We start from the raw sequence: 56,584 nt of genomic DNA on the forward strand, positions 1-56,584 counted from the left end.
CAGGCTCCGTCTCCTGCGCCGTGAAAACCCATGTTCAATCGCCTGATTCACCGCTTCATCGATAACGTCCGTCACCACCTGCTGTTCTATCTGGCCATCTCACTGCTGCTGTTGGCCTTTGATCTCTACTATCTGTGGTGTGCCTAAGCCGCTGGGATGGGTGAGCGCCGCTGACAGCGCCGTACGATTTATGTGGACAGCCGCGCATGCCGCGTGCACATCGTCATCCACTGTGATAATAGTGGAGCCATTAGGTCATTGATCCCGTTTGGAACAGGCATGCTGTCGTTTACTTTGGACCGTAACAGCCCACTTTCGCTGCAAAAGCAAATCTACCAACAGTTTCATACCGCACTGCACGATGGCTCGCTGCAGTGCGGCGAACGCCTGCCCTCGATCCGCGAGCTGGGCAGCAAGCTGCAGGTCTCACGCAATACCATTACCGCCGTCTATGAGAAGCTGCTGCAGGAGGGGTTCATCGCCAGCCGCCCCGGCGTCGGCTATAACGTCGTGCTGGCCAGCCACATTGATCTGCCGGAGACCCCTGCGGCGCAGCAGGAGCTGGATCATCCGCCCAGCGTGCTGTGTACCCAGGCGCCGGAAACCTACGTCGATGTCAACAGCCCGCTGTTCTTCAGCCTGGGCAATCCCGATGAGTCGGCCTTTCCCTGGCAGCGCTGGCGCAGCTGGAACAACAAGGCATCGCGCAGCAAGCACCTACTGATGACCCGCTATCATCCTCCGGCCGGACTGCTGTCGCTGCGTCAGGAGCTGGTGAAATACCTGGCGAGCGCCCGCGGTATCCACACCGATCCGCAGCACATCATCGTCACCAACGGCGTGCAGGAGGGGCTGGCGCTGCTGGCCCGCACCCTGCTGACGCCGCAGGAGCACATCGCCGTCGAATCGCCGTGCTACTCCGGCGCCTGGAACCTGTTCAACAGCTTCGCCCCCCATATTCACGCCATACCGGTCGATGACGGCGGGCTGCGTACCGATCTGCTGCCTGAGCAGCAGTGCGCGCTGGCCTATGTGACCCCGTCGCACCAATATCCGGTGGGCAGCACCCTGCCGCTGACGCGCCGCCTGGCCCTGCTCGACTGGTCGCGCCGCTCCAACGCCTACGTGATCGAAGATGACTACGACACCACCTTCCTCTATGGGACGCAGCCGCTGCCGGCGCTAAAGTCGCTGGAGGATGCCAACAATGTGATCTATCTGAGCAGCTTCTCCAAAACCCTGGGGCCGGGCATGCGGCTCGGCTTTATGGTCTGCCCGGATCGGCTGGTGGAGCCGATCCTGAATCTGAAGGCGCTGTGGAACCACGGCGCCAGCTGGCTGTATCAACAGTTTCTGGCCGATTTTATGCAGGATCAGGGCTACCACCGCCACCTGCGCAAGCTGGAGCTGGAGTATGCCGCGCGGCAGAAGCTGCTGCGCGAAGGGCTTAGCGCCCTATTCCCGCGCGCGCGCCTGCTGGGCACCTCATCGGGACTGCACCTGACCCTGAAGACCGATCTCCCGGCGCAGCGGGTTAATCAGCTGCGCGAACGCTGCCTACGCGACGGCGTGCGCTTCGATACGCTGCAGAGCATGTGCAACGGTTCGGAATGCGCCTATATGGAGCACAACGGCGCGCCGCTGATGCTGTTTGGGTTTAGCGCCCTATCTGAAGTGAAGATCCGGCGGGCGCTGGCGATCATCGCCAACGCCGCCAAAGAGCTGGGGCTGGCCTAAACGCAGCGCTAGGCGTGGGGCGGCTCATCGGCCGGCAGCTGCAGGCGGAAATCCTGCTGCAGAGCGCCGGGCGCGGCGCTGTTCAGCAGCTGCTGATAAATATCGCCGGCCACGGCGCAGCGCTGGCGATCCGGATCGCTGGCCATCGCCATTCCCAGCGCGTTGCCCGCCATCTCGTTATACAGCAGATCCGTCAGGCGATTCTTCTCCCCCAGCGAGGTCACCGTGCGCAGCGCGTCTACCGTGGCGCTATACAGCGGTGACAGGCTGTTTTGCTGATTGCAGCGCCGGTAGACCTCATGATAAAACGCCAGCTGCAGCGCCTGTGCATAGCGCAGGCTGGCGGCGGGAACCTTAATCTGCGCCTGCGCCGCGCCGGACGGCGGCGTGGGCGCGGCGGCGTGGGCGGCGATGACGGGCTGCGGCGCATCGATCGCCACGGAGGTATCGGGCTCCGCGGCCGCGCTGCCGACGAACAGTGCCATCAGGCTGACACCCAGCCATAGAACGGCTTTACTCATTATGCTTTCCCCTAAAAACGGTCTGCTACTATCCTAATCCGTCAATGATACAATGAAAGCGTCAATCTGTTGTGGCGGCAACCATTCTGTATCAGTCTGTTTCCCTCACAAGCGCCGCCACGCCCGCACGGCAGAGTCAAAGCGGCTTACGGAAACGTCTGCTGTCAATCCGGTATCCTCCCCGTTTTTCAGCCCGTTACCGACGCTGTCACATTACTGCACGCTATTTCAGATTGATTTACAATTGTATGATTTTATTTGTGGTAACATCGCAGCGCGTCCGTTTTTCGGCGGTCTTGTGCTATATTTGGCAGGTAATTACGCTGGCTATCTGGCTATCTGGCTATCTGGCTATCTGGCTATCTGGCTGACGCAGCGTCTGTTGCGCTCTCTGGGTCAGGGGCATCCGATCCGATTTTTCCCCAGGAGCCTGTCCGCAGTTAATTAAGGTAAAGTAATGGAAGTCATTAAAGAGATCCTGCATGCACTGTGGGCACAAGATTTCGCCGTGCTGAGCGATCCGCATATCGTCTGGGTCATTTATGCCATTCTGTTCACCACGCTGGTGCTGGAAAATGGTCTGTTGCCCGCCGCCTTCCTGCCCGGCGACAGCCTGCTGCTGCTCTCTGGGGCCCTGATCGCCCGCTCCGTACTGCCCTTTTTCCCCACCCTGTGCCTGCTGGTCGTGGCCTCCAGCCTGGGCTGCTGGCTCAGCTACCTGCAGGGACGCTGGCTGGGCGATACCCGCCTGGTTCAGGGCTGGCTGCTGCGGCTACCGCCCCAGTACCACCAGCGCGCCTATAATCTGTTTCACCGCCACGGCCTGATGGCGCTGCTGATCGGGCGCTTTTTGGCCTTTGTCCGCACCATTCTGCCGGTGCTGGCCGGGCTGTCCGGGCTGCATAACGCCCGCTTTCAGCTCTTCAACTGGATCAGCGCCCTGCTGTGGGTCGGCGTGGTCATGGGGCTGGGGCTGGCCATCAGCAACATCCCCTTCGTTAAACAGCACCAGGATCAGGTGATGTCCATCCTGCTCATCCTGCCTGTGGTTCTGCTGGTCAGCGGACTGCTGGGTACCCTGATGCTGCTGCTGCGTCGACGCCGCCAGCCGCACGGCTGATCTCCCGCGGACGGCGGGCGCCGCTGCGCCGTCCGGCGCAGGGCGGCGCTGCAAATCAGACTATTTACCTGTTCGCCCTTTTTCCCGCGCCTATACTGCTCTCACCGTCATCCCCTGTTCCGCCAGCGCATGGACTATACTCAAAACGTGTCGGAACGCAGTAAGGAGCCCAATATGAATCGTACCCTGAAACGCGTCGCTACGGTCGCCCTCGCGCTGACGCTTGCCGCCTCTCTCAGCGCCTGTTCCAACATGTCTAAACGCGATCGCAATACCGCCATCGGCGCCGGTGCCGGTGCCCTGGGCGGCGCAATCCTGACCGACGGCAGCGCGCTCGGCACCGTGGGCGGCGCCGCCATCGGCGGTCTTATCGGCCATCAGGTTGGCAAGTAACTCCCCCGTTCGCCGATAAAAAAGCCGGCTTGCGCCGGCTTTTCTTGTCAGGATCGGAGCACGTTCACCCCCCGGAGAGCTTGACCCGCATCCCTTTCGCCTCCAGCAGCTGCTTAATCAAATCGCGCTTATCCCCCTGGATCTCGATGACGCCGTCGCGCGCGCTGCCGCCGCAGCCGCAGCGCTTCTTCAGCTCGGCCGCCAGCGCCAGCGTCGCCGCATCGTCCAGATCCAGACCGGTGATCACGCATACCCCTTTGCCTTTCCGTCCGCTGGTCTGACGCTGAATACGCACCGTGCCATCGCCCTTTGGACGCGGCGCCGGCGCCGCCGTTTCATGGATGCGCCCCGCGTCGGTGGTATACACCAGGCGACTGTTACTCTCTTGCATTTTTACCCGCTCCCGTCTCGATTTAGGCCAGCGTCGCCAGAATGGCACGCAGCGCCTCGGCCGGCTGCGCCGCCTGGGTGATCGGACGCCCGATCACCATATAGTCGACCCCGGCGGCGACGGCCTGCTGCGGCGTCATAATCCGACGCTGATCGCCAGCCTCACTGCCCGCGGGCCGGATCCCCGGCGTCACCAGCTTAAATTCGGATCCACAGGCGGCTTTGATGCGTACCGCCTCCTGGGCCGAACAGACCACGCCATCCAGCCCGCACTGCTGCGTCAGGCGCGCCAGGCGCTCGGCGTAGTCAGCCGGCGCCAAGTCGATCCCGATCGCCTGCAGATCAGCCTGCTCCATGCTGGTCAACACCGTCACGGCGATCAGCAGCGGCGCCTCCTTGCCGTAGGGCAGCAGCGCCTCCCGGGCCGCACTCATCATGCGTGCGCTGCCGCTGGCGTGCACGTTGACCATCCACACCCCCAGATCCGCCGCCGCCGCCACGGCGCGAGCGACGGTATTGGGGATATCGTGAAACTTAAGATCCAGAAAAACATCGAATCCGCGCTGCTGCAGGGTACGTACCCACTCGGGACCGAACAGAGTGAACATTTCCTTGCCGACCTTCAGGCGACAGTCGCGCGGATCGAGCGCATCCACCAGCGCAAGGGCGGCGTTGCGATCGGCATAATCGAGGGCGACAACGATCGGAGAGTGGCTATGGGCGCGCATCGGAATAGATAGTGACATGGTGGGTTCCTGAATCTGGCGTTAGCGGAGAAATACCTTTTTCAGGAGCGGCATTGTACACAGCACGCCCCGTTCTGCCTAGGGCGTACGTGCGGCGCGCAGTAAAATCGTGTCTATTGGCCGTCCAGGCCGCGGATCGGTTTGATGGTCGCCCAAGCCCGACAGGAGGGGCAGTGCCAGTACAGGCTGTGCGGCGTAAACCCGCACTTGAGACAGCGATAGCGCGGTTTGGTACGGATCTGCTCGCCAACCATATCACGCAGCAGCTGCAGGCTTTCGCGGGCGCGCCCGTCCTCCGCCTCGGCCAGATGGTAGTCGATCAGACGGTGGAATACGCGCATCGTCGGGTGGCGCTGCAGCTGACGGCTGACATACACCTGCGCCGCCTCCAGCCCCTCCTGCGCCTCGATAACCTGTCCCAGCATCAGCTCTGCGCTAGCACCGGCGTCCTCATCGACGCAGCGGCGCAAAAAGTCATGCCAAGGCTCAGGCTGCTCCAGCGCCTGGTAGCACGTCTCCATCAGCGGCAGCACTTCGCTGACAAATGCCTTATCCTGCTCCAGCACCTGGGAAAAGGCGGCAACCGCCTTGGCCGGTTCGCCCAGCGCCTGAAACACCCGTCCGCGCATTATCGAGACGCGGGCACAGCCCTTGTCCGCCGCCGCGGCTTTCTTCAGCAGGCTCTGTGCCCTATCGAGATCGTCGCTGCCCATCGCCTGTAACGCCAGCTCACAGTAGAAGTGTGCGATTTCGCTACGCTGCTGATCTTTACCCAGCCGCACCAGCTTTTCGGCCGCGTCGATGGCCTTATGCCAGTCGCTGGTCGCCTGATGGATCAACAGCAGCTGCTGCAGGGCGGACACCCTGAAGTCCGCCTCATCCACCAGCTGGCTGAACATCTCCTCAGCCCGGTCATACAGCCCCGCCGCCATGTAGTCGCGCCCCAGCTGCTGTACGGCCAGCAGGCGCTGCTCAAAGGAGAGCGAGGCGCTTTCCATCAGAGATTGGTGAATGCGGATGGCGCGATCGACCTCGCCGCGGGAACGGAACAGGTTGCCGAGCGTCAGGTGGGCCTCAACGGTGTTGCTATCCTCCTTGAGCATGTCCAAAAACAGCTCAACCGCTTTATCCTGCTGGTTAGACAGCAGGAAGTTTACCCCGGTCACATACTCGCGCGACAGGCGGTTAGCCTCCTGCTGTTTATCCTGCTGTGCGCTCCTGCGCCCCATATACCAGCCGTAGGCAGCCGCTACCGGGAGAAGCAGAAACAGCAGCTCAAGCATAGCGGTTATTCCTTCGCAGCCGAGGCCATGGCGCCGCTGCCCTGCGGCGCCGCCGGCGCCAGCTGCTGCTCCAGGCGGCGAATTTTACGCTGCGCCCGCGCCAGTCCCAGGCGTACGCGCAGATAGAACAGGCCGCAGATCACCCAGCCAAGGATAAAACCGGCGGCAAACAGCGTCGCCAGCAGCGTCGACAGGCGATACTCGCCCTTAGCCAACAGATAGTTGAAGGCCACTACCTGATCATTTTGCGCCCCAAGGGTGACAGACAGTACAAAAATGGCCAGGACGATCAGAAAAATCAGCAAATATTTCACATTTCTTCCTGTTGTTCAGGTTAAGCAAATGAATAATGCTTAAAAAATCGAAACCACCCCTAAATTAACATTTACTCATAGGGCATGGAAACCCCGCCCGCCAGAAAGGCACGGGATTCTTATATCCGCGCTGTGCTGCGGTACAGTTGCGCAGCGGTAAGCGGCGTCATTTTACCCAATCCGCCTCCCCGTCCAGCCCCCGGCGGCGAATATACCAGCCGAACGGTAGTGCCCATAGCCAGCCCAGCAGCGCGGCGGCCAGCAGATCGCGCGGCCAATGCATCCCCAGCGCAAAGCGGCTGTACATCACCGCCGCCGCCCATGCCAACAGCGGCACCATCACAGCGTAGCGTCGCCGAGGCAGCACCATCGCGGCCAGCGTTACCCAGGTTGCGACAAACAGCCCATGGCCAGAGGGAAAGGCAAACCCCGTCTCCCGCGCCCAGTGGTCGCCCAACCAGCCCGGCTGCGACGCGACGTGGCGCCGCACCCACTCGCGCCGCTCCGCCGCGCTGCGGGCGTAAAAATCAGCGGGCGCCACGCCCGCCGCCGCCGTCAGATGAAGGACATAGGGGCGCGGCGCCTGGATGGCGCACTTGATCCCCGCATTGATGCTCTGCGCGCTGCCGACGCACAGCATCAGCAACAGAAACAGGCGCAGCGCGGCCCGCCCGCGCAGCGCCAACAGGCGAACCATCACCCCACCCAACAGCGCGGCGCTGAGTATTCCCCACGGCTGGCTGACGCTCTGTGTGACGGCAAACCAGTATGGGCCGTCGCCCCCCGGCGGGCCCGGGGACCAGCGCCCGCCTCCCATCAACAGCGCCAGGGGAAGCAGCAGCAGCACCAGCAGCGCGGGCGCGCTCTTTTTGACCACCATCATCATTCGTTCGCTCCTGAGCCGCTAACCTTTTCCTGCAGATCTCTATATCCAATAATACTTCTGCCATTTATGCAGTATTTTTATTCCGTTTTTTTCAACCTAGGTGGCAATAAATGTGCTTTCCAAGCCGGGATCGCCGTCCGTTTTGTGGCAAAATAGCGTCAGGCTTTTAGGACAAAGTTAGGAAGGCGTCACGTACTCCGATAGCATCACTGTGTCATCAGCATCCACAGTGAGCGCCGCAAAAGGTGACGCTGTCACGATGACAAAAATGATACGGTTGTGGAGACAAACATGCAGCTTAAACGAGTGGCAGAGGCAAAGCTGCCGACGCCATGGGGCGATTTTTTAATGGTCGGCTTTGAAGAGATTGCCACCGGTCACGATCATCTGGCTCTGGTTTATGGAGACATCAGCGGCGAGAAACCGGTGCTGGCGCGTGTTCACTCCGAGTGCCTGACGGGCGATGCGCTGTTCAGCCTGCGCTGTGACTGTGGCTTTCAGCTCGAGGCCGCGCTGGAGCATATCGCCGAAGAGGGGCGCGGCATTCTGCTGTACCACCGCCAAGAGGGGCGTAACATTGGCCTGCTGAATAAAATTCGCGCCTATGCCCTGCAGGATCAGGGCGCCGATACCGTCGAGGCCAATCATCAGCTGGGTTTTGCCGCCGACGAGCGCGACTTTACCCTGTGTGCTGACATGTTCAAACTGCTGGGCGTCAGCCAGGTCCGGCTGCTGACCAACAACCCGAACAAAGTCGATATTCTTACCCAGGCGGGGATCAATATCGTCGAGCGCGTCCCGCTGATCGTCGGCCGCAACCCGCAGAACGAACGCTACCTGGCGACCAAGGCCGCCAAAATGGGCCACCTGCTGAACGGCTGAGCGCGTTCGGGCGGTTCTGCCGCTCCCCTCAGTACATTCACGCTCCGGCTTCGCGCCCGCCTCTCCCGCGGGCGCCTCCTTTTAGAAGCGATAGCGCAGGGTTGCCTGCACGCTGTAGTCCAGGTTGTAATCCCCCAGGCTGCTGCGCTCCACCTCCAGTCCCAGCTGCAGTGCGTCGCCTATCCGGCTCTCGGCCCCCAGGCTATAGCGCAGCCGGCCGTCGCGCTCGCCGCGGATCGTCCTCTCGCCGCTGGCGTCACGCAGCCGCGTATCCCCCGCCGGCCTCAGCGCGCTCTGGTAATCCAGCCCCGCGCGCAGCGTGGTCTGCCACTCCCCGATATCGACGCGTTTGCCCAGCGCAACGCCCGCCGTCGCCAGCAGCGGCGTAAAGCGCGGCTGAGCCAGTGACACCGCCATCCCCTGATCCTGCCAGTCGAAGCGGGTGGATGAGTACGTACCGTACACCAGCTCCAGGTGCGGCTCGACAAAGGCGCTCTCGCCCAGCTCGTAGCGGTAGCCCACGTCAGCGCGCGCGTACCAGGCGTGGTTGCTCGCCTTGCGCTCCCCCAGCCCCGCTAGGTTGACCTGGTACTCGGTGCTGTGGTGGACATATTTACCGTTCAGATCGACAAATAGTCCGGAGGGGAACAGCGCGGTGGCATACAGCCCGGCCCCCAGCGCTCGACTCCTACTGCTAAAGGCGTCGCCGCTGGCCCGGCCGTCGGTAAAGGTGAAGGTGACGCCGGCAAGCAGGTCACTCTCATCCCCCAGTCCATAGCGGCGATCGGCCCCCAGCTGCAGGTGCAGATAGCGGTCGCGGTAGTTTTCCGCCGCGCTGCCCGCCCCGTGCAGAACCCTAGCCCAGGCGCCGGTGCCCGCCGGACCGTTGCGCAGATCCAGCTGGCGTTTATCCAGATACTGCACCTCGGCCATAAAGCTGCGGTAGTTCAGAGAGAGCAGGCTGGCGGCGTCCTCTTCACGCTCGCTATCCGGCGTCACATCAAAACCGCTCAGCACCCACTCCAGCTGACTGTCCGCCTCCCGGGTGATCAGCGCCGGCATCACCTCGCTGAAGCCCATATGCTGCCGGTGGGCGGTAAAGGTCTCCCGGTCGCTGCCCACCGGGGCGCTGATCAGGCTCACATCCAGCTGCCCCTCCGGCAGCGTCGGCTCCAGATAGTTCACCAGCACGGTATTGTTACCGCCGCTCAGGCGCTCGTTGATCACCAGCCGATCGCTGATCCCAGCGTCGGCGCGCAGCACCAGCGCAGCGCCGTCGGCGTGCAGACGGTCTACGCTCAGGGTCATAAAGGCGCCGTCGGTCGCGGTGATCAGGGACTCCTCGACCCGCAGCGAGCCGAGCGTGGAGGTGCCGCTCATGCGCCACAGGGTATCGCGCATCTCAACCCGGGCCTCCGGCGCCGCAATGCGGCCGCGGTAGTCCGCCAGCCCGGCGGCGGGCGGCGTGGCGGCAATGGCGATCTCCGGCGCCGGCGAGGTGCCAAAGCGCAGCAGGCCCGCGCCGTCGACAGTCAGATCGCCCCGCAGCGCCGCCCCCGACAGCACCGCCAACCAGGCGTCATCGCCCTGCAGGGAGAGATCGCCCCGGTGCTGACTCGCCTGCCCAAAGTAGGCCCCGCTGTCGCTCAGGCTGAGCGTTCCCTGGCTGCGGCCCCCGCTGACCAGGAGCGACTGGCTAAGCGCAACATCGCCTCGCTGCTCGGCGCTGCGCCCCAGCGCCAGCAGACTCGCCTCGGCGCCGATAGCGCTCTGATTACGCCCCGCCAACGCTAGCGTCGCGCCATCACTTAACCCGATATCGCCGCCCCGGTGCAGGCTCCCCTGCGCGAGCAGGGCTGAACTGCCCTCCGCGCGCAGGCGGCCTTCGATCTCACCCTGCGAGGTCAGCTGCGCGCCACCGCTCAGCTGGAGATCCCCCCGCTGGACCGCACCGCTTTCCAGCGTGAGCGCGCTGGCATCGGCGCTCAGGTTCCCCCGGGTCTGCCCCCGGGAGATCAGCGTCGCGCCGTCCGTCAGGGTCACATCGCCCTGCAGCTGGCTGCCCTGCTCCAGCAGGGCGGCACCGGCAGCCGCGCTCAGGTTGCCCACGATCCCACCCTGCGAGGTCAGCTGCGCGCCGCCGCTCAGCTGGAGATCCCCCTGCTGGACCGCACCGCTCTCCAGCGTGAGCGCGCTGGCATCGGCGCTCAGGTTCCCCCGGGTCTGCCCCCGGGAGATCAGCGTCGCGCCGTCCGTCAGGGTCACATCGCCCTGCAGCTGGCTGCCCTGCTCCAGCAGGGCGGCACCGGCAGCCGCGCTCAGGTTGCCCACGATCCCACCCAACGAGGTCAGCTGCGCGACGCCGCTCAGCTGGAGATCCCCCAGCTGCTCCGCGCCGGACACCAACCACAGCAGACTATCCCTCGCTGCGATATCGCCGGTATGCTCACTGTCCGCCATCAGCGCCACGAGGCTATTGGCCGCCGTAACAGCACCGTTAAGCAAGCCGCCAGCAACCAGTATCGAACGATTCTCCAGGAGGATATTGCCCTGATGCTCACTGCGTGCCACAACCTCTGCGGACAGCTGCCCCTCGCTAACATCGGTATCGGCCGAGGTCACTCCCTCACCGTCCCGGCTATCTACAAAGACGCGATTACTGTTCAAGATAACGCGGCTGGCATCGGCTTGAATATCACCCAGCAACACCGCATTACGCGCCAGACTAAAGTCCGCCTGTGTCAGCGTCAGCGTATTGAGTGCAAAGCTGCGCGCCTCCCAATCGGGCTGGTCAGCAGAGACCGGCGGCCGTCCGGTGGAGAAATCGCGCGCATGGGTCACCGGATGCCCCTGAAACTGCAAACTGCCGCCGCGTTGGCTAAAGTCGCCGGTTATTGCCACGCGGCCATCGAACACCGTCGTCCCGATCATCCCAGGCTCTGCAAGATTGACAATATCCAGATTGTCGCTGAACTGGCCGTGTATGATTTGGCTGCGCCGCTGTTCATTCAGCATCAACGTCTGCCGCGCACTCGCCTCGTCATGTCCCAAGTATGTCCAGGGGCCGTTGCTGGTCTGGTTGGTGGGAAAATAGCCATAGTTGCCGCTGGTATTCAGTAAAAAGTAATCCACCGTATTGGTATGCCGATTCTCATACCGATACAGATCGCCCGGCGTCCCGACCCGGGCATCGGTCCAGCCCCGTAACGGATAGGCCACTGCCGACAGGTAATTCAGCGGCTGGTAGTTCAGGCTCAGCTGTGCACGGGCATCGGCAGAATTGGTCACCTTAGCGCCATAGTCGGCCATACGCAGCGTATGAAAGGCCATATCATGGCCATTGAGATCCAGCACCCCGCCGCGAAAGCCCCAGGTCACGGTGTCCGGATCAAGCTGACCGTCCGCCATTAATTTTACCGTCGGGCGTCCGCTGGCGATATTCAGAGAGCTAAAGGCACGCACATTGCCTGCCGCATCGGGACGCTGATCCAGCAGGGTCAGGCCATCGCCCACCTTCAGTCCGCCTTCGTTGATCCCCACGCCACGAACATAGAGGGTTCCACTCCCCAGGCGGTGCAGGTTATCGCCCGCCACGCCGTTGACCTGCCAATCGAGGGTAGCCTCCGAATTCACGATGATGCCACCGCCAACCCAGGTCTGATTATTCTGCGGCGTAACGCGGTAGCTGTCCTCAAAGGTCAGCACCCCGGCCCCCTGGTTAATCGTATTCTGCAGCAGGATCTCGCCGCCCGCACCTGAGCCATCAGTCTGAAAGAGAAGGTTTTTACCGGCATTCAGGTCATTCCCCGCCTGCCCATGCATGGTAAACTGAACGGTGCTCCGCGGCTGGGACAGGGAGCCACTGTTCGAGCGGCTATCGTAGGTCCACTGCAGCGCGCCCTGACCCGCTGTGAAGGTGACCGCCGGATCGCTGTCCTTCGCCATCTCCGCATGGATAAAATCGGTCGGCAGCACCACCCACCAGTTGGTGCGGCCGGAGTCGCCGTTGTAGCTCCGCAGCACCGCCACCAGCACCCAGCGCCCCTCCTGGGCATCATAGGTATACAGCGGCGAACCGCTGTCTCCCGGTGCACCGTAGCTGGCCAGCGGCCCATTGATCGGATCAAAGGTATCGCCTGGGTTGGCGACAATGGTGTGATCTGAAATCCCCGGCACCCCGATGGTGCCCCCGGTCAAATAGCCGTAGGCACCCTGCAGGTGCCGTAATCTCCCATCTCGCGTCTTCGTGTACTGATTACCACTGCCTACGCGGTAAAAGATCGGGAAACGGGCGGTGTTTTTATAGGTATCCCGAGCGATGCCCGCCGTCGTCATCGGGATGGGCACCACCTCGGTAACGATTTTATTTAATCGGGGAAGATGGAAATCCTGCACGCCATACTCATTGCGATCTACCAGACGATAGTTATTGCTGCTATCGCCGAAGGAGACCGAAGAGTAGCCGCCGTTATGGGCGACGCCGGCAATGTACTGCGGTGCCACCAGCGCTGCGATGCCAGAGGAGGCGGAGGCCGAGCTGAAATCGGGAAACGGCGCCTTATCAAGGACGCCAACCAGCTCGCCCGCTTTATTATAAATTTCTATGTTTTCAGCGCCGGGCTGAAATACGCCCTTATTTTCCGCGAAGTCGCGAAACACCGAATAAGGGATCTCGTCGCTGACCACGCTGGCAATGCCCGGCGACGCACTCAGCAAGGCGCCAAAAAACAGCAGTGGCGATATCCCCGGATTGATTTTTTGGCGCCCTGTTTTTTTCGCACCGCGACAGTGTTCGGCCACCGCGATATAACCACCAGAAATATTACTGTATTTTAATGAAAAAATTTTGTTCATATCAAATCCTTATGATGAACACAGCGTCGCCATTGATAACAAAACGATTCAGAGATAATGAAATAAGCGCGGAGAATTTAATGTTAACACCCACAGGGTATTCACCAAGACGATCTGCCACCTACCGGGTTCCTTGTCGGACCCGACGGTCCTCTCCAAAGTGCCACGTGCTATCTCCGGCGCACTCCCTTGAAAAATCCTCTTTGCTTTATTTATCCATACAACAGAATGAATAGGGAGCGCACCCTCACGCCCAGTTCGATACTCCGCCTAGCGACCATGGTGTGAAAATAGGGGGGCGCCTACGTTAACGCTGTCGTACTGTCGGCCCGGGCCGATATATACTCCATATATAATAAATAAAACCTAATGTATTTCTTTTAATAAATATTCAATTCGCAGCCCCATGGCAAAAAAGCGACTATTCTGGCTCAGTCCCGCGCGATAGGAAGGCGAAAAGGATAAATCCAGTCAAAGAATAACATTAGAATAATTTTTTGATATTAAAATCAGAGTCAATGCCACACGAATTCAATATTAAATTGTGTTCGACTTAATTGATTAACTGAATTTATTTACCAATCCGCTGCAGGTGTGAAAGAGAAGATCGCGTAGCAAAAACGGGAGGGAGTCTATCACGGTGGGACGGGCAAAAAAAAGCCCCCGTCACAGCGGGGGCGAACGAACGTAATCACCCTGTCAAAGGCGCATCACGTACTTGCATCAATGGCTACGAATATAGTCGTCCATTTCGGTCTTCAGGTTATCGGACTTGGTACCGAAGATGGCCTGAACCCCAGAGCCCGCCACCACCACACCGGCAGCCCCCAACTTCTTCAGCCCGGCCTGATCCACCTTAGCGACGTCGGCGACGCTGACGCGCAAACGGGTAATACAGGCGTCCAGGTTTGTAATGTTCTCTTTACCGCCAAATGCCTGTACCAGCGACGCAGCCATGTCGTTGCCGCTCTGCGCGCTCTGCTCGCTGCTGCTCTCCTCACGGCCCGGCGTCTTCAAGTTCAGCTTGACGATCAGCACGCGGAAGATCACGTAGTACAGCAGCGCGTAGCACAGGCCGACGATCGGGAACAGCCACAGCTTGCTGCCGTTGCCGCTCAGAACGATAAAGTCGATCAGGCCATGTGAGAAGCTGGTTCCGTCGCGCATCCCCAGCAGGATACAGATCGGGAACGCCAGACCGGCCAGAATCGCATGGATCACATACAGGATCGGCGCCACGAACATAAAGGCAAACTCGATCGGCTCGGTGATCCCGGTCAGGAATGAGGTCAGCGCCGCGGAGATCATGATACCGGCCACCTTAGCGCGGTTTTCCGGCTTCGCCGAATGCCAGATGGCGATCGCCGCCGCCGGCAGGCCGTACATTTTGAACAGGAAGCCGCCGGAGAGTTTACCCGCCGTCGGATCGCCGGCCATATAGCGCGGAATATCGCCGTGGAATACCTGACCCGCCGCATTCACATACTCACCGATCTGCATCTGGAACGGTACGTTCCAGATATGGTGCAGGCCAAACGGCACCAGCGCGCGCTCGACCAGACCATAGATACCGAAGGCGACCACCGGGTTCTGATAGGCGGCCCACTGGGAAAAGTGCTGAATCGCGGTGCCAATCGGCGGCCAAATGAAGGAGAGCGCCACGCCCAGGGCGATGGCGGCCAGGCCGGAGATGATCGGCACAAAGCGTTTACCGGCAAAAAAGCCCAGATACTCCGGCAGCTTGATGCGATAAAAGCGATTAAACATATAGGCAGCGATAGCGCCGGCGATGATCCCGCCGAGCACCCCGGTATCCGCCAGATGCTTCGCGGCAATCTCTTCCGCCGGTAAATGCAGCACTAACGGCGCCACCACGGCCATGGTTTTCACCATGATGCCATAGGCGACCACGGCGGCCAGGGCTGATACCCCGTCATTATTGGTAAACCCCAGCGCCACGCCGATAGCGAAGATCAGCGGCATATTGGCAAATACCGAACCACCTGCCTCCGCCATTACATGGGAAACCACCGCGGGCAGCCAGCTAAAGTTTGCCGAGCCGACGCCGAGAAGGATACCGGCAATAGGTAAGACGGATACCGGCAGCATCAGTGACTTACCGACCTTTTGCAGGTTGGCAAATGCGTTTTTAAACATAGTTGAGTGTGCTCCTGAGTAAAAATGCTCTTTTCATCCGCGCCGGAAACAGCGCGCCGCCGCAGGGAAGAGAGCCCCGGACGTCGGGTGTCTATGCACCCTCGTATTTTTTACGCAGAGTAAAATAAATAGGCTGTATTGTGTTTGATGGCTGTCACGTTTCACACATTACAGCGATCTATTTAACATTTGCAGAAAAAAAAAGCGCCTTTATAGGCGGTTTTGCTGAATTATTATCCCCTTGGAGGCGCGGCGCGCAGCATAAAAAATGCCCAACAGCGGGCATTTTTACACAGCATAAAATATATTAATCCGCCTCAGGCAGGGTCACACCAAACAAACGACTAAAATTCGCGCTGGTCTGTGCGGCCAGCTGTCGTGGTTCGACGCCCTTCAGCACAGCCAGGTACTCAGCGACATCGCGCACATAGGCCGGCTGGTTCTCCTTTCCGCGGTGCGGCACCGGCGCCAGATAAGGCGAGTCGGTCTCCACCAGCAGGCGATCCAGCGGCACATAGCGGGCCACCTCACGCAGGGCGTCCGCGGTGCGGAACGTCACGATGCCGGAGAAGGAGATGTAAAACCCGAGATCCAGCAGCGCCGCCGCCGTCGCGCGATCTTCGGTGAAGCAGTGCAGCACACCGCCACACGCCTCCGCCCCCTCCTCGCGCAGAATAGCCAGCGTGTCGTCCCGCGCATCGCGGGTATGCACGATCACCGGTTTGCCCAGCGCGCGGCCGATGCGGATATGCTGGCGAAACGAATCCTGCTGCAGGGCGATATTATCCTGCTGATAGTAGTAGTCGAGTCCGGTCTCCCCCAGCGCCACTACGCCCGGCTGCGCCGCCAGGCTGCGCAGCGCCTCGTAGTCATAGCCACCGTCCAAATTCAGCGGATGAACTCCGCAGGAGAATGCCACATCGCGTCGCTCGCCGATCCGCTCACGCATGCTGCGGTAGCCCGGTAGCGTCGTCGCGACCGCTAGCACAAAACCTACGCCGCACGCACGGGCATCGGCCAGCACGCTGTCGACGCCGTCGCGCAGCGTCTCATAGTTCAAGCCATCAAGATGGCAATGCGAATCCACTAGATACATAAGAAACCTACAGTCTGTCTATGACCGGCTCACGGGTGGGCCGGTGCGGGTGCGTCCCATGCGCAAAGCTGGCGCATAAGCATCAATTCACGGTTTACGCCCGGCGTCGCCAGCAGCTGGTGGCGGCAAGCGATCCACGCCTGCAGCAGGCGCCGCAGATCGGCCTCGCCGAGGCCGACCGCCAGCCGCTGGATTAACGGGAGGCGGTCGCAGTTCGCCACGCTGGCCGCGGCACCGTGGCACAGCTTCAAGGCATCCAGCAGCAGGGCGCACAGCCAACCCAGCCGCTCGGTGCCGTCCTCATGGTTCAAGGCGCCTAGCAGCGTCAGCCACTGGCGGCTCTCCAGCGCCTGCTCCAGCGCCAGACACAGCGACTCGCGCTGGGCCCAGCGCGGCGGCTGCAGCAGCGCCAGCGCCGCCACCGGCGCCCCCGCGCTCAGGCGCAGGGCGCTGCGCTGGGCCTGCGCATCCCCCTGCATCTGCTGTGCCAGCCAGCGCAGGCTGGCGTCCTCGGCCGGCGGAGCGAGATAGAGATAAAAACAGCGGCTGCGTAACGTCGGCAGCAGCTGCGCCGGCTCGCGGGTTCCCAGCAGGAAATAGGTCTGCGCGGGTGGCTCTTCCAGCGTCTTCAGCAGGGCGTTGGCCGCGGCTTCGCTGAGCTGCTCGCAGCGGGCGATCCACACCAGCTTGGCGCCCCCCTGCTGGGCATGGCTCTGCAGCTGCTCAATGACCTGACGCACCGGTTCAATGCCCAGCGTCGACTTGCCCTTCTCCGGCTGCAGCACGTGCCAGTCGGGATGGGTGCCCGCCATCATCAGGCGGCAGGCATGGCATTCGCCACAGCTCTTCTCCCCCTGCGGGCGCTGACAGAGCAGCCAGCGGGCCAGAGCGTACACCAGCGACGCCTCGCCCATGCCGTCGATGGCATGCAGCAGCAGCGCATGGTGACCGCGCCCCTCCTGATGCTGCACCAGCAGCTGGCGATACGGCCCGTTGAGCCAGGGATACCAGTTCACGCCTGCGCCTCCTGAGACGCCAGCCAGGCCCGCAGCGCACGACGGATCGCCGCACTGACCTGCGCCAGCGGCTGCGCGGCATCCAGGGTCACGATCGACTCATCCGCGGCGGCCAGCGCCAGATAACGGGCACGGGTGCGCTCAAAGAAGGCCAGAGACTCCCGCTCAATGCGATCCAGCTCACCGCGGCTGCGCGCCCGCGCCAGCCCCTGCTGCGGCGGGATATCCAAATACAGCGTCAAATCGGGTTTAAAGTCGCCCAGTACCGTATCGCGCAGGGTCTGCATCAGGTGGGTATCGATGCCGCGCCCCCCGCCCTGATAGGCTTGGGACGACAGATCGTGGCGATCGCCCACCACCCAGGCGCCGCGCGCCAGCGCCGGTTTGATCACATTTTCAACCAGCTGAACCCGGGCGGCATACAGCATCAGCACCTCGGCGCGGTCGGTCAGCGTTTCGCCATCGACTCCCTCTTTCACCAGGGTACGCAGATGCTCGGCCAGCGGCGTTCCGCCCGGCTCACGGGTGAAGACCACCTCCTGAATGCCGTGGCGGCGCAGCTCATTTACCACCACGTCGCGCGCCGTCGTCTTGCCGGCGCCCTCCAGCCCCTCGATCACGATGAACTTACTTTTCATTCTTATCCCTTAATACCTGCAGATAGGCGCGCACCGCCTGATTGTGGCTTTGCAGATTAGTGCTAAATACATGCCCCCCCTGCCCATCCGCCACGAAGTAGAGATAGGGCGTCTTGGCCGGGTGCGCCGCGGCGACCAACGAGGCCTTGCTCGGCATGGCGATGGGCGTCGGCGGCAGACCGGCGATGACATAGGTGTTATAAGGGGTCGGCTGCTGAAGATCGCGCCGCGTCAAGTTGCCATTATAGGCATTTCCCAGGCCATAGATCACCGTCGGATCGGTTTGCAGGCGCATCCCGATGCGCAGACGATTGATGAATACCGAGGCCACCTTGGGGCGCTCCTCGCTCAGCCCGGTCTCTTTCTCTACGATCGAGGCCATGGTGACCATCTGCTGTGGACTCTTATAGGGCAGCGCAACGTCACGCTGCGCCCACTGCTGCGCCACCTCTTGCTCCATCCGGGCATGTGCGCGCTTCAGCAGCATCAGATCCGTGGTGCCGGCGGTATAACGATAGGTATCGGGATAGAGCCACCCCTCCAGCGACTGCCCCGGCGCGATCCCCAGCCGCTGGGCGATCTGCGCCTCGCTCTCACGCTGTAGGGTATGCTTCAGCTGCGGCGCCCCGGCCAGCACCTTCAACCAGTCGCTGAACCGGGTTCCCTCGATAAAGCGCAGATCAAACTGTGCCTCGCGCCCGCTGCTGAACAGCGCCAGCATGTCGCGCACCGTCATCCCGGGCGTCAGCCGGTAGGTCCCCGCCTTAAACTTGGCCAACGCCGGGTCCAACTGCAGCAACCAGGGAAGGTAGCGTCCGGAGCGGATCAGGCGATCGCGCACCAGCAGCGCCTGTAGCATCTCCCGTCCGCTGCCGGCGGGCAGCTTAAACAGGGTCGGCTGACTCAAGGGCAAAGGGGTGCGGGCGAAGCGCTCCACCTGGTGATACCCCATCACGCCTAAACCGCCCAGCAACAGCAGCGCCAACGCCGCAATCAAGGCTATCCGTTTTCTCTTCATTCAACCGCCGTTACACCGCTATGCCTCAACCCGCAGGCAGTGCGGCAATAAAAATTGATACAGCGTGCGATCGCTAAACACCTGCGTCGCTGCCCGGCGCACCGGCAGCAGCGGCATCAGCGCATTGCACACCACGACTTCATCGGCCGCCAGCAGCGCCGGCAGGCCGGCCTCGACCTCGGACAGGCGATACTCGCTGTGCGCCAGCACCCGGCAGATGCGCTGGCGCATCAGCCCATCCACGCCGCAGCGGGTCAGGCGCGGGGTAAACACCCGCTGGCCGCTGCGCCAGAACAAATTGGCCGCACAGCATTCCACCAGGTTATCCCGGGTGTCAAGCACCAGCGCCTCATCCGCCTGCGTCTGCGCCAGGCTGGCCCGGATCAGCACCTGCTCTAATCGATTCAGGTGCTTGATCCCCGCCAGCAGCGGCTGGTGTGCCAGCCTGACCGGGCTCACGACCAGGCTTATCCCACGCTCGCGCAGCGCCGAATAGTGCGCAGGGAACGGCGCCGTGCTAAAGATCCGCCGCGGAGCATAGCTCCCGGCGGGATCATAGCCTCGTCCACCGCAGCCGCGGGTGACGATCGCCTTCAGGACCCCCTCATCGCGAGTCGCCGCATACTGCTCGGCCTCGGCCTGCCAGCGCGACCAGTCCACGCCGTGGATCATCAGGCGTTCGCAGGCGTGCTGCATCCGGGCCAGGTGCGCCCGTAGCCCGTCGATCCGGCCGTTGGCGATGCGGGCCGTGCTGAAACAGCCGTCGCCATACTGCAGCCCGCGATCGCACAGGTCGATCTGCTGGCGCGCCTCTCCGTCAAGCCAATACATTCGCATCTCCCTTCATCCCAGCGCATCGCCCTATTCTAACCGCCGGGACAAAAAAAATGGCCCCCGAAGGAGCCATTTCCCAGCGATACGCCATTACACCTTGCGGAAAATAATGGAGCCATTGGTACCGCCGAAGCCAAAGGAGTTGCACAGCGCATACTCCAGACCGCTGACCTGACGGGCTTCGTGCGGCACGAAGTCCAGATCGCAACCCTCATCCGGGTTGTCCAGGTTAATGGTCGGCGGGATCACCTGATCGCGCAGCGCCAGAATGGTAAAGATGGACTCTACCGCGCCGGCGGCGCCCAGCAGGTGGCCGGTCATCGACTTGGTCGAGCTGACCATCACACGGGCCGCATCGGCGCCGTAGACATTCTTGACCGCCTGGGTCTCCGCCTTATCGCCGGCCGCCGTAGAGGTGCCGTGGGCGTTGATATAGCCGACCTGCCCCGGGGTAAGCCCCGCATCGCGCAGCGCATTTTCCATCGCCAACGCGGCACCGGCGCCATCGGCCGGCGGTGACGTCATATGGTAGGCGTCGCTGCTCATGCCAAAGCCAACCAGCTCGGCATAGATCTTGGCACCGCGCGCCTTGGCGTGTTCATACTCTTCCAGCACCAGAATACCGGCGCCGTCGCCCAGCACGAAGCCGTCGCGATCTTTGTCCCACGGACGGCTCGCCGCCTGCGGGTTATCATTGCGGGTCGAGAGCGCGCGTGCGGCGCCAAATCCGCCGACGCCCAGCTGCGTACTCGCCTTCTCTGCGCCGCCGGCCAGCATGGCATCGGCGTCGCCATACGCGATCATTCGCGCCGCGTGGCCAATGTTATGCACGCCAGAGGTGCAGGCCGTCGCAATGGAGATGCTCGGTCCACGCAGCCCCAGCATGATGGACAGATGCCCAGCCACCATGTTGACGATGGTTGACGGAACGAAAAACGGGCTGATCTTGCGCGGGCCACCGTGCATCAGCGCACCGTGGTTTTCTTCGATCAGGCCGAGGCCGCCGATCCCGGAGCCGATAGCGGCGCCAATACGCGGGGCATTTTCTTCCGTAATTTCCAGTCCAGAGTCCTGAAAGGCCTGAATCCCGGCCATGATCCCGTACTGAATGAAGAGATCCATCTTACGCGCGTCTTTGCGCGAAATATGCTCTTCGCAATTAAAATCCTTTACTAAGCCCGCAAAACGCGTTGCATAGGCGCTAGTATCGAAATGGTCGATCAGGCTGATGCCACTCTGACCGGCAAGAATCGCATTCCATGTGGAATCTACGGTATTGCCGACAGGAGACAACATGCCCAGTCCGGTCACAACAACTCGACGCTTAGACACGTTTGTCCTCCAGGGAGGGAAGTGATACTTGATGAATGCAGGAAAAACGTAGGCGGTCGAATGACCGCCTAGATGAGTTCACTTACTTGTTTGCAGCTTCGATGTAGTCGATAGCGGCCTGAACAGTGGTGATCTTCTCTGCTTCTTCGTCCGGAATCTCAGTATCAAACTCTTCTTCCAGAGCCATAACCAGTTCAACGGTGTCAAGAGAATCAGCACCCAGATCGTCAACGAAAGAAGCTGAATTCACAACTTCGTCTTCTTTAACACCCAGCTGTTCAACAATGATTTTCTTAACGCGTTCTTCGATAGTGCTCATACTCTTAAATTTCCTATCAAAACTCGCTTGCGCGATGGTTTTCGTAGTGTATTGAAAGTTGAAAAAGATGCAACCAAATCCCGGCTGGTCAAACCACGATTTTGCTCTATTTTGCGGTGTTTTGCTCAATAAAGGCAAATAGTTTTCGTGATTTTTAGATCATGTACATGCCGCCGTTGACATGTAGCGTCTCGCCGGTGATGTAGGCCGCCTCATCAGAGGCCAAAAAGGCAGCGGCATAGGCGATCTCTTTGGCATCCCCCAGACGGCCGGCCGGCACCGCGGCCAGAATACCGCTGCGCTGCTCATCGGAGAGCGCTCGCGTCATATCGGTCTCGATAAACCCAGGCGCCACCACGTTAACGGTGATGCCGCGGGAGGCGACTTCACGCGCCAGCGACTTGCTGAAGCCGATCAGGCCCGCTTTGGCCGCGGCATAGTTCGCCTGCCCCGCGTTCCCCATGGTGCCCACCACGGAGCCGATAGTAATAATACGCCCACAGCGCTTCTTCATCATAGCGCGCATGACGGCTTTTGACAGGCGGAACACCGACGTCAGGTTGGTGTCCAGGATATCCTGCCACTCATCATCTTTCATCCGCATCAGCAGATTATCGCGGGTGATCCCGGCGTTATTGACCAGAATGTCGATCTCGCCAAACTCAGCGCGCACGCGCTCCAGCATGCTGTCGATAGAGGCAGAGTCGGTCACATTCAGCGCCATTCCCATACCGTTATCGCCCAGATAAGCGCTAATCGCCTCTGCGCCCTTGTCGCTGGTGGCCGTACCGATGACGCGAGCGCCGCGGGCGACCAGTGTCTCGGCGATGGCGCGGCCAATGCCACGGCTCGCGCCGGTTACCAGTGCAATTTTACCTTCTAAGCTCATGTTTTCCTCGTCTTACTGTTCGAGAGCGGCGGTCAGGGATGCGCAGTCATTCACCGCCGCGGCGGTCATGGTATCGACGATACGCTTGGTCAGGCCGGTCAGCACTTTGCCCGGGCCCATCTCCAGCAGATGATCAACGCCTTCGGCGGCCATCAGCTGCACGGTCTCCGTCCAGCGAACCGGGCTGTAGAGCTGGCGCACCAGCGCATCGCGGATCGCATCAGCGTCGGTCGCCGCCGTCACATCGACGTTATTGATCACCGGGCAGGACGGCGCATGGAAGGCGATCGCCTTCAGCGCCTCGGCCAGCTGGTCAGCCGCCGGCTTCATCAGCGCACAGTGCGACGGCACGCTGACCGGCAGCGGCAGCGCACGCTTGGCACCGGCGGCCTTACAGGCAGCCCCGGCGCGCTCAACGGCCTCTTTTTCACCGGCGATTACGACCTGCCCCGGCGAGTTAAAGTTGACCGGCGCGACCACCTGCCCCTGCGCCGCCTCGGCGCAGGCGGCGGCGATGGCGTCGTTGTCCAGACCGATGATGGCGTACATCGCACCGGTACCTGCCGGCACCGCCTGCTGCATCAGCTTACCGCGCAGTTCGACCAGGCGTACCGCCTGCGTAAAGTCGAGTACGCCGGCGCAGACCAGCGCAGAGTATTCACCCAGGCTGTGTCCCGCCATCATCGCCGGCTGTTTGCCATGGTTCTGCTGCCAGACGCGGTAAATCGCGACGGAGGCCGTCAGCAGCGCCGGCTGGGTCTGCCAGGTCTTGTTCAGCTCTTCGGCCGGCCCTTGTTGCACCAGGCTCCACAAATCATAACCCAGCGCCTCGGAGGCCTCGGCGAAGGTCTGCTCGACCACCGGATACTGTGCGGCTAAATCGGCCAGCATACCCACGGTCTGTGACCCCTGCCCGGGGAATACCATTGCAAATGTAGACATGAGTGTTTTCCTGAACAAAAAAAATCAAAAACGAACCAGCGCGGAGCCCCAGGTGAAACCGCCACCGAAGGCCTCCAGCAAAATCAGCTGGCCACGCTGGATACGGCCGTCGCGTACCGCCTCGTCCAGCGCCGCCGGCACCGAGGCCGCGGAAGTATTACCGTGGCGATCCAGCGTCACCACCACGCTGTCCAGGCTCATGCCCAGCTTCTTCGCGGTCGCGCTGATGATGCGCAGGTTGGCCTGATGCGGCACCAGCCAGTCCAGATCGTCGCGGGACAGCTGGTTAGCCTGCAGCGTCTCATCCACGATATGCGCCAGCTCGGTCACAGCCACTTTAAATACCTCGTTCCCTGCCATGGTCAGGTACGCCTGATCCTCGGTATGACGCGGGCGGTTAGGCAGCGTCAGCAGCTCGCCGTAGCGGCCATCGGCATGAATATGGGTCGACAGGATGCCCGGCTGCTCGGCGGCGCCCAGCACCACGGCGCCGGCGCCATCGCCAAACAGGATCACCGTGCCGCGATCCCGCTGATCCACGGTGCGTGCCAGTACATCCGAACCGATCACCAGCGCGTAGCGTACCGCGCCGCCCTTAATGTACTGATCGGCGATACTCAGCGCGTAGGTGAACCCGGCACAGGCTGCACCGACGTCGAAGGCCGGAGAGCCGTTACGGATCTCCAGCATGTTCTGGACTTCGCAGGCCGCGCTGGGAAACGCGTTATTGGCCGAGGTGGTCGCCACGATGATCAGGCCGATGTCATCCTTGTCGATCTGTGCCATTTCCAGAGCGTGTTTGGCAGCTTCAAATGCCATGCTGGCGACGGACTCGTCCGCCGCGGCAATGCGCCGCTCACGGATGCCGGTACGGCTGACGATCCACTCGTCAGAGGTCTCCACCATTTTCTCTAAATCAGCATTGGTGCGTACTTGTACGGGCAGGTAGCTCCCCGTACCGAGAATTCTTGTATGCATGTACGATTAGTCACTCTTGGGTAATACAGCCTTAAGGCGCAGCGCGATCCGCTCGGGGATCTGCCGTTGCACCGCCTGCACAGCCTGTTGTATGGCGACGGCGAACGCCCGTTGGTTTGCCGCCCCATGGCTCTTGATTACGGTGCCACGTAATCCTAACAGACAAGCGCCATTATACTGGTCGGGGTTCAAATGCCCGAAACGCTTTGCCACTCTTTTTTGTATCCAGCGACCCAGCCAGCGCAGCCACCAGGCGCTGCGCGGTTTATCGCCCGCCGGCTTCAGTAGGGAGAGGAACATGCGCACCACTCCCTCCATGGTTTTCAGCGTAACATTACCCACGAAGCCGTCACAGACCAATACATCGGTTTTTCCGCTCAGCAAGTCATTGCCTTCCAGATAACCAATATAGTCGATGGCCGGCGTCGTCTTCAGCACAGCGGCGGCTTCGCGGATATTGTCCAGTCCTTTACACTCTTCTTCCCCGATATTCAGTAACGCGACGCGCGGCGCCGGGATACCGACAATCTCTTCTGCCAGCACGGCACCCATCACGGCGAACTGTACCAGCATGGCACTGCTGCAAGCCACGTTGGCCCCGAGATCCAGCACCACGGTCTTACTCTTGCGCTGATTGGGCAGCACCGTCACCAGCGCCGGACGGTCGATGCCCTCCAGCGGTTTTAGCAACAGCGTCGCCAGCCCCATCAGTGCGCCGGTGTTTCCCGCACTGACCACCGCCTGGGCTTCGCCGCGCTTCACCAGCTCCAGCGCAATGCGCATTGAGCTGCCGCGACTGTTGCGGATGGCGTGTGACGGCTTGGCGTCGTTAGGGATCACGGTTTCGGCTGCCACCACCCGTAGCCGGGAGCGCAGTGAAGCGTCTGCGGCGGAAAGGTAAGGCGCGATGGCGTCGGGCTGGCCGACCAACAAAAGGGACAGTGACGAAATTGAAGTCAGTGCCTGCAGCGCGGCAGGCACTGTGATGCAGGGACCAAAGTCCCCGCTCATCGCATCTAACGCAAGGGTTAGACGAGTCAAGGTATCGCCTTGTTAATACAGAGCTGTATTACTTAGCGATGACCTTGCGACCGCGGTAGAAACCGTCCGCAGTGACGTGGTGACGCAGGTGAGTTTCACCGGAAACCTTGTCAACAGAGACGGTTGCAGTGGTCAGCGCATCGTGGGAACGACGCATACCACGGCAAGAGCGGGTTTTTTTGTTCTGCTGTACGGCCATGGACCTTACTCCTTGATTACTTTCGCTTTAAACTGGCTAGTGCGGCAAATGGATTCGGTTTTTCCGCCTCGGGAGGCAGCTTACCGAACACCATGTCCGCGTCGGACACTTCACAGTGTTCAGATTCATGCACCGGAACCACCGGCAAGGCGAGGATGATTTCATCTTCGACCATCGCCAGCAGATCGACTTCGCCGTATTCATTGACGTCGATCGGCTCGTAAATTTCCGGCAATGCTTCAGCCTGCTCGTCATTGGCGACCGGACTGAAACAATACGTTACGTGGAGGTGATGCTGGAATGGCTGATTACAGCGCTGGCACTGCAACGTTACGCTAACGTCGGCATGCCCGCGGATCACAGCCAACCGCTGATTGTCGATTGAAAAGGACATTTCAGCGGAGACATCGCTGTCCACGCTGACCACAGATTCAGCTAAGCGCGTTAACTGCTCGGAAGCATAGACACCAACATAGTCTAAACGCTTCTGCGCAGCGCGTACCGGATCAAGGGTCAAGGGTAATTTTACCTTTTGCATAGGGCGCGCATATTAACTTTGTAAAGCCATAGAGTCAAAGGAAAAGGCCACTCTCGCACCCCTTTCCCCCAATATTCGCTTCCTGAGCGGCGGACAGTTTAGAATGATGCCATCATTAACGCCATGCTTTCGGGAAAAAATATGTTACCCCTGCTGCTCGCCTCGACCTCGCCCTACCGCCGCGCACTGCTGGAGAAGCTGGCGCTGCCTTTTATCTGCGCAGCGCCACACACGGACGAAACGCCGCTGCCCAATGAAAGCGCCCAGGCGCTGGTCTGTCGCCTGGCAGAGGCCAAGGCGCGCGCGCTGGTCGCCGACTATCCGGCGCACCTGATCATCGGCAGCGATCAGGTCTGCGTACTCAACGGACAGATCACCGGGAAACCCCTGAGCCATGAGCGCGCCTGCGCCCAGTTGCGCGCCGCCAGCGGACAACGCATCACGTTTTATAGCGGCCTGAGCGTGCTCAACAGCGCCAGCGGCGCCTGCCATACTCTGTGTGAACCGTTTCATGTTCACTTTCGGCAACTGAGCGATGCCGAGATCGACGCCTATGTGACGCTGGAGCAGCCACTCCACTGCGCCGGCAGCTTTATGTGCGAAGGCGCCGGCATTCTGCTGTTCGAGCGTTTGGAGGGGCGGGACCCCAATGCCCTGATCGGACTGCCGCTGATCGCGCTGAATACGTTGCTGCTGCGCCACGGCGTGAATCCGCTGCTGGTCGCCAGATAGTCGAGCCACGACGGGAGAGCGCCTGCTGCGAATCCGCTAAGGCGCCCTTGCCCTCATACATCCATCAGCCGTGACCGCCTCGCCCCCTTGATTACCGCCTTTATTCTCTCCCTCCCGGATGCGTGGAATAATACATACGTGCCATATTCACCCATGCTAATACATTCTTAATAAATATATTTCCCAATATTTCATTCGCGCGAAAGACAATAAAAGACACATATTAAAATCGGTATGTTTTTCGGAGTAACGTTTACAGCGCAGAGTAAATAGTCCTTGTCCAAATGCGCGGAAAACGCAGAGATCCAGCCTAACGCCAGCGGCATAGCATGACAAGCTAGGCCGATGGAAAACAACGAGATACATCACAGTCCAGCACAGATTAAAACACGCGGAGATAAATATACAACAAATTGATTTTAAACCATTTAAATCAATAAACACCGAAGGGAAAACGCGGCGCACCATAACGCCAATTATTTATTAATTCAGCAATAGGATACATAAGCAAGGATTGATAATATGAAGAGAAATATTATTACCTCTGCTATTAGCGCCAGCCTATTTATCATGATAAGCCCGGCTTTTGCGGCAGCGCCGGAGACTGGCCCCATCGTCATTGAGGGCGTTGAGGGTATAGATGGTAAAGACTGGAGTGATCCCATCACTATTTCAGAGTCGCTGAATACGCACGCTGGAGCAGCACGTTATCCCGAAGATAACGGATGCATATAATAAGGCCAGCGAAGCGGATACTAAAGCCACGGCGAATGCGGACACGATCCTCGCGATGCGGACCACGGTGGGCAGGATCTTTATCAACCTCTACGATGCCTTCCACCTCCACACCTTCAACGATGACGGTACTATCTCCCCAACCGAGATGGAGAGCTATGTTATGCGGGTTATGCGGGCGCCGGAATTAAACGCGCAGATCGCCAGCGCAGATACCGCAGCGACATTGAGACCAAGGCTGAGATCGGCGCGCTAAAAACGGCGCTGCAGGCCGCATTTATCGATAGCGCAGCGGATGACAGCGCGGTAACCCCCTCGTCATTCACCACCTATATCGCCGATCTGAGGCAGGCCATCGATGAGGGGAATGCCGCCAATCTGCAGCGGCTGATCACCCAGCTGCAGCGCGACTTCACCCTGGCGTCGTCCGAAGAGGGCGCGCCGACAGACTCTGGCCTATCCCGCGTCCTACAGGGTGTACACGACGCCGGGCAGGAGGCAACCGATGCCAAGCTACAGGTAACGCAGGCGATGAACGATAGGAAGCTACAGACGCTGGCCGACGCGATAAATGCGCGGCTTGATACGATTGCCCCCACGGAGGCGGCCCCGCTAGATCAGCGCATTACGGCACTGGAGAGCGGGCTGAGCGAGGGGCTAAAAAGCTATACCGGTGCAATCGCCAACGCGCAGGCCGAGCGGGCGCTCAATGCGGCGGTTGGCTATACCGACTTCCGCCAGGGGCTGACCCAGGCCTGGCAGGACGCCGCCCAGCGACAGATCAACGATCTCTACCGCGAGGTAGACAATAACCGTAAAGAGCTACGCCAGACCGCCGCGAAAACTGCGGCGCTCTCCGGCCTGATCCAACCCTATGGGGTCGGGAACGTCAACGTGACGGCGGCCATGGGGGGATATAAGGATGAGCAGGCCGCCGCCGTCGGCTACCGAGTCAACGAAACCTTCGCCGCCAAGGCGGGTATCGCCTTTGGCAGCGGCTCTGCCGCTTACAACGCCGGGGTCAATCTGGAGTTTTAAGCCATAGCGCCCAACGTAGTAGGCCCCGCTAACGCGGGGCCTACTTTTTTGTCGCGCCCGCGCCGCCTCAGCTCAGCGCGCTGCGCGCACGCAGCACGCTCAGGCAGTGGCGCAGCGCGGCGTCCAACGGCGCCTCGACGCGCAGGGTCTCGCCGCTGTGCGGATGCACAAAGCGCAGCGCCGCCGCGTGCAGGAACAGGCGGTTTAAGCCAGTATCCGCCAGCTCGCGATCGAAGTCGCGATCGCCGTAGCGATCGTCAAAGGCGATCGGGTGGCCGGCGTGCAGGGTATGGACGCGGATCTGATGGGTTCGCCCGGTCACCGGACTGGCCTTAACCAGCGTGGCGTTGGCAAAGCGCTCCTCCACCTTAAAGCGGGTTTCCGACGGCTTGCCCTCGGCGCTCACCCGTACGACGCGTTCACCGCTTTGCAGGGTATTTTTCAGCAGCGGCGCCTGCACCACTTTACAGTGCGACTGCCAGTGACCGCGCACCAGCGCCAGATAATCCTTCTGCATTCCCTTCTCGCGCAGCTGCTCATGCAGCGAGCGCAGCGCCGAGCGCTTCTTCGCCACCAGGAGCACCCCGGAGGTCTCGCGATCCAACCGGTGCACCAGCTCCAGGAAACGGGCCTCCGGACGCAGAGCGCGCAGCCCTTCAATCACGCCAAAGCTGAGACCGCTGCCGCCGTGTACCGCGGTGCCAGAGGGCTTGTTCAGCACCAGCAGGTAGTCATCCTCATACAGGATACAGTCATTGAGCGCGGCGACCTTATCCAGACGGGCTGACACCGGCGCCTCATCGCGCTCGGCCACCCGCACCGGCGGGATGCGGACCTGATCCCCGGCCTCCAGCTTATATTCCGGCTTGATACGTTTCTTATTGACCCGCACCTCACCCTTACGCACGATGCGATAAATCATACTCTTCGGCACACCCTTTAGCTGGTTGCGCAAAAAATTATCGATTCGCTGCCCCGCCTCATCGGCGGCGATCGTGACTAACTTGACGGAGATGTTTTGTGTATTCATGGGCGCGATTTTAAAGAGCGCCGCGGCGCCGCGCTACTGCTATTTTCAGCCGCTGTGCAATAATTCAGCGATGGCGTGCACCACGACGGCGCACGGACATACCTATCAGCAGAGTTTATGGTGTGACATGTCGTCATAGGGCAATTTTCTGCGAACAACCCGCAATGGCGTCTTGCTATATTTGTCATTGCAGTGAAATAATGGAGTAGTTTTCCGCGCTTTTTTCCATCAAAGTGAAAAAAGAGGCGGGATTCAACGTTTACCTGATAGCGCAGAAATGCAGCAATGGCGTAAGACGTAGTGCGAAATCAAGTAATTAGCGGGCTGCGGGTCGCAGTCTGACCAACAACATGGAGTCAGTTGGCCGCATCCTTTTTCTGCGGCGTCATCCTGATAAACAGCGCTGCCTTTCACAAAGAAATGCAGGCTTACCGAATATTGCGCCCCTATGCAGGCGACAACCGTGAGGTTGACGACTTTGCGATAAGACTCGGGGTCATCGGTCTTCCTCCCGGTCAGAAAGGTCTTTTCGCCCGCAGCTTAAGTTGCCAATGCAAAAAAAACGAGTACGTTAACGATGAAAAGAATGTTAATCAACGCAACTCAGCAGGAGGAGTTGCGTGTCGCCCTTGTGGATGGCCAGCGACTGTACGATCTGGATATTGAAAGCCCGGGTCACGAACAGAAGAAAGCAAACATTTACAAGGGTAAAATCACCCGAATTGAACCCAGTCTGGAAGCCGCCTTTGTTGACTACGGCGCCGAACGACACGGTTTCCTGCCCCTTAAAGAGATCGCCCGCGAATATTTTCCCAGCAACTACTCCGCCCACGGTCGTCCCAACATTAAGGACGTGCTGCGTGAAGGGCAGGAGGTCATTGTTCAGGTCGATAAGGAAGAGCGCGGCAACAAAGGGGCTGCGCTGACCACCTTTATCAGCCTGGCGGGCAGCTATCTGGTGCTGATGCCCAACAACCCGCGCGCCGGCGGTATCTCCCGCCGTATCGAGGGTGATGACCGCACCGAGCTGAAGGAAGCGCTCTCCTCTCTGCAGATCCCCGACGGCATGGGGCTGATCGTCCGCACCGCCGGCGTCGGCAAATCCGCCGAAGCCCTGCAGTGGGATCTCTCCTTCCGCCTGAAGCACTGGGATGCCATCAAGAAAGCCGCCGAAGGCCGCCCTGCCCCGTTCCTGATCCATCAGGAAAGCAACGTCATCGTCCGCGCCTTCCGTGACTATCTGCGCCCGGACATCGGCGAAATCCTGATCGACAATCCGAAGATCCTCGACCTGGCCAAGCAGCATATCGCCGCCCTGGGTCGTCCGGACTTCAGCAGCAAAATCAAGCTGTACACCGGGGAGATCCCGCTGTTCAGCCACTATCAGATCGAGTCACAGATCGAGTCTGCCTTCCAGCGTGAAGTCCGCCTGCCCTCCGGCGGCTCTATCGTTATCGACAGCACCGAGGCGCTGACCGCCATCGATATCAACTCCGCCCGCGCTACCCGCGGCGGCGATATCGAAGAGACCGCGTTCAACACCAACCTGGAAGCCGCCGATGAAATCGCCCGCCAGCTGCGTCTGCGCGACCTGGGCGGTCTGATCGTGATCGACTTTATCGATATGACCCCGGTGCGCCACCAGCGCGAGGTCGAAAACCGCCTGCGCGACGCCGTGCGTCAGGATCGCGCCCGTATTCAGATCGGTCGAATCTCCCGCTTTGGCCTGCTGGAGATGTCCCGCCAGCGTCTCAGCCCCTCTCTGGGCGAATCCAGCCACCATGTCTGCCCGCGCTGTAATGGCACCGGTACCGTGCGTGACAACGAATCGCTGGCGCTGTCCATCCTGCGCCTGATCGAAGAGGAGGCGCTGAAAGAGAATACCCGTGAAGTGCACGCCATCGTGCCGGTACCGGTCGCCTCCTATCTGCTGAACGAGAAGCGTGACGCCGTAAGCGCCATTGAGAAACGCCAGCCGGACGTGCGCGTCATCGTGGTGCCTAACGAGCAAATGCAGACCCCGCACTACGCCGTTATGCGGGTGCGTAAAGGCGAAGAGACCCATACCCTGAGCTACAAGCTGCCACAGCTGCACGAAGCGGAAGCCTGCGGTGAGGAAGAAGTACCGGCAGAGCGCAAGCGTCCGGAGCAGCCGGCGCTGGCCGCCTTTAGCCTGGATGTCGCCGCACCGCCGATCGACGCCGCACAGGATAAGCCTGTCGCTGCCGACGTCGCGCCGACCGAGCGCCCGCAGCCGATAGCCGACGCCCGTCCGGGACTGTTTGGTCGCCTGGTCGCCTCCCTGAAAGGGATCTTCGCCGGCGACGCCGCACCGGCGCCGGTGCAGGAAGAGACGCCTGCCGTCAGCGCTGAGCGCCCGCGTGAAGAGAGCCGTTCCTCGCAGGAGCGCCGCGGTCGTCGCCAGAACCCGCGCCGTGAACGCGGTGAGCGCGGCGATCGTCCGGAGCGCAGTGAGCGTCCAGAGCGCGGTGAGCGTCCGGAGCGCGGCGAGCGCCCAGAGCGTGCGAACCGCGACGGCCGTGAAAACCGCGACGAACAGCGCCGTGGCCGCCGTCAGGCTCAGCCGACGCCGGCGACAGAGGGCGGCGCAGATGAGAATGCCCAGCAGCGCGAAGAGCAGCAGCAGCGCCGCGAACAGCGCAACGAGCGTCAGCGTCGTCGTCAGGAAGATAAGCGCCAGGCCCAGCAAGAGGTCAAGGCGCTGGACGCCGCCGCACAGCCTGATGAGGAGATCGCAGAGGAGAGCGTACCGGCCCAGCGCCGTCAACGCCGTCAGCTGAGCCAGAAGATCCGCATCGGCGATAGCACGCCGGCGGTCGTCAGCGCCGACCCAGAAGCCGCCGTGGCGCCGATTGCCGACGCGAGCGTTCCGGCTCTGCCTGCGGTCAACGCACAGCCTCAGGAGAGCGCCGCAGCGGAAGAGGATAACGCGCCGCGCCATGAGAATGGCATGCCGCGCCGCTCCCGTCGGTCACCGCGTCACCTGCGCGTCAGCGGGCAGCGCCGTCGCCGCTATCGCGACGAGCGTTATCCGCAGCAGTCACCGATGCCGCTGACGCTGGCGGTATACTCTCCGGAGATGGCCTCTGGCAAGGTATGGATCAGCTATCCTGTCGCCGCCCCGGCGGCCGCCGAGACCAGCGCGCTCGAAACGCCGCACGTCATGGAGGAGAGCACCGCCGCGCTAGCGATAGAGATGCCCGCCGCCGTACCGGCTGAAACCGCGCGTCCGGAGGTCATCGCCGAGGCCGTCGTCAACGACGCCGCGGCCGACGAACCGGTGGTGCAGGCGCCGGCGATCCTCGCCCCGGCCGCTGCCGTTGAGACGCAGGCCTGCGACGCGATCGCGCAGCAGCCGTCGCCGGTAGTCACTGACGAGAGCGCCACTCACGCCGTCTGTGCCGCCGCCGCACCGACGCAGGAAGAGGCACTGCCTGCATTGGCCCAGGCCGAAGCGCAGGCTGCTGAAGCGGAACTCAAAGCCGAAGCCGAAGCCGAAGCCAGCGTAGCCGCCCCCCTGGTACCGCCGTCGGCAATGGCCCCGAGCGATACGCACGAACACGGTCGCGCCAGCGCGCCGATGACCACGGCACCGGCGCCGGCCTATGTCGCACCGGCAGCGGTAGTCAGCACCTGGGTTCGCCCGGAGTATGACTTCCACGGCCGCGGTGCCGCCGGTGCAGACGCTGCGTCCAATCAGGCCGCAGCGCCAGCCACGAAACCGGTTATGCCGCAGGAGTAAGAGGCGATCAGCCCAAAAAACCCGCCGAAAGGCGGGTTTTTTTATATCGACGCTAGGCTATCTGCCGCAGCCGTTTGATCTCAACGCTGGCGCACCGCCCTTCTATCGCCTGCAGAAAGGCGGCGAAGTGGGCGCTTTTTTCATGCTGCGCCAGCGCCTGCGGCGATTGCCAGATCTCAAAGAACACCAGCGTTGCAGCCTGACCCTCTTCCTGATGGAGGTCATAACGCACGTTCCCCGCCTCGGCGCGACTGGGCTCAACCAGCTGCAGCGCGGCATGGCGTACCGCCTCTTGCTGCCCCGCGGATGCGACCAGCGTCGCGACAATGCGAACTTCACTCATAGTACACTCCTCTTTAGGCCGGGGCGTCTCGCCCTGCGGTACGGCGCTAACGTATCGAACCGCGACGGACACCGCCTGGAATACATCCGTCGTGATACGCGACGGATGCCTACGCGATCACCTTACCCGTTTTTGCCGCCCGCGGCATGAGTCATTAGCCCCCTGTCCTCCCATCCTCTTGCTCAAGCGCACAAATTGATGACGCCATACAACAATCGGATGCATCCAGGCCCATTTCCCGTTATCCTTATCGCCCGGCACAGAAATGTTCACTGCGTTCTGGCGTCCTGCTCTTGCAGCGGCCAGAAACCTGCGCAGTCCATCAGACATATCCACCAGCCGGAGCCCGTAATGACCGTAATGCAGCACACCCTGAAGATCCGCCGCCCTGACGATTGGCACCTCCATCTGCGCGATGATGAGATGCTGCACAGCGTGTTACCCTACACCAGCCGCCACTTTTCCCGGGCCGTGGTGATGCCCAATCTGGCTCCGCCGATCACCTCCGTAGAGCAGTGCATCGCCTATCGCCAGCGCATTATCGACGCCGTGCCGCAGGGACATGCGTTCACCCCGCTGATGACCTGCTATCTGACCGACGCCCTCTCGGTCGATACGCTGATGCACGGCCAGCGGGAAGGCGTGTTCACCGCCGCCAAACTGTATCCTGCCAACGCCACCACCAACTCTGCCTGCGGCGTCACCTCCATTCCCGGACTATACCCGCTGTTTGAGGCGATGCAGCAGAGCGGGATGCCGCTGTTGATCCACGGTGAGGTCACCCAGGCGGATATCGACATCTTCGATCGCGAAGCGCGCTTTATCGAGCAGGTGATGCTGCCGCTGCGCCGCGACTTCCCCGAGCTGCGCATCGTCTTTGAACACATCACCACCCGCGAGGCGGCCCAGTTTGTCGCCGAAGGCGATCGCTATCTGGCGGCGACCATTACCCCGCAGCACCTGATGTTCAACCGCAACCACATGCTGGTCGGCGGGATTCGCCCGCACCTGTACTGCCTGCCGATCCTCAAGCGCAGCGTGCACCAGCAGGCGCTACGCAAGGCGGCCACCAGCGGGAAAGCCTGCTTCTTCCTCGGCACCGACTCTGCGCCGCACCTGCGCGGGCGCAAAGAGTCGGCCTGCGGCTGCGCCGGGGTATTCAACGCGCCGACGGCGCTACAGGCCTACGCAACGGTCTTTGAAGAGGAGCAGGCGCTACAGCATCTGGAGGCCTTCTGTTCGCTGAACGGACCGGCTTTTTATGGACTCCCGGCCAATGAGGCGTATATTGAGCTGGTACAGGAGCCTACGTCTGTCGTCGACAGCATCGCCAGCGGCGATGAAACCCTGATCCCCTTCCTGGCAGGGGAAACGCTGCGATGGTCGGTACGCGCGTAGGCTCAGGACGTTATTTACTCCGGCCTGTCCCTTAGGACAGGCCTTTTTGTTGGCACCCGTGAGGGAGAATATGACCGCAACACCGCTACTGGCGCTCAATCACATCGACTTCAGCGCTAATGGACGCCCCATTCTGCACGACGTCTCGCTGACGCTACAGCCCGGCGAATTCAAAGTAATCACGGGCCCCTCGGGCTGCGGCAAGAGCACCCTGCTCAAAATTGCGGCCTCGCTGCTGGATCCCCAGCGCGGCGAGATCCTGCTGCAGGGGAAACCCCTGAGCGCCTATCCTCCGGAGGCGTATCGCAAACAGGTCTCCTACAGCTTCCAAACGCCGGTGCTGTTCGGCGATACGGTGCGCGACAACCTACTGTTTCCCTATCAGATCCGCAGTGACGCGCCGGATATGGATCGCATCCGCCGCGGTCTGATGCAGTTTGGCCTGCCGCTGCACACGCTAGATCAGCGCATCGAAGATCTCTCCGGCGGCGAGCGTCAGCGCGTGGCGCTGCTGCGTAACATTCAATATATGCCGCAGGTGTTGCTGCTGGACGAAATCACCAGCGCGCTGGATGAGCACAATCGAACCATCGTGCATGAGGTCATCACGCACCTCAATCAGCAGCAGGGAATCGCCATTATCTGGGTCACTCACAGCAGCGATGAGATTACCCAATGCGACAATGTGATAACCCTGCCGCGCCTGGCCGACAGCGACGACGCAGAGGAAGACGAGACCCAGCCAAACGGAGAGCCGCGCCATGAATAGCCACAACATTACCGATCAGTCTCTGGTCATGGCCCTGGCGCTGGTCGCCATTGCGCTGGTCATCAGCGGGCGGGAAAAGCTGGGACTCGGCAAGGACATTCTGTGGAGCGTCAGCCGCGCCATCGTCCAGCTGATCCTGGTGGGCTACGTCTTAAAGTATATCTTTCATCTGGACAGCGCCCTGCTGACCCTATTGATGGTGCTGTTTATCTGCGTCAACGCGGCCTGGAACGCGAAGAAGCGCAGTAAGAACCTCAGCAATGCCTTCGCCATGTCGCTGATCGCCATCGTCACCGGCACCGCGCTGACCCTGGCGATCCTGATCGTCAGCGGCTCCATCGAATTCACCCCGATGCAGGTGATCCCCATCGCCGGGATGATCGCCGGTAACGCCATGGTGGCCGTCGGCCTGTGCTATAACAACCTGCGTCAGCGCTTCCACGACGAACGCCAGCGGGTGCAGGAGATGCTCAGCCTGGGCGCGACTCCGAAGCAGGCATCGGCAAGGATCATCCGCGCCAGCATCAAGGCGGCGATGATCCCCACCGTCGACTCCGCCAAAACCGTCGGACTGGTCAGCCTGCCGGGCATGATGTCGGGCCTGATCTTCGCCGGTATCGATCCGGTCAAGGCCATCCGCTATCAGATTATGGTGACCTTTATGCTGATCTCCACCGCCAGCCTCTCCACCATCATCGCGGGCTACCTCGCCTATGTCAGGTTCTACACGGCCCGCGATCAGCTGCGCTAAGCCCATACAAAAATCCCCACGCCATGGCGTGGGGATCAACGGGATAACCCGGCCGCTATCGCTGCCAGGATTAGCCGCTTACTTCATGCAGCCACTACAGCGGCTGCTCAAAATCTGCTGGAAGAAGTCATTCCCCTTGTCATCCACCAGGATGAAGGCCGGGAAGTCCTCTACCTCAATCTTCCAGATAGCCTCCATTCCCAGCTCAGGATAGGCCACGCAGGTCAGGCTCTTAATGCTCTGCTGCGCCAGTACCGCCGCCGGGCCGCCGATGCTGCCCAGATAGAAGCCACCGTGTTTATGGCAGGCGTCGGTGACCTGCTGGCTGCGGTTCCCTTTGGCCAGCATGATCATGCTGCCGCCGTTGGCCTGCAGTAGGTCAACATAGGAGTCCATACGGCCTGCCGTGGTTGGCCCCAGTGAGCCAGAGGCATGGCCCGCCGGTGTCTTGGCCGGGCCGGCGTAGTAGATCGGGTGATCCTTCACATACTGCGGCAGCGGCTTGCCTTCATCCAGCAGCGCCTTCAGCTTGGCGTGGGCGATATCGCGCCCGACGATAATGGTGCCGGAGAGCGACAGGCGGGTGGAGACCGGATACTGGGAGAGCTGTGCCAGAATCTCCTTCATCGGGCGGTTGAGATCCACTTTGATGGCCTCTCCCTCGCCGGCCTGGCGCAGATGCTCAGGAATATATTTGCCTGGGTTATGCTCCAGCTTCTCGATCCAGATCCCCTCGCGGTTAATCTTGGCCTTGATATTACGATCCGCCGAGCAGGAAACCCCCATTCCGACCGGACAGGAGGCGCCGTGACGCGGCAGGCGAATCACCCGCACATCGTGGGCAAAGTATTTGCCGCCGAACTGCGCGCCCAGCCCCAGCTCCTGGGCTGCCAGCAGCAGCTCCTGCTCCAGCGCCACGTCACGGAACGCCTGACCGTGCTCGTTGCCCTCGGTCGGCAGCGCATCATAGTACTTGGTCGATGCCAGCTTCACCGTCTTCAGGGTAGACTCCGCCGACGTGCCGCCGATAACGAAGGCCACGTGGTACGGCGGGCAAGCCGCGGTGCCCAGGGTACGCATCTTCTCGATCAGGAAAGCCTTCAGCTTCTCCGGCGTCAGCAGCGCCTTGGTCTCCTGATACAGGTAGGTTTTATTGGCTGAACCGCCGCCTTTGGCGACGCACAGGAATTTGTACTCCTCGCCCTCGGTAGCGTACAGATCGATCTGCGCCGGCAGGTTGGTTCCGGTATTGACCTCATTGTACATATCCAGCGCGGCGTTCTGGGAGTAGCGCAGGTTATCTTCAATATAGGTGTTATAAACCCCGCGCGACAGCGCCTCGGCATCGCCGCCGCCGGTCCACACGCGCTGGCCTTTTTTACCCACGATAATCGCCGTCCCGGTGTCTTGACAGGTCGGCAGTACCCCCTTGGCGGCGATCTCGGAGTTGCGCAGGAACTGCAGCGCGACGTATTTATCGTTTTCGCTAGCCTGCGGGTCGTCAAGGATCGCGGCGACCTGACGCTGGTGAGCCGGACGCAGCATAAACGAAGCATCGTGGAACGCCTGCTGGGCCAACAGCGTCAGCGCCTGCGGCTCGACCTTCAGCATGTCCTGGCCTTCAAAGCTGACTACGGAGACATGCTCCTTACTCAGCAGATAATAGTCGGTATCATCGCCTTGCAGCGGAAACGGATCTTGATAATGGAAGGGTTTATTTGACATTTTTCTCTCGCTTACAACGTCAGCTTGTATAAATTTACCGAGCCGCGCAGCGCCATCGGCGTGATGCCCGATAAGAAAAACCGCGCGGCCTGTTAACTTTACCGCCCGATGTTAACATGTTATTTACAATAAGCGTTGTGCGACCGCGCTCAGTATCGGCATGTAACGGGACTTCGCCTAGGGCGTGTCCCGTAACTGGCCATGAGCATCGCTGGCGCGCACAGTTACGGGACACGTCCTAATCATCAGGTGAATCCATCCTGCCAAATAACCCAAGCGAGGTAACAGGATCAAAATCAAACTATCGGGGATTAATTGTCGTATGTTTGGGGAAAGGAGAGGTTAATCACCTTGATTTAAAAAGAAAATGAACAAAATGGCTAAAATCGGTGTACCCAAACCGGATCATATTGCCCACCCCTCATTACCTCAGGTCTCCCTCCCCCGCCTGAGCATACTCACAAAGCGTATCCGCCATGGCCTGCTGACGGGCGCGGCGGCAGCCAGGGGATGGCCATGATTGTCGAGCGACTTAACTGAGCCTCAGGGGGACGCCCCACGCGGCGGGGCCAGAATCGGCCCCGTAACGGACGATACGTGCCCCTGCGCGGGCCGCTACGGGACTCATCAAGACGGTTACTCGCCGCCAGCAGCTAGGGGTATATCAGGCCGCCCAGCGCGCCGCCGACCAGAGGCATCACCCAGAAAGTCGATGCTCAGCTGGGGAAATGCCGCCGCCGAAGACCAGCCAGAAGGAACCCCAAAACTCCGCCGCCAATTTATTAAACATCAACCACCGCAGCAGAAATAATGAATGATCCGCGCCAGCGGTATGCCCGACGCCCCGCGCGATGCGCTGAAAACCAGGTGGGTTACCGAAAAAAGAATAAGACGCCTTGCCCGAAGCAATGCAGGCAAAAACAGGTAAATAGGCTATCTGCCGCAGCCGTTTGATCTCAACGCTGGCGCACCGCCCTTCTATCGCCTGCAGAAAGGCGGCGAAGTGGGCGCTTTTTTCATGCATCATTTAAAACAGACGCACTATCTTATGCGACATATGTAACACAAAATATCAATACTTCGTTAAACTACGGGGTAATATTCTACATAAACCGAAAGCGGCACAAGAAAAAATAGATGGGATTTTTCTAGCAAAACGAAAGGACTGCCTTAATAAAAATAGAATCAAGACATGTCCGATTACTAATTAGAAATAAAATGCTTATTTAGGTATGTAGGGGGGGGAAATATCAACCCGACGGCAAAAGTCAGAAAACAGCGCCTGATGCTCACATACTTTATCTGCGCTGTACAGCACCGCATAGGCAAACAGCGCCCCGCCTAACAGGCTAGCCAGTAACATCCATCGTTTGATTTTCATTCGGTCCATTCCATGTCACCTATCTCTGATGGCACCAGTGTATACCCACCAGGCTAAACTACGGCTCTACAGCTACCGATTACCACCCGCCGCGCGCGGGAAAAGAGACCAAATGCCAACAGATGAAACGCCCCCGACACAGAAAAGACACGCGCTACATGGAGGTGCCGAACGCGTTTCTCTGTTAACACTCACACCTCAAGCCTAGCCAGCCTTAGGTAAAGATGCAAGCCACCGACCCGGACAACCCGCTGTTAATTAAGAGGGATCATCAATACGCTGCCGATACGCGGACGGTACTTTCTGTGCGGGAAAGGTAGGGAGTCGCCCTTGGGAAGCAGGCTGATGGGGGACGGGATGGCGCCTCACGCGACTCTGAGACGCGCGCAATGCCGACCGCGGCGCGGAAAGGAAACCACCCCTTGTGCTGAGCAGGCAGAGTGCAGCCCCGCAGCGGCGTACGCTCTAGATTTCAAACTCGGGCGCCATTATCTCCTCCAGATACTGGGCGAGAAACTGGCGAGTGCGCGGGTGACGGGGACGGCTGAACAGGGTCTCGGCCGGCCCCTGCTCGACGATACGACCGCCGTCCATAAAGATCACCCGCTGCGCCACGTCGCGGGCAAAGCGCATCTCATGGGTGACGATCACCATGGTGCGCTGCTCCTGCGCCAGGCCGCGCAGGGTAGCGAGCACCTCGCCCACCAGCTCCGGATCCAGCGCCGAGGTGGGCTCATCGAACAGCAAAACCTGCGGCTGCATGGCCAGCGCCCGGGCGATAGCCACCCGCTGCTGCTGACCGCCGGAGAGCCGTTTGGGATAGGCATCGGCCTTATCGGTCAGTCCGACCCGCGCCAGCAGCGCCCGCCCCTGACGCTCGGCCTCTGCGGGCGCAACCCCGTTAACCACCCGCGGCCCTTCGGTCACGTTCTCCAGCGCCGTAAGGTGCGGAAATAGGTTGAAATTCTGAAACACAAAGCCGACCTGGCGGCGTAGACGACGGATCTGTGCCTTCTGACGCGCCAGCGAGCGGTTGGCGTCCACGCGGATATCGCCGACCCGCAGGGTCCCCGCGTCCGGTGTCTCCAGCAGGTTAATACAGCGCAGCAGGGTGCTCTTACCCGAGCCGCTCGGCCCAATGATCGCGACCACCTCGCCCGGCTGAACGCACAGATCGACGCCGTGCAGGACCTGCTGATGGTGAAAGGATTTCACCAGCTGTGTCAGTTCGATGGCGCTCACGCTCTTCTCCCCCTACGCGCCGCACGCCGACGCTCCATGCCGTCACTGTAGCAAGGCGTGACGGCATGGAAAGGAATAAAAAGTAATATGCTAATAATTGTGGGAAATAACCGCCAACGGGCGTCAGGCCGCCTGCGCGAACTGAAGATACTGCTGATACTTGCGCAGCGCGATACGATAGTTGTTCTGGCTGCACTGAGGCAGCGCCGCCAGCCAGCGATCGGACAGATCGCCATACGCCGCCGACGGCGGCGTATGGCGCGCCAGCAGCTCGTCCAAACGCCGCAAACGCACCACATATTCACGGATGCTGCTGTGGCGCATGTCGGTCTGTTCGCACAGGTACTGTTTAAACCCCATGATGTCAAAACGGCTGCTCTGCGCATGGCAATAGACATCGCTACAGAAACGGCACAGCGCCAGCAGCCCCTGCTGCAGAGCCGCCCAGCCGGCGGCGTCGATCAGCCGCTCCATCTGCGCCTGGCGCGCACGGTTCAGCAGCGTGCCGTCCAGCACTAGCGAAATGCGATCCAGCGGGCGGCCGCAGTGTGAGCAGCAGCACTGCGCATGTTTAAAGTCTTTTAGATAGCGGCTCAGCGGCCTACGCCCGGCGGGGGATGAGGGGAAAGGGGTCAATGGCATCTCTGCACTCCATAGCTATGGCAGAAAGGCGACTTACCGCTGGCTGAGCAGACGAGTACGCAGGCGTTTTATCGCCTGGCTATGCAGCTGACTGACGCGTGATTCGCCGACCTCAAGCACCGCGCCGATCTCCTTGAGGTTGAGCTCCTCCTGGTAGTACAGCGTCAGCACCAGCTTTTCACGCTCTGGCAATGCCTCGATGGCGGCGATCACCCGGCCGCGCAGATCGCTTTCCAACAGCTGACGCAGCGGGTTGGCCTCTTCGCTCTGCTCCAGGAGCGGCTCAGCGCTATCGCCGTGCTCCTCACGCCACTCGTCGTAGGAAAACAGCTGGCTGGTGTTGGTGTCCAGCAGGATTTGCTGGTACTCCTCCAGCGGAATCCCCATCTCCTGGGCTATCTCGCTGTCGCCCGGCGTTCGGCCCAGACGCTGCTCGGCGCGCTGCATGGCGGCAGATACCCCGCGAGCATTCCGCCGTACGCTGCGCGGCACCCAGTCTCGGCTGCGCAGTTCGTCCAGCATCGCGCCGCGGATACGCTGAATGGCATAGGTGGTAAACGCGGTCCCCTGCATGGCGTCATAGCGCTCGACCGCATGCAGTAGCCCGATACCGCCCGCCTGCAGCAAATCATCCAGCTCTACGCTGGCCGGAAGGCGAACCTGCAGGCGCAGCGCCTCATGACGAACCAGTGGCGCATAGCGCTGCCATAACGTATTTTTGTCAATCACGCCTTCGGCGGTATACAAATCAGTCACGTCGACAGAACTCGGGTTGATGAATGCCCGCTTATTATCCCGTGTCTATGCCAATCCAATGCCGCGATAAGTCGGTAAAAAAGTGGCCTTTTAGCCGCTTTGTTCTGCGTAACGCGCTGACATAGCGCGCAGTAAAGGTAAAAAAAACCCCGCCGCAGCGGGGTTTGGCCTGGCTCTGGATGCGATTAACGCAGCAGGGACAGGACGTTCTGGGTAGACTGGTTAGCCTGAGCCAGTACGGAGGTACCGGCCTGCTGCAGGATCTGCGCACGGCTCATGTTGGACACTTCGGTCGCGTAGTCAGCGTCCTGAATACGTGAACGGGAAGCGGACAGGTTGTTCACGGTGCTGTTCAGGTTGTTGATTACGGAATCGAAACGGTTCTGTACCGCACCCAGGCCGCTGCGCAGGTCATCAACCTGAGACAGGGCTTTATCCAGGGTTGCCAGCGGATCGGCAGTCTTGGCAGTGGTAGACAGGGCAGAGCCTTTGGTCACGGTGCCGTCTTCGGCAACGCTAGCCTTAAAGTATTTAGCGTCAGCGCCAGTGCCTTCTTTGATGACATAGGCAGAAGCCCCTTTCTCGGTACCGGTGTAAGCATAGACGTTAGCCGCGTCAGCCCCTTTCGGTGCAACTTTAGACTGAACCTGAGTTACAGCTGCGGAAGTACCTGACGGCGTAGATGATGCTGTATCGAATGCAGTAACCTTACCATCATCGCCAATGGTGGCTTTAGCATACTTAGTTGTACCAGCATCATCATAAGCGCCGTATACGTCGCCCTTATCATCCTTGACATAACCAGTAATTGCCTTACCACCGGCATCTTTACCGTTCGTGTCAATATTCACCATCGGGCCATTGACTTTAGTCGCAGCGGCAGCGGCAACCTTAGTCGTGTCAATGCTGTCAGCCACATTAAACTTATCCAGGCCCAGGCTCTGTGCGTTGATGTTTTTCAGATCGATATCGATGGTTTCGCCGTCGTTGGCACCGACCTGAATGGTCAGCTTCTGATCCTTGCTCAGTACCTTCACGCCGTTGAAGTCGGTCTGCTGAGAGATACGGTCGATCTCAGACAGACGCTGGGTGATTTCGTCCTGAATGGACTGCAGGTCGCTGGAGGAGTTAGAGCCGTTCTGTGCCTGTACGGTCAGACGACGGATGTTCTGCAGGTTGTCGTTGACTTCGTTCAGCGCGCCTTCGGTGGTCTGCGCCAGGGAGATACCGTCGTTGGCGTTGCGGGATGCCTGGGTCAGGCCGTTGATGTTGGCGGTGAAGCGGTTGGAGATCGCCTGGCCGGCGGCGTCATCCTTGGCGCTGTTGATGCGCAGACCGGAAGACAGACGCTCGATGGCGGTGCCCAGGGCTGACTGGGATTTGTTCAGGTTGTTCTGAGCCATCAGCGACAGGCTGTTGGTGTTGATTACTTGTGCCATGATAAATTTCCTTACTACATGATTGGTTATACAAATCTATTTATCGACCCCCTGCGGCAAAGCTTTAGCGGAGTTTTTGTTTTTTTGTATAATTTATCGGCAGTTAATTCCGATAGGCGACGATATGACCACCGCGCTAAATCGCGTCCCTGCCCGCCCCCCCACCTGGCGAGTGATGCGCCAGTCCGCGAGAAAAGAGACAAAAAAACCCGCCGATGGGCGGGTTTTGGAGTGCGCGGCAACGTGGGCCACGCACGCTGCAATGCGCGATTAACGCAGCAGGGACAGAACGTTCTGGGTAGACTGGTTAGCCTGAGCCAGTACGGAGGTACCGGCCTGCTGCAGGATCTGCGCACGGCTCATGTTGGACACTTCGGTCGCGTAGTCAGCGTCCTGAATACGTGAACGGGAAGCGGACAGGTTGTTCACGGTGCTGTTCAGGTTGTTGATTACGGAATCGAAACGGTTCTGTACCGCACCCAGGCCGCTGCGCAGGTCATCAACCTGAGACAGGGCTTTATCCAGGGTTGCCAGCGGATCGGCAGTCTTGGCAGTGGTAGACAGGGCAGAGCCTTTGGTCACGGTGCCGTCTTCGGCAACGCTAGCCTTAAAGTATTTAGCGTCAGCGCCAGTGCCTTCCTGAATAACATAGGCGGAAGCGCCCTTTTCGGTACCGGTGTATGCACGAACATTAGCGGCTTCCGGACCGGTCGGGGCAACTTCTTTCTTGATAGAGGTTACGGCTGTAGTACCACCAGCGGTGTACTCTGTAGCATCAATGGCCGTCGCTTTACCGGTAGTGGTATCGATAGTAGTTACTTTAAACAGCTTGCCATCGGCATTTTTCGCATACAGATCATCACCCTTCTGCTCATAGCTGGCAATATCTTTACCGCCAGCTTTCAATGCCGGATCGTTGGTGATAGCAACATCAACATTGGTCTTCACTTTCGCCGGAGCGGCAGCGGCAACCTTAGTCGTGTCAACGCTGTCAGCCACGTTAAACTTATCCAGGCCCAGGCTCTGTGCGTTGATATTTTTCAGATCGATATCGATGGTTTCACCGTCGTTGGCACCGACCTGAATGGTCAGCTTCTGATCCTTGCTCAGCACCTTCACACCGTTAAAGTCGGTCTGCTGAGAGATACGGTCGATCTCAGACAGACGCTGGGTGATTTCGTCCTGGATGGACTGCAGGTCGCTGGAGGAGTTGGAGCCGTTCTGTGCCTGAACGCTCAGACGACGAATGTTCTGCAGGTTGTCGTTGACTTCGTTCAGCGCGCCTTCGGTGGTCTGCGCCAGGGAGATACCGTCGTTGGCGTTGCGGGATGCCTGGGTCAGGCCGTTGATGTTGGCGGTGAAGCGGTTGGAGATCGCCTGACCGGCGGCGTCATCCTTGGCGCTGTTGATGCGCAGACCGGAAGACAGACGCTCGATGGCGGTGCCCAGCGCTGACTGGGATTTATTCAGGTTGTTCTGTGCCATCAGCGACAGGCTGTTGGTATTAATTACTTGTGCCATAGTGTGCTTTCCTTCGAATGTTGCGCCACTGCGCATCACGGTTAATCGTTCGGGCCTGATTGCCCTACGGCGTCATCAGCCACCGTCCCCTCAGGTATCGGCGCTCCCCTTGGCAACCTTTAGTAAATTTTTTAATTTTTTTACCCTCGTGCCAATCGGTGAAAAAGCCCCCATTTTCCTGCTTCTATTGGCCCATCGTTTTTTATTATTTTTCTGTAAACTTTTGCCCAACAGAGCCGATAACGCGTATAGCGCACTCGTCATTAAGAAAGGAAATATTCATGGCAACCATTTCATCACTGGGGATCGGCTCTGGGCTCGACCTCAACTCCCTGTTGACCAAGCTGACCGGGGTCGAGAAGCAGCGTTTGACCCCCTACACCACTCAACAGAGCAGCTACAAGGCTAAACTGACCGCCTATGGCACCCTGAAAGGGGCGCTGGAAAAGTTTGATGATGTCAGTAAGGATCTGGCTAAAACCGATGCCTTTACCATCACCAAGGCCAGCAGTCACGATCAGTTCAACATCACCACCAGCGCCAGCGCGGTACCGGGTAACTATGCCATCAATGTGACCCAGTTGGCTCAGGCACAGAGCCTGACGGCCAAAACCCACGCCACCAGCCAGACCGATCAGCAGGGCAGCGCGGGCGCCAGCGGACGTGAGCTGACCATTACCGTCGGTGAGCCGCCCAAAGAGACCAAGATTTCCCTCAGCGACGAGCAGACCTCCCTGACCGGGCTGCGCGACGCCATCAACAAATCCAACGCCGGCGTCAAGGCCAGCGTGATCCAGATCTCCGACAAGGAGTACACCCTGTCGGTGACCGCCGCCGATACCGGCGCGAAGAGCAATATAAAGATGAACGTCAGCGGCGACAGCAAGCTGGCGGGGATGCTGAACTACGATGGTCATAAAGACAGCGCCGCCAACGGCATGGCGCAGACCGTAGAAGGGAGAGATGCCAAAATGACACTCAACGGCATCGATATCACCCGCAGCAGCAATAAGATCACCGATGCGCCGCAGGGCGTGACCCTGGAGCTGAAAGCGGTCACCAAAGATACCCAAAACTTGGTGATCAGCAGCGATAGCGAAGGCGTCAGCAAAAAGATCCACGACTGGGTCGACAGCTACAACTCGCTGATCGATACCTTTGCCTCCCTGACCAAATTTACCCCGGTCAAGAAGGGAGAAGCCGAAAACTTCACCAATGGCCCGCTGCTCGGCGACAATACCCTGCGCGCCATTCAGTCCGGCGTCAAAGGGGTCATGAGCTCGGCGCAGGACAACCCCAACCTCAAAGGATTGGGCAACCTGGGCATCAGCACCGACCCGCAGACCGGCAAGCTGAACATCGACGACAGCAAGCTGAAGAAAGCCATTGATGAGTACCCGGGGCAGGTGCAGAACTTCTTTGTCGGCAACGGCAAGGACACCGGCATGGCCAACATGGTGCACAGCGAAATCCAGAGCTATATCAAAAACGACGGCGTCATCGACTCCACCACCAAGAGCATCAATAACAGCCTGCAGCACCTGAGCGACCGCATCGATAGCGTCAACCAGAGCATCGATGAAACCATCAACCGCTACAAGGCGCAGTTTGTCCAGCTCGACAAGATGATGGCCAAGTTAAACGGCACCAGCTCTTACCTGACCCAACAGTTTAACGCCATGAGTAATAGTAAGTAAGGGTAACCGCCACTATGTATAACGCAATGGGCACGCAGGCCTATGCCAAAGTCGGACTGGAGAGCGGCGCGATGAGTGCCAGTCCGCATCAACTGATTGTCATGCTGTTTGACGGGGCGCATAGCGCCCTGGTTCGCGCGGCGCTGCATATCGATGCGGGACAAATCCCGCTGAAGGGGCAGGCTCTCAGCAAGGCCATCAACATTATCGACAACGGCCTCAAGGCCGGACTGGATCTGGACAAAGGCGGCGAGGTAGCGCAAAACCTTAGTGCGCTGTATGACTATATGGTGCAACGCCTGCTGCAGGCTAACCTGCATAACGACGCCGACGCCGTACGTCACGTCACGGAATTACTCGACAATATTGCAGATGCCTGGCGCCAGATAGGTCCACATTCTGCAACCACCCAGCAGGGGTAACAATATGTATGGACTACCGCCGCTACTCCAGGCCTACCACCAGGTTCTGGCCATAAGCGAGCGCATGCGCGATTTGGCACAGCGCGACGAGTGGGAGGCGCTGGTTGCGCTGGAAATGGAGTACCTGACGGCGGTGTCAAGCACAGCCAAACTGATGTCCCAGGCCAATCCTACGCCAACGCAGCAGGATGATCTGCGCCAGACGCTTAAACAGATTCTGCTCAACGAAACCCACGTCAAACAGCGGCTCCAAGCACGAATGGATGAGCTACGCCAGCTGATCGGCAACGGCAGCCGTCAGCAGGCGTTAAGCCATGCCTATGGGCAGTTCACCGGCGAGATCCTGCTGCCCGGCGAGCACCTATAATCATACGCTGAACATCACTGCCTCTGGCTGACCTTCCTTATATTTGCCCGCTGGCGTCCCACATTGTCATGGTATTCGACCACGACAATAGGTGGTGCGCCGGGCGTCACTCCCCTTCCCGCCTCTTTTCCTCCGGCCATAAAAAAACCCGCGCCAAAAGCGCGGGGAGTGAAAGCAAAAATAAAGCAGACTGTTAAAAACAATGTGAGCGAGTAGCCGTGAGCAATCGGTATCAGCCATCGCTATATATATAACTATACAACGTTTAACTCCCGATCGCCAGCGTTGACGCATACAGAACGTCTGATTACTTTTGCGTCGTTTCCGGCGCTCGCACCGGCTGATAAACACACAGGAAGGCCGCCCGCGTCAGCCCCGTCGCGCTCGGCTTCAGCGTGCCGACCTCATGGGCACGATCGAAACCGTAGCGGCGACAGTAGGCCAATGCATCGGCCTGCATCGCGGCCCGATCGACCACCTCGGGATCGAAGCGGTATACCAGCGAATGCGATACCGGATCCTCTTCACTGCGGACAAAATGCCCCGGCGTGCTGCTGCAGGCACTCACGGCGAGCAGCGGCACGAATAGGCCGAGCCAACGCATAATACTCTCCTTACGGGATATATCGGATCGCGCGGCGGCATAGCTCCCCACCGCGCTCGTAGGACTGGAGGGTGCGGCAACGGCGCCGCGCTCGATAGCCACTCGACGCACATGGCGACACACTGCGCCGTCTTGCCGACATCAGTGTAACGCAGGAATTATTGGAAAGTGAACCACCGGCGTTACGCCAACAAGCCGCCCCTAAGGGTTATATCCCCAAAGGCGGTCATCTCCCATGGCATGACCGCCACACATTGATAGGCCGTTAGCCATTAACCCGAAATGCTTTGTACAAGGTGAACAGCAACAACCGGCGGCGGGATACTTACCCCAAATCAGATTTATTCAACAACACCGCCCCGCTCATAAGCGTCCTGCCATATAACGGCCTAAGGTTAATAACGTTAACGTCGGAGGCATCCCCCAAGGCTCTGGAATGACGGAGGCATCGCAGACATACAGCCCTGATATGCGGGTCTGTAAATCTGTATCTAAATGGGTCCCCAAGGCGACCGTTCCACCGGGATGTGCGGCAAACGGCCGGGTACGGAACAACGTCTTCACTCCGGCCGCTCTGAGGATAGACTCGGCTTGCTGGCATCCACTATTTAACCTGACGACATCATCATCGGTCATAATTTTCTCCGGGAGTCCTTTCGCATTGATGCATCCCGACATATTGTCTCTTGATTTCACCATGATAGATAATGTTTTCGCTGGATTCGCCATCTTGCCGACCAGCGAGGAGAAAAGGTGCTGCAGCGCTGACGGCAATGCCAAGTCAGACAGGGTATAGCCAGCTTCGTGATTATAATAGCCATAAACCATGGCGATTTCTTTTTTACTGACCACCGCCGTATTCGCTACCCCCATCACCGCAATCACCGGATCGATAAACAATCTATCACCGACCTCGTTTAATCCCGAGTTACGTAAAATAACAGGCGTACCGATACCGCCTGCCGCGACGATTATTTTGGGAGCATAAGCGAATGACTCAACGCCAGAGCGCCTAAAGGCTACGCCATATGCCTGATTGTTTTTATGAAGAATATGAGACACACACGCATTGGCTGTTAATCGCGCCCCCCGCTCACATGCCTGATCCACCCACAGTCCAGGATGCCATTTAGCGTGATACGGGCATCCATATGTACAGAGATCACATCCACGCCGGCATGATGACTGAAAGATCATCTTATCTAATGGCTCAAAGGGTATCCCCAGCGCGGAGGCCGCATCATAAATTAAACGAGCCCTCGCTCCGACTAAGTCAGAGGAGAGTTTAGCGATAGGCAACTCACGCTGAATGGAAGATAGGGCTGAGCTGAGATCAATGCGATGACGCTGAAAAAGATCTAATGGCGGCGCCTTTGCCGTAGCATAATTGATAAAACCGCTGCCGCCCAAAGTCAGAGCTCGCAGGATAACCAACCAATCATGGGTCAAAAACACATGTTTGTTCGGAATCGCGGCCTTAGCAATGAAGCTGAGTAACGAACCGCTGGATTTATTGACCCCGCCGCGTTCTAACACCAGTACCTTCATTCCTCTCCGGCTAAGCTCAAGAGAAGCCGATGCCCCCCCCGGTCCTGAACCAATAACAATGGCATCAAAATATTCTTTTTCCATGTAACTGAACCATGCGTAATTAACTCACTTGGACGATAAAATAACCTAACTAACGTTATCAGCGCCAGGGATATTAATCCTTGGATGTCGGTATATAGAGAGATTAATGGTATATAATCCCTTATCCTTTATAATTTAGGACATTTCCCTCTACCTGCGAGCTGAATGGCGCCTTGTCGCGATGTCAGGACGCGGTTAATGCTGGGGCAGCGCCCCTAACGGAAATGGCGGCACTCGCTGAATGGGAAAATACCGAGCTGTGCGGATACGCGCTGCTACAATAGCCCCGCCCGGCCTACACCGCCGCAGGAACAGGCCATTCAATAGGGGGGAGGTAGACATATCTACCGCTTTCACGGCCTTGATATACTCTATTCCGGCGCTAAGCTTCGCCTTATCAACATCACTGATGGCGCCCAACGCAGGCTCACTCCGCCAGCCGGCGGTTACAGCATTAGATTCATCTAACAACGATTGCCTGTCTGCGTTGGCCTGTATAACGGGATCGTCGTGCGTTAGCGGTGAATTCCCCATTGCCATTGCCTCACGCTACATGATTGGCGTCAGTCCCTCGCTTATATACTGATCCCGGCGGCCATCGAATACATCGGCATATACTGCATCATGCACATCTTTAAAATACTTTATCATCACCGCTCGCCGGCCAATTCATTGAACCGGTGACCCCGTCTGTCTTGGTTACTGAATAAATTGCTCTGGGTGCGCCGATGAATAGATAAGGGTGAGCCAGAATGGAACGACGGGTTAACGCTAACAGCCTTGCGACAATAGCGCCATTTATCCTTGCCTCTGCTGATCCCCGGCGGCGCGGTGAATGGAATGGTCGCCCCCTTCCCGTGTGCCAGCGCGAGATGACAAATCGCCACTAATTGAATGGAGCGGCCACTATATTAAGTATAATGGCCTGGCGGGACAGAATGATACTGTAACGTCAACTCACCCACGTAGGGAAACCGCGGGGTGAGAGCCGCGGCCGCACTGGCGCCCCATACCTGCGCACGGCTCGTTACACGCCGGAGTCCCCCCTACGTTTATCGCCAACAGACTCGGTCATGCCGATACGCAGAGGGGGTATCAGGTTGATGTGCCAGATAAAACCTGCGAGCAGCTGGCCACCCTTAATAAGAGCCTGATTACGGATGCCCCACTGATATCCCACGCATCGTGAACAAGAGAACAATTTAATTATTTATCAAATAATTAAATTTTCTACACCTGCATGTTCATAATGTCTTGATAGGCGGCGACCAGGCGGTTGCGCACCTGAATCCCCATCTGCAGCGACACGCTGGATTTCTGCATATCCAGCATCACGTCGTTCAGCGCCACGCCGGGAACCCCCATCTCAAACTGCTGGGCCTGCAAGCGAGCATGGTTCTGATTGTCGCTGATACGGTCGATCGCCGACTTCAGCTCGGAAGAAAACGTCCCCTGCGCCACCCCATCCTGCGGGGTGCGGTTGGCGGCGGAAAGCGCGGTGGCCTGAAGCTGCTGTAAAACGTTCTCGATGCCGGTGACTGCCACGAAAGGCTCCTTAATGATTGAACACTACCAATTGCATGACAACCTACCATAAGGCGTGAAACCCAAAGCGGGTAAATAACGCTAAAAATGTCCCTTTCTCCCGCCATCGATTTTGCCGCGTGCGCCAATAATAAAGTGCCTGCTTTTGCAGGTTTTCCGCGATTCGCATTGCCGCGTCAGGGAGTCTGATTTGTTACACATCCATTCATACCGGCCTCAAGTCCGGACGCAACTGAACAATAAGGTAAGCCCATGAACGCTTCAGCCACCGGTACCGCTGGCACCGCAGCAAAAAGCGCTGAGAATAGTATTAAAGCCATACTGGAGCGCGTGCGGGCCAATCCCAAAATTCCCTTACTGTTGGCCAGCGCCGTCGCCATCGCCATCGTGGTTGTTTTGGCGCTTTGGGCGCGCGCGCCCGATTATCGGGTACTGTACAGCAACATTAGCGATCGCGACGGCGGCGCCATTGTCACACAGCTGACCCAGATGAATATCCCCTATCGCTTTGCCAATAACGGCACCACGCTGATGGTGCCCGCGGACAAGGTGTATGACACGCGTCTAAAGCTGGCCCAGCAGGGTCTCCCCAAGGGAGGCGCCGTCGGCTTTGAGCTGCTCGATCAGGAGAAGTTCGGCATCAGCCAGTTCAGCGAGCAGATCAACTACCAGCGTGCGCTGGAGGGTGAGTTGGCGCGCACCATCGAGACCCTGGGGCCGGTGGTCAGCGCCCGCGTGCATCTGGCGATGCCTAAGCCGTCGCTGTTCGTCCGTGAGCAGAAACAGCCCTCCGCCTCCGTCACGCTGACGCTGGAACCGGGACGTGCGCTGGACGATGGCCAGATCAACGCCATCGTCTATATGGTCTCCAGCAGCGTCGCCGGCCTACCGCCGGGCAACGTCACCGTCGTCGATCAGTTCGGCCACCTGCTGACTCAGCCGGACGGTACCGGACGGGATCTGAACGCCGCCCAGCTGAAGTTTACCTCTGAGGTAGAGGGTCGCCTGCAGCGCCGGATCGAAACCATCCTGCAGCCGATGCTCGGCAGCGGTAACGTGCACGCCCAGGTCACGGCCCAGCTGGACTTTGCCAGCCGGGAGCAGACCGACGAGGAGTACAAGCCCAACCAGCTGCCCAACCAGGCCGCGATCCGCAGCCAGCAGATAAGCCAGAGCGATCAGTCCGGCGGACAGCTGAACGGCGGCGTTCCCGGCGCCCTGTCCAATGAGCCTGCGCCGCCGGCCACCGGCAATATCGACAAGCCGCGCAGCGCGCAGGGCACCGCGGGCCGCAATGCGCCGACCCCGAGCCGCAGCAGCGCCATCAGCAACAACGGCCGTCTGACCAGCCGCAATGAAAATATCCGGCGCGACGAGACCACCAACTACGAGGTGGACAGGACGATTCGCCATACCCAGGAGCGCGCCGGCAATATCGAGCGTCTGTCGGTCGCCGTGGTGGTTAACTACGCCACCGACACCAAGGGTAAAGAGATCGCCCTCAGCCAAGAGAAGATGGATCAGATCAACAATCTGGTGCGGGAAGCCATGGGCTTCTCCCAGAGCCGCGGCGATACCCTGAGCGTCGTCAACACGCCGTTTAACAGCGTGGAAGACAACGGCGGTGAACTACCCTTCTGGCAGAAGCAGTCCTTTATCGATCTGCTGACCACGCTGGGACGCTATCTGCTGGTCGCCCTGGTCGCCTGGCTGCTGTGGCGCAAGCTGGTTAAACCGATGCTGACCAAACAGCAGCTGGCCGCCGCCGCCGCGCAGCAGCGCGTCGACGCCCCGCCGCTCTCGGTGCAGCCGGCCAAACAGCCGAGCAATGAGGAGCTGCAGCAGCGTCGTAAGCTGCAGCAGCGCAGCACCGCCGAAGCGCAGACCGAGCGCGTACGCGAAATGGCCGAACAGGATCCGCGCGTCGTGGCGCTGGTGATCCGCCAATGGATGAGCACAGAACAACAATGAGCCTGACTGCAACCGAAAAAAGCGCGGTACTTTTGATGACCATCGGCGAAGACCGCGCCGCCGAAGTGTTTAAACACCTCTCTACCCGGGAGGTACAACAGCTCAGTACCACCATGGCCGGCATGCGTCAGGTCTCCCATCAGCAGCTGACCGAGGTATTGGGCGAGTTTCAGGATGAGGCGGAGCAGTTCGCCGCCCTGAGCGTCAACGCCAGCGACTACCTGCGTACGGTGCTGGTCAAAGCCCTGGGCGAGGAGCGCGCCGCCAGCCTGCTGGAAGATATTCTGGAGTCGCGCGATACCGCCAACGGTATCGAAACCCTCAACTTTATGGAACCGCAGGCGGCCGCGGATATCATCCGCGAAGAGCATCCGCAGATCATCGCCACGATCCTGGTGCACCTGAAGCGTGCCCAGGCGGCCGATATTCTGGCGCAGTTCGATGAACGCCAGCGCAACGACGTCATGCTGCGTATCGCCACCTTCGGCGGCGTGCAGCCGACCGCCCTGCAGGAGCTAACCGAAGTGCTCAACAACCTGCTCGACGGTCAGAATCTCAAGCGCAGCAAGCTGGGCGGAATCCGCACCGCGGCCGAGATTATCAACCTGATGAAGAGCCAGCAGGAAGAGTCGGTCATCGATGCCATGCGCACCCACGACGGCGAGCTGGCGCAGAAGATCATCGACGAGATGTTCCTGTTCGAAAACCTGGTGGACGTCGACGATCGCAGTATCCAGCGGATTCTGCAGGAGGTCGAAAACGAGTCGCTGCTGATCGCCCTGAAGGGCGCGGACGAAGCGCTGCGCGAGAAGTTCATGCGCAATATGTCCCAGCGTGCGGCCGATATCCTGCGCGACGACCTGGCGACCCGCGGCCCGATACGCCTGTCGCTGGTCGAGGCGGAGCAGAAGTCGATTCTGCTTATCGTCCGCCGTCTGGCGGAGACCGGCGAGATCGTGATTGGCGGCGGCGAGGATACCTATGTCTAACTCTCCGTTCCGTAAACAGGTGCTGCCCAAGGGCAGCCCCGAAGCCAGCGATCCGCGCTGGAAGCCCTGGGAGATGCATGACTTCGCCGCGCCGCGCCGACCGCTGCGTCCACGCATTGAGGCGGACGAGCAGAGCGACGGCGCCGCCAGCAGCGCCGCGGCCCAGGCGGCCGCACAGGCCGAAGCGGAGCGTCTGCGTCACGACGCTCAACAGCAGGGGCTGCAGATCGGCCTGCAGCAGGGGGAAAAACAGGGTTATGACGCCGGTTTTCAACAGGGACTGGCGGAGGGGCGCACCCAGGGCATGCAGCAGGCGATGGCCGAGCAGCAGCCGATGCTGGACAGCTGGCGTACCCTGTCAGCCGAGTTTCAGCGCTCCCTCAACTCCCTCGACAGCGTCATTGCCGCGCGCCTGATGCAGCTTGCGCTGACCGCCGCGAAACAGATCATCGGCCAGACCCCGCTGTGCGATGCCAGCGGGGTACTGCAGCAAATCCAGCAGCTGATCCACCAGGAGCCGCTGTTCAGCGGCAATCTGCAGCTGCGCGTCAACCCGCAGGATCTGCCGCTGGTACAGCAGCATCTGGGGGTTCAGCTGGAGCAGCAGGGTTGGAAGCTGCTGGCAGATACCCAGCTGCACCGCGGCGGCTGTAAGATCAGCGCCGAGGGCGGTGAGCTGGATGCCAGCATCGCGACCCGCTGGCAGGAGCTGTGCAAGCTGGCTGCGCCGGAGCTGCCGCTATGAGCAGTCGGCTTGACACCTGGCTTGGCGCGCTGGCCAGCCTTGAGCGCCGTATCCCTGCCCTGCCGGAGGCGCGCCGCTACGGTAAGCTGACCCGCGCGACCGGCCTGGTGCTGGAGGCGACCGGCCTGCAGCTACCGATCGGCGCCACCTGTCGCGTCGAGCGCCACGATGGCCACCAGGTGCTGGACGTCGAGGCCGAAGTGGTCGGCTTTAACGGCCGGCAGTTATTCCTGATGCCGTTGGAAGAGGTCGAGGGCATTGTGCCCGGCGCCCGCGTCTGGGCGCCGGCCGCCGCCTTAAACAGCGGCAAGCAGCTTCCCCTGGGCCCCGCCCTGCTGGGCCGCGTACTCGACGGCAGCGCCCGCCCCCTCGACGGCCTGCCGCCGCCGGATGAGAGCGACCACGGCGGACTGAGCAGCCAACCGTTCAACCCGCTGCAGCGAACGCCGATCACCCAGGTGCTGGACGTCGGCGTACGCGCCATTAACGCCCTACTGACGGTGGGGCGCGGCCAGCGCATGGGGCTGTTTGCCGGCTCCGGGGTCGGTAAGAGCGTGCTGCTCGGGATGATGGCGCGCTACACTCAGGCCGATGTGATCGTCGTCGGGCTGATCGGCGAGCGCGGCCGCGAGGTCAAAGACTTCATCGAGAATATCCTCGGCGAGGAGGGACGTCAGCGCTCGGTGGTGATCGCCGCCCCCGCGGATGTCTCGCCGCTGCTGCGCATGCAGGGCGCCGCCTATGCCACCCGTATCGCCGAAGACTTCCGCGATCGGGGCCAGCACGTGCTGCTGATCATGGACTCCCTGACCCGCTACGCCATGGCCCAGCGTGAGATCGCGCTAGCCATCGGCGAGCCGCCGGCCACCAAAGGCTACCCACCGTCGGTCTTCGCCAAGCTGCCCGCCCTGGTGGAGCGCGCCGGCAACGGGATCAGCGGCGGCGGCTCCATCACCGCATTTTATACCGTCCTCACCGAGGGTGACGATCAGCAGGATCCCATCGCCGACTCGGCGCGCGCCATCCTGGATGGCCACGTGGTGCTGTCGCGCCGTCTGGCGGAGGCCGGCCACTACCCGGCCATCGACATCGAGGCCTCCATCAGCCGCGCCATGACCTCGCTGATCGATGAGGCGCACTATGCGCGAGTGCGCAGCTTCAAACAGCTGCTCTCCAGCTATCAGCGCAACCGGGATCTGATCAGCGTCGGTGCCTATGCGCGCG

At 60.1% G+C, this 56,584-nt stretch carries 54 protein-coding genes (1 of these 54 running past the window's edge); 19 read left to right on the forward strand and 35 right to left on the reverse strand.

The window, feature by feature from the left end:
* The first annotated feature begins 30 nt into the window (after window positions 1-30).
* Both ETEE_RS19580 and pdxR read left to right on the forward strand, forming a co-directional pair.
* Window positions 31-147 carry a YceO family protein gene (locus tag ETEE_RS19580; RefSeq protein ID WP_071844155.1) on the forward strand — a complete coding sequence of 39 codons (117 nt, stop codon included), beginning with the start codon at window positions 31-33 and terminating at the stop codon, window positions 145-147.
* A gap of 132 nt (window positions 148-279) precedes the next feature.
* Complete coding sequence (pdxR, locus tag ETEE_RS00300) at window positions 280-1,737, forward strand: MocR-like pyridoxine biosynthesis transcription factor PdxR (protein WP_034165493.1); 1,458 nt, start codon at window positions 280-282, stop codon at window positions 1,735-1,737.
* An 8-nt stretch (window positions 1,738-1,745) separates the two neighbouring features.
* On the opposite strand, the gene ETEE_RS00305 is transcribed toward pdxR, so the two are convergent.
* On the reverse strand, window positions 1,746-2,258 hold the full coding sequence (locus tag ETEE_RS00305) for a hypothetical protein (RefSeq protein WP_034165495.1): 513 nt from the start codon (window positions 2,256-2,258) through the stop codon (window positions 1,746-1,748).
* Between the two features lie 457 nt (window positions 2,259-2,715).
* Here ETEE_RS00305 and ETEE_RS00315 point away from each other — a divergent pair, with 457 nt between their 5' ends.
* Window positions 2,716-3,378 carry a DedA family protein gene (locus ETEE_RS00315; protein WP_034165498.1) on the forward strand — a complete coding sequence of 221 codons (663 nt, stop codon included), beginning with the start codon at window positions 2,716-2,718 and terminating at the stop codon, window positions 3,376-3,378.
* A gap of 174 nt (window positions 3,379-3,552) precedes the next feature.
* Window positions 3,553-3,771: an osmotically-inducible lipoprotein OsmB gene (gene osmB / locus ETEE_RS00320; protein WP_034165499.1), complete on the forward strand. Its 219-nt coding sequence runs from the start codon at window positions 3,553-3,555 to the stop codon at window positions 3,769-3,771.
* Window positions 3,772-3,835: 64 nt separating this feature from the next.
* Here osmB and yciH read toward each other — a convergent pair whose 3' ends face one another.
* From yciH to ETEE_RS00345, 5 genes are all read right to left on the reverse strand, one after another.
* Window positions 3,836-4,162, reverse strand: a complete 327-nt coding sequence (gene yciH / locus ETEE_RS00325) for a stress response translation initiation inhibitor YciH (RefSeq protein WP_034165500.1) — start codon at window positions 4,160-4,162, stop codon at window positions 3,836-3,838.
* Window positions 4,163-4,184: 22 nt separating this feature from the next.
* Window positions 4,185-4,907 carry an orotidine-5'-phosphate decarboxylase gene (gene pyrF / locus ETEE_RS00330; RefSeq protein WP_034165501.1) on the reverse strand — a complete coding sequence of 241 codons (723 nt, stop codon included), beginning with the start codon at window positions 4,905-4,907 and terminating at the stop codon, window positions 4,185-4,187.
* 113 nt (window positions 4,908-5,020) lie between these two features.
* Window positions 5,021-6,190: a lipopolysaccharide assembly protein LapB gene (gene lapB, locus ETEE_RS00335; protein ID WP_034165503.1), complete on the reverse strand. Its 1,170-nt coding sequence runs from the start codon at window positions 6,188-6,190 to the stop codon at window positions 5,021-5,023.
* Window positions 6,191-6,195: 5 nt separating this feature from the next.
* Complete coding sequence (locus tag ETEE_RS00340; RefSeq protein ID WP_034165504.1) at window positions 6,196-6,504, reverse strand: LapA family protein; 309 nt, start codon at window positions 6,502-6,504, stop codon at window positions 6,196-6,198.
* Window positions 6,505-6,670: 166 nt separating this feature from the next.
* Window positions 6,671-7,390: a phosphatase PAP2 family protein gene (locus ETEE_RS00345; RefSeq protein WP_034165505.1), complete on the reverse strand. Its 720-nt coding sequence runs from the start codon at window positions 7,388-7,390 to the stop codon at window positions 6,671-6,673.
* A 291-nt stretch (window positions 7,391-7,681) separates the two neighbouring features.
* On the opposite strand from ETEE_RS00345, the gene ribA reads away from it, so the two are divergent.
* Window positions 7,682-8,272 (forward strand): GTP cyclohydrolase II, encoded by a 591-nt coding sequence (gene ribA, locus ETEE_RS00350; RefSeq protein ID WP_034165506.1) that lies wholly within the window; start codon window positions 7,682-7,684, stop codon window positions 8,270-8,272.
* A gap of 81 nt (window positions 8,273-8,353) precedes the next feature.
* Here ribA and ETEE_RS20720 read toward each other — a convergent pair whose 3' ends face one another.
* From ETEE_RS20720 to yceD, 15 genes are all read right to left on the reverse strand, one after another.
* On the reverse strand, window positions 8,354-13,126 hold the full coding sequence (locus ETEE_RS20720) for a S6 family peptidase (protein ID WP_051905067.1): 4,773 nt from the start codon (window positions 13,124-13,126) through the stop codon (window positions 8,354-8,356).
* Window positions 13,127-13,849: 723 nt separating this feature from the next.
* Window positions 13,850-15,283, reverse strand: coding sequence for a PTS glucose transporter subunit IIBC (gene ptsG, locus ETEE_RS00360; RefSeq protein WP_034165772.1), 1,434 nt, complete (start codon window positions 15,281-15,283; stop codon window positions 13,850-13,852).
* Between the two features lie 307 nt (window positions 15,284-15,590).
* Window positions 15,591-16,379 (reverse strand): metal-dependent hydrolase, encoded by a 789-nt coding sequence (locus tag ETEE_RS00365; RefSeq protein WP_034165771.1) that lies wholly within the window; start codon window positions 16,377-16,379, stop codon window positions 15,591-15,593.
* Window positions 16,380-16,408: 29 nt separating this feature from the next.
* On the reverse strand, window positions 16,409-17,395 hold the full coding sequence (gene holB, locus ETEE_RS00370) for a DNA polymerase III subunit delta' (RefSeq protein ID WP_034165770.1): 987 nt from the start codon (window positions 17,393-17,395) through the stop codon (window positions 16,409-16,411).
* The gene (gene tmk, locus ETEE_RS00375) at window positions 17,392-18,033 is read right to left on the reverse strand and encodes a dTMP kinase (protein WP_034165769.1); all 642 of its coding nucleotides are present in this window, start codon (window positions 18,031-18,033) and stop codon (window positions 17,392-17,394) included. The genes holB and tmk overlap by 4 nt, the downstream gene beginning before the upstream one ends.
* On the reverse strand, window positions 18,023-19,051 hold the full coding sequence (gene mltG, locus ETEE_RS00380) for an endolytic transglycosylase MltG (protein ID WP_034165768.1): 1,029 nt from the start codon (window positions 19,049-19,051) through the stop codon (window positions 18,023-18,025). The genes tmk and mltG overlap by 11 nt, the downstream gene beginning before the upstream one ends.
* An 18-nt stretch (window positions 19,052-19,069) precedes the next feature.
* The gene (gene pabC, locus ETEE_RS00385) at window positions 19,070-19,882 is read right to left on the reverse strand and encodes an aminodeoxychorismate lyase (RefSeq protein WP_034165767.1); all 813 of its coding nucleotides are present in this window, start codon (window positions 19,880-19,882) and stop codon (window positions 19,070-19,072) included.
* Window positions 19,883-19,975: 93 nt separating this feature from the next.
* A complete protein-coding gene (gene fabF, locus ETEE_RS00390; protein ID WP_034165766.1) occupies window positions 19,976-21,217 on the reverse strand; it encodes a beta-ketoacyl-ACP synthase II in 1,242 nt (413 codons plus the stop codon).
* Window positions 21,218-21,299: 82 nt separating this feature from the next.
* The gene (gene acpP / locus ETEE_RS00395) at window positions 21,300-21,536 is read right to left on the reverse strand and encodes an acyl carrier protein (RefSeq protein WP_005293837.1); all 237 of its coding nucleotides are present in this window, start codon (window positions 21,534-21,536) and stop codon (window positions 21,300-21,302) included.
* A gap of 154 nt (window positions 21,537-21,690) precedes the next feature.
* Complete coding sequence (fabG, locus tag ETEE_RS00400; protein ID WP_034165765.1) at window positions 21,691-22,425, reverse strand: 3-oxoacyl-ACP reductase FabG; 735 nt, start codon at window positions 22,423-22,425, stop codon at window positions 21,691-21,693.
* Window positions 22,426-22,437: 12 nt separating this feature from the next.
* Window positions 22,438-23,367: an ACP S-malonyltransferase gene (gene fabD, locus ETEE_RS00405; protein ID WP_034165764.1), complete on the reverse strand. Its 930-nt coding sequence runs from the start codon at window positions 23,365-23,367 to the stop codon at window positions 22,438-22,440.
* Between the two features lie 24 nt (window positions 23,368-23,391).
* Window positions 23,392-24,345, reverse strand: coding sequence for a beta-ketoacyl-ACP synthase III (locus ETEE_RS00410; protein WP_034165763.1), 954 nt, complete (start codon window positions 24,343-24,345; stop codon window positions 23,392-23,394).
* A gap of 6 nt (window positions 24,346-24,351) precedes the next feature.
* On the reverse strand, window positions 24,352-25,386 hold the full coding sequence (gene plsX / locus ETEE_RS00415; protein ID WP_071844154.1) for a phosphate acyltransferase PlsX: 1,035 nt from the start codon (window positions 25,384-25,386) through the stop codon (window positions 24,352-24,354).
* A gap of 28 nt (window positions 25,387-25,414) precedes the next feature.
* Window positions 25,415-25,585: a 50S ribosomal protein L32 gene (gene rpmF / locus ETEE_RS00420; protein WP_005287307.1), complete on the reverse strand. Its 171-nt coding sequence runs from the start codon at window positions 25,583-25,585 to the stop codon at window positions 25,415-25,417.
* A gap of 16 nt (window positions 25,586-25,601) precedes the next feature.
* Window positions 25,602-26,123 (reverse strand): 23S rRNA accumulation protein YceD, encoded by a 522-nt coding sequence (gene yceD / locus ETEE_RS00425; RefSeq protein WP_015461778.1) that lies wholly within the window; start codon window positions 26,121-26,123, stop codon window positions 25,602-25,604.
* 141 nt (window positions 26,124-26,264) lie between these two features.
* Here yceD and ETEE_RS00430 point away from each other — a divergent pair, with 141 nt between their 5' ends.
* From ETEE_RS00430 to ETEE_RS21735, 3 genes are all read left to right on the forward strand, one after another.
* Complete coding sequence (locus tag ETEE_RS00430; RefSeq protein WP_034165761.1) at window positions 26,265-26,855, forward strand: Maf family protein; 591 nt, start codon at window positions 26,265-26,267, stop codon at window positions 26,853-26,855.
* Between the two features lie 522 nt (window positions 26,856-27,377).
* A complete protein-coding gene (locus tag ETEE_RS21730) occupies window positions 27,378-27,590 on the forward strand; it encodes a hypothetical protein (RefSeq protein WP_225865084.1) in 213 nt (70 codons plus the stop codon).
* A gap of 531 nt (window positions 27,591-28,121) precedes the next feature.
* A complete protein-coding gene (locus ETEE_RS21735; RefSeq protein ID WP_225865085.1) occupies window positions 28,122-28,628 on the forward strand; it encodes a YadA C-terminal domain-containing protein in 507 nt (168 codons plus the stop codon).
* Window positions 28,629-28,695: 67 nt separating this feature from the next.
* Here the strand turns inward: ETEE_RS21735 and rluC are convergent, their stop codons facing one another.
* Window positions 28,696-29,658, reverse strand: coding sequence for a 23S rRNA pseudouridine(955/2504/2580) synthase RluC (gene rluC / locus ETEE_RS00440; protein ID WP_034165760.1), 963 nt, complete (start codon window positions 29,656-29,658; stop codon window positions 28,696-28,698).
* Window positions 29,659-30,235: 577 nt separating this feature from the next.
* Between rluC and rne the strand changes: the two genes are divergently transcribed.
* Window positions 30,236-33,421, forward strand: a complete 3,186-nt coding sequence (gene rne, locus ETEE_RS00450; RefSeq protein WP_034165758.1) for a ribonuclease E — start codon at window positions 30,236-30,238, stop codon at window positions 33,419-33,421.
* Window positions 33,422-33,473: 52 nt separating this feature from the next.
* Here the strand turns inward: rne and ETEE_RS00455 are convergent, their stop codons facing one another.
* Entirely contained in the window at window positions 33,474-33,764 is a 291-nt protein-coding gene (locus ETEE_RS00455) for a putative quinol monooxygenase (protein ID WP_034172578.1), read from the reverse strand.
* Between the two features lie 351 nt (window positions 33,765-34,115).
* Here ETEE_RS00455 and pyrC point away from each other — a divergent pair, with 351 nt between their 5' ends.
* From pyrC to fetB, 3 genes are all read left to right on the forward strand, one after another.
* Window positions 34,116-35,162, forward strand: coding sequence for a dihydroorotase (gene pyrC / locus ETEE_RS00460; protein ID WP_034165983.1), 1,047 nt, complete (start codon window positions 34,116-34,118; stop codon window positions 35,160-35,162).
* 70 nt (window positions 35,163-35,232) lie between these two features.
* Window positions 35,233-35,931, forward strand: a complete 699-nt coding sequence (fetA, locus tag ETEE_RS00465; RefSeq protein WP_034165981.1) for an iron efflux ABC transporter ATP-binding subunit FetA — start codon at window positions 35,233-35,235, stop codon at window positions 35,929-35,931.
* On the forward strand, window positions 35,924-36,682 hold the full coding sequence (fetB, locus tag ETEE_RS00470; RefSeq protein ID WP_034165979.1) for an iron efflux ABC transporter permease subunit FetB: 759 nt from the start codon (window positions 35,924-35,926) through the stop codon (window positions 36,680-36,682). The genes fetA and fetB overlap by 8 nt, the downstream gene beginning before the upstream one ends.
* Window positions 36,683-36,760: 78 nt before the next feature.
* Here the strand turns inward: fetB and fumA are convergent, their stop codons facing one another.
* From fumA to ETEE_RS00505, 8 genes are all read right to left on the reverse strand, one after another.
* Complete coding sequence (gene fumA / locus ETEE_RS00475) at window positions 36,761-38,407, reverse strand: class I fumarate hydratase FumA (protein WP_034165978.1); 1,647 nt, start codon at window positions 38,405-38,407, stop codon at window positions 36,761-36,763.
* Window positions 38,408-39,104: 697 nt separating this feature from the next.
* On the reverse strand, window positions 39,105-39,434 hold the full coding sequence (locus ETEE_RS21740; protein WP_034172579.1) for a hypothetical protein: 330 nt from the start codon (window positions 39,432-39,434) through the stop codon (window positions 39,105-39,107).
* A 195-nt stretch (window positions 39,435-39,629) separates the two neighbouring features.
* Window positions 39,630-39,788, reverse strand: coding sequence for a hypothetical protein (locus ETEE_RS21585; RefSeq protein WP_167549802.1), 159 nt, complete (start codon window positions 39,786-39,788; stop codon window positions 39,630-39,632).
* A gap of 465 nt (window positions 39,789-40,253) precedes the next feature.
* Entirely contained in the window at window positions 40,254-41,030 is a 777-nt protein-coding gene (gene tcyN, locus ETEE_RS00485; RefSeq protein WP_034166008.1) for an L-cystine ABC transporter ATP-binding protein TcyN, read from the reverse strand.
* A gap of 123 nt (window positions 41,031-41,153) precedes the next feature.
* Window positions 41,154-41,672: a flagella biosynthesis regulatory protein FliZ gene (fliZ, locus tag ETEE_RS00490; RefSeq protein ID WP_034166006.1), complete on the reverse strand. Its 519-nt coding sequence runs from the start codon at window positions 41,670-41,672 to the stop codon at window positions 41,154-41,156.
* Between the two features lie 33 nt (window positions 41,673-41,705).
* Window positions 41,706-42,428, reverse strand: coding sequence for an RNA polymerase sigma factor FliA (locus ETEE_RS00495; RefSeq protein WP_034166005.1), 723 nt, complete (start codon window positions 42,426-42,428; stop codon window positions 41,706-41,708).
* Window positions 42,429-42,613: 185 nt separating this feature from the next.
* Entirely contained in the window at window positions 42,614-43,867 is a 1,254-nt protein-coding gene (locus ETEE_RS00500; protein WP_034166004.1) for a flagellin FliC, read from the reverse strand.
* 270 nt (window positions 43,868-44,137) lie between these two features.
* Window positions 44,138-45,388: a flagellin FliC gene (locus tag ETEE_RS00505; protein WP_038631134.1), complete on the reverse strand. Its 1,251-nt coding sequence runs from the start codon at window positions 45,386-45,388 to the stop codon at window positions 44,138-44,140.
* A gap of 281 nt (window positions 45,389-45,669) precedes the next feature.
* On the opposite strand from ETEE_RS00505, the gene fliD reads away from it, so the two are divergent.
* The 3 genes from fliD to fliT are packed head-to-tail and all read left to right on the forward strand — an operon-like array spanning window position 45,670 to window position 47,874.
* Window positions 45,670-47,085: a flagellar filament capping protein FliD gene (gene fliD / locus ETEE_RS00510; protein WP_034162431.1), complete on the forward strand. Its 1,416-nt coding sequence runs from the start codon at window positions 45,670-45,672 to the stop codon at window positions 47,083-47,085.
* Window positions 47,086-47,099: 14 nt separating this feature from the next.
* Window positions 47,100-47,507, forward strand: a complete 408-nt coding sequence (gene fliS / locus ETEE_RS00515) for a flagellar export chaperone FliS (RefSeq protein ID WP_012848966.1) — start codon at window positions 47,100-47,102, stop codon at window positions 47,505-47,507.
* A gap of 4 nt (window positions 47,508-47,511) precedes the next feature.
* A complete protein-coding gene (gene fliT, locus ETEE_RS00520; RefSeq protein ID WP_034162432.1) occupies window positions 47,512-47,874 on the forward strand; it encodes a flagellar protein FliT in 363 nt (120 codons plus the stop codon).
* 307 nt (window positions 47,875-48,181) lie between these two features.
* On the opposite strand, the gene ETEE_RS00525 is transcribed toward fliT, so the two are convergent.
* The 4 genes from ETEE_RS00525 to fliE all read right to left on the reverse strand — a co-directional run bounded on the left by ETEE_RS00525 (window position 48,182) and on the right by fliE (window position 51,655).
* Window positions 48,182-48,478: a hypothetical protein gene (locus tag ETEE_RS00525; protein ID WP_034162434.1), complete on the reverse strand. Its 297-nt coding sequence runs from the start codon at window positions 48,476-48,478 to the stop codon at window positions 48,182-48,184.
* A gap of 363 nt (window positions 48,479-48,841) precedes the next feature.
* Complete coding sequence (locus ETEE_RS00530) at window positions 48,842-50,110, reverse strand: FAD-dependent oxidoreductase (protein WP_034162435.1); 1,269 nt, start codon at window positions 50,108-50,110, stop codon at window positions 48,842-48,844.
* A gap of 195 nt (window positions 50,111-50,305) precedes the next feature.
* A complete protein-coding gene (locus ETEE_RS22275) occupies window positions 50,306-50,650 on the reverse strand; it encodes a tail fiber assembly protein (RefSeq protein ID WP_081926384.1) in 345 nt (114 codons plus the stop codon).
* Window positions 50,651-51,340: 690 nt separating this feature from the next.
* Complete coding sequence (fliE, locus tag ETEE_RS00540; RefSeq protein ID WP_012848973.1) at window positions 51,341-51,655, reverse strand: flagellar hook-basal body complex protein FliE; 315 nt, start codon at window positions 51,653-51,655, stop codon at window positions 51,341-51,343.
* Window positions 51,656-51,907: 252 nt separating this feature from the next.
* On the opposite strand from fliE, the gene fliF reads away from it, so the two are divergent.
* The 4 genes in view from fliF to fliI are tightly spaced (each overlapping or abutting the next) and all read left to right on the forward strand, a layout consistent with a single transcriptional unit that may run on beyond the window.
* Window positions 51,908-53,626 carry a flagellar basal-body MS-ring/collar protein FliF gene (fliF, locus tag ETEE_RS00545; RefSeq protein ID WP_034162436.1) on the forward strand — a complete coding sequence of 573 codons (1,719 nt, stop codon included), beginning with the start codon at window positions 51,908-51,910 and terminating at the stop codon, window positions 53,624-53,626.
* The gene (gene fliG / locus ETEE_RS00550; protein ID WP_012848976.1) at window positions 53,623-54,615 is read left to right on the forward strand and encodes a flagellar motor switch protein FliG; all 993 of its coding nucleotides are present in this window, start codon (window positions 53,623-53,625) and stop codon (window positions 54,613-54,615) included. The genes fliF and fliG overlap by 4 nt, the downstream gene beginning before the upstream one ends.
* Window positions 54,608-55,360, forward strand: coding sequence for a flagellar assembly protein FliH (gene fliH, locus ETEE_RS00555; RefSeq protein ID WP_034162437.1), 753 nt, complete (start codon window positions 54,608-54,610; stop codon window positions 55,358-55,360). Before fliG ends, fliH begins: the two co-directional genes overlap by 8 nt.
* Window positions 55,357-56,584, forward strand: partial view of a flagellar protein export ATPase FliI gene (fliI, locus tag ETEE_RS00560; RefSeq protein WP_034162438.1) — the 5' portion only. 131 nt of this gene lie beyond the right edge of the window; 1,228 of the gene's 1,359 nt are visible here — the first part of the coding sequence; it begins with the start codon at window positions 55,357-55,359; its stop codon lies beyond the right edge, outside the window. Before fliH ends, fliI begins: the two co-directional genes overlap by 4 nt.

The sequence above is a fragment of the Edwardsiella anguillarum ET080813 genome (assembly GCF_000264765.2).
GTDB classification, from domain to species: domain Bacteria; phylum Pseudomonadota; class Gammaproteobacteria; order Enterobacterales; family Enterobacteriaceae; genus Edwardsiella; species Edwardsiella anguillarum.

Bases quoted from the DNA above. Each gene is read 5' to 3' on its own strand.
- ETEE_RS19580 (WP_071844155.1), top strand. From the start codon at position 31: ATGTTCAATCGCCTGATTCACCGCTTCATCGATAACGTCCGTCACCAC.
- pdxR (WP_034165493.1), top strand. From the start codon at position 280: ATGCTGTCGTTTACTTTGGACCGTAACAGCCCACTTTCGCTGCAAAAG.
- ETEE_RS00305 (WP_034165495.1), bottom strand. From the start codon at position 2,258: ATGAGTAAAGCCGTTCTATGGCTGGGTGTCAGCCTGATGGCACTGTTC.
- ETEE_RS00315 (WP_034165498.1), top strand. From the start codon at position 2,716: ATGGAAGTCATTAAAGAGATCCTGCATGCACTGTGGGCACAAGATTTC.
- osmB (WP_034165499.1), top strand. From the start codon at position 3,553: ATGAATCGTACCCTGAAACGCGTCGCTACGGTCGCCCTCGCGCTGACG.
- yciH (WP_034165500.1), bottom strand. From the start codon at position 4,162: ATGCAAGAGAGTAACAGTCGCCTGGTGTATACCACCGACGCGGGGCGC.
- pyrF (WP_034165501.1), bottom strand. From the start codon at position 4,907: ATGTCACTATCTATTCCGATGCGCGCCCATAGCCACTCTCCGATCGTT.
- lapB (WP_034165503.1), bottom strand. From the start codon at position 6,190: ATGCTTGAGCTGCTGTTTCTGCTTCTCCCGGTAGCGGCTGCCTACGGC.
- ETEE_RS00345 (WP_034165505.1), bottom strand. From the start codon at position 7,390: ATGATGATGGTGGTCAAAAAGAGCGCGCCCGCGCTGCTGGTGCTGCTG.
- ribA (WP_034165506.1), top strand. From the start codon at position 7,682: ATGCAGCTTAAACGAGTGGCAGAGGCAAAGCTGCCGACGCCATGGGGC.
- ETEE_RS20720 (WP_051905067.1), bottom strand. From the start codon at position 13,126: ATGAACAAAATTTTTTCATTAAAATACAGTAATATTTCTGGTGGTTAT.
- ptsG (WP_034165772.1), bottom strand. From the start codon at position 15,283: ATGTTTAAAAACGCATTTGCCAACCTGCAAAAGGTCGGTAAGTCACTG.
- ETEE_RS00365 (WP_034165771.1), bottom strand. From the start codon at position 16,379: ATGTATCTAGTGGATTCGCATTGCCATCTTGATGGCTTGAACTATGAG.
- tmk (WP_034165769.1), bottom strand. From the start codon at position 18,033: ATGAAAAGTAAGTTCATCGTGATCGAGGGGCTGGAGGGCGCCGGCAAG.
- mltG (WP_034165768.1), bottom strand. From the start codon at position 19,051: ATGAAGAGAAAACGGATAGCCTTGATTGCGGCGTTGGCGCTGCTGTTG.
- pabC (WP_034165767.1), bottom strand. From the start codon at position 19,882: ATGTATTGGCTTGACGGAGAGGCGCGCCAGCAGATCGACCTGTGCGAT.
- acpP (WP_005293837.1), bottom strand. From the start codon at position 21,536: ATGAGCACTATCGAAGAACGCGTTAAGAAAATCATTGTTGAACAGCTG.
- fabG (WP_034165765.1), bottom strand. From the start codon at position 22,425: ATGAGCTTAGAAGGTAAAATTGCACTGGTAACCGGCGCGAGCCGTGGC.
- fabD (WP_034165764.1), bottom strand. From the start codon at position 23,367: ATGTCTACATTTGCAATGGTATTCCCCGGGCAGGGGTCACAGACCGTG.
- ETEE_RS00410 (WP_034165763.1), bottom strand. From the start codon at position 24,345: ATGCATACAAGAATTCTCGGTACGGGGAGCTACCTGCCCGTACAAGTA.
- rpmF (WP_005287307.1), bottom strand. From the start codon at position 25,585: ATGGCCGTACAGCAGAACAAAAAAACCCGCTCTTGCCGTGGTATGCGT.
- yceD (WP_015461778.1), bottom strand. From the start codon at position 26,123: ATGCAAAAGGTAAAATTACCCTTGACCCTTGATCCGGTACGCGCTGCG.
- ETEE_RS00430 (WP_034165761.1), top strand. From the start codon at position 26,265: ATGTTACCCCTGCTGCTCGCCTCGACCTCGCCCTACCGCCGCGCACTG.
- ETEE_RS21730 (WP_225865084.1), top strand. From the start codon at position 27,378: ATGAAGAGAAATATTATTACCTCTGCTATTAGCGCCAGCCTATTTATC.
- ETEE_RS21735 (WP_225865085.1), top strand. From the start codon at position 28,122: ATGAACGATAGGAAGCTACAGACGCTGGCCGACGCGATAAATGCGCGG.
- rluC (WP_034165760.1), bottom strand. From the start codon at position 29,658: ATGAATACACAAAACATCTCCGTCAAGTTAGTCACGATCGCCGCCGAT.
- rne (WP_034165758.1), top strand. From the start codon at position 30,236: ATGAAAAGAATGTTAATCAACGCAACTCAGCAGGAGGAGTTGCGTGTC.
- ETEE_RS00455 (WP_034172578.1), bottom strand. From the start codon at position 33,764: ATGAGTGAAGTTCGCATTGTCGCGACGCTGGTCGCATCCGCGGGGCAG.
- pyrC (WP_034165983.1), top strand. From the start codon at position 34,116: ATGACCGTAATGCAGCACACCCTGAAGATCCGCCGCCCTGACGATTGG.
- fetA (WP_034165981.1), top strand. From the start codon at position 35,233: ATGACCGCAACACCGCTACTGGCGCTCAATCACATCGACTTCAGCGCT.
- fetB (WP_034165979.1), top strand. From the start codon at position 35,924: ATGAATAGCCACAACATTACCGATCAGTCTCTGGTCATGGCCCTGGCG.
- fumA (WP_034165978.1), bottom strand. From the start codon at position 38,407: ATGTCAAATAAACCCTTCCATTATCAAGATCCGTTTCCGCTGCAAGGC.
- ETEE_RS21740 (WP_034172579.1), bottom strand. From the start codon at position 39,434: ATGATGCATGAAAAAAGCGCCCACTTCGCCGCCTTTCTGCAGGCGATA.
- ETEE_RS21585 (WP_167549802.1), bottom strand. From the start codon at position 39,788: ATGAAAATCAAACGATGGATGTTACTGGCTAGCCTGTTAGGCGGGGCG.
- fliZ (WP_034166006.1), bottom strand. From the start codon at position 41,672: ATGCCATTGACCCCTTTCCCCTCATCCCCCGCCGGGCGTAGGCCGCTG.
- ETEE_RS00500 (WP_034166004.1), bottom strand. From the start codon at position 43,867: ATGGCACAAGTAATCAACACCAACAGCCTGTCGCTGATGGCTCAGAAC.
- ETEE_RS00505 (WP_038631134.1), bottom strand. From the start codon at position 45,388: ATGGCACAAGTAATTAATACCAACAGCCTGTCGCTGATGGCACAGAAC.
- fliD (WP_034162431.1), top strand. From the start codon at position 45,670: ATGGCAACCATTTCATCACTGGGGATCGGCTCTGGGCTCGACCTCAAC.
- fliS (WP_012848966.1), top strand. From the start codon at position 47,100: ATGTATAACGCAATGGGCACGCAGGCCTATGCCAAAGTCGGACTGGAG.
- fliT (WP_034162432.1), top strand. From the start codon at position 47,512: ATGTATGGACTACCGCCGCTACTCCAGGCCTACCACCAGGTTCTGGCC.
- ETEE_RS00525 (WP_034162434.1), bottom strand. From the start codon at position 48,478: ATGCGTTGGCTCGGCCTATTCGTGCCGCTGCTCGCCGTGAGTGCCTGC.
- ETEE_RS00530 (WP_034162435.1), bottom strand. From the start codon at position 50,110: ATGGAAAAAGAATATTTTGATGCCATTGTTATTGGTTCAGGACCGGGG.
- ETEE_RS22275 (WP_081926384.1), bottom strand. From the start codon at position 50,650: ATGGCAATGGGGAATTCACCGCTAACGCACGACGATCCCGTTATACAG.
- fliF (WP_034162436.1), top strand. From the start codon at position 51,908: ATGAACGCTTCAGCCACCGGTACCGCTGGCACCGCAGCAAAAAGCGCT.
- fliG (WP_012848976.1), top strand. From the start codon at position 53,623: ATGAGCCTGACTGCAACCGAAAAAAGCGCGGTACTTTTGATGACCATC.
- fliH (WP_034162437.1), top strand. From the start codon at position 54,608: ATGTCTAACTCTCCGTTCCGTAAACAGGTGCTGCCCAAGGGCAGCCCC.